57 protein-coding genes (2 of these 57 only partly in view) are annotated in these 55,872 nt (G+C 73.9%); 27 read left to right on the top strand and 30 right to left on the bottom strand.

Annotation, left to right across the window (positions count from 1 at the left end):
- Positions 1–261, bottom strand: the start of a protein-coding gene (locus O2W16_RS06350) for an MFS transporter (RefSeq protein ID WP_269157964.1). The gene continues 954 nt to the left of window position 1, outside the view; the window shows 261 of its 1,215 coding nt (coding positions 1–261); the start codon lies at positions 259–261; the stop codon falls past the left edge of the window.
- A gap of 200 nt (positions 262–461) precedes the next feature.
- A complete protein-coding gene (locus tag O2W16_RS06345; RefSeq protein WP_269157963.1) occupies positions 462–2,276 on the bottom strand; it encodes a phosphoenolpyruvate carboxykinase (GTP) in 1,815 nt (604 codons plus the stop codon).
- Positions 2,277–2,468: 192 nt separating this feature from the next.
- On the opposite strand from O2W16_RS06345, the gene O2W16_RS06340 reads away from it, so the two are divergent.
- A complete protein-coding gene (locus tag O2W16_RS06340; RefSeq protein WP_269157962.1) occupies positions 2,469–3,641 on the top strand; it encodes an NADH:flavin oxidoreductase/NADH oxidase in 1,173 nt (390 codons plus the stop codon).
- Positions 3,642–3,714: 73 nt separating this feature from the next.
- Here O2W16_RS06340 and O2W16_RS06335 read toward each other — a convergent pair whose 3' ends face one another.
- Both O2W16_RS06335 and O2W16_RS06330 read right to left on the bottom strand, forming a co-directional pair.
- Complete coding sequence (locus O2W16_RS06335; protein WP_269157961.1) at positions 3,715–4,218, bottom strand: SRPBCC family protein; 504 nt, start codon at positions 4,216–4,218, stop codon at positions 3,715–3,717.
- Entirely contained in the window at positions 4,215–4,544 is a 330-nt protein-coding gene (locus O2W16_RS06330; RefSeq protein ID WP_269157960.1) for an ArsR/SmtB family transcription factor, read from the bottom strand. Before O2W16_RS06330 ends, O2W16_RS06335 begins: the two co-directional genes overlap by 4 nt.
- 80 nt (positions 4,545–4,624) lie before the next feature.
- On the opposite strand from O2W16_RS06330, the gene O2W16_RS06325 reads away from it, so the two are divergent.
- The 4 genes from O2W16_RS06325 to O2W16_RS06310 all read left to right on the top strand — a co-directional run bounded on the left by O2W16_RS06325 (position 4,625) and on the right by O2W16_RS06310 (position 6,838).
- Positions 4,625–4,861 (top strand): hypothetical protein, encoded by a 237-nt coding sequence (locus O2W16_RS06325; RefSeq protein WP_269157959.1) that lies wholly within the window; start codon positions 4,625–4,627, stop codon positions 4,859–4,861.
- A gap of 107 nt (positions 4,862–4,968) precedes the next feature.
- Positions 4,969–5,211: an acyl carrier protein gene (locus O2W16_RS06320; RefSeq protein ID WP_269157958.1), complete on the top strand. Its 243-nt coding sequence runs from the start codon at positions 4,969–4,971 to the stop codon at positions 5,209–5,211.
- A 122-nt stretch (positions 5,212–5,333) separates the two neighbouring features.
- Complete coding sequence (locus tag O2W16_RS06315) at positions 5,334–5,834, top strand: FBP domain-containing protein (RefSeq protein ID WP_269157957.1); 501 nt, start codon at positions 5,334–5,336, stop codon at positions 5,832–5,834.
- Between the two features lie 41 nt (positions 5,835–5,875).
- Positions 5,876–6,838 (top strand): NAD(P)H-dependent flavin oxidoreductase, encoded by a 963-nt coding sequence (locus O2W16_RS06310; RefSeq protein ID WP_269157956.1) that lies wholly within the window; start codon positions 5,876–5,878, stop codon positions 6,836–6,838.
- A gap of 136 nt (positions 6,839–6,974) precedes the next feature.
- On the opposite strand, the gene O2W16_RS06305 is transcribed toward O2W16_RS06310, so the two are convergent.
- Positions 6,975–7,667 carry a DsbA family oxidoreductase gene (locus tag O2W16_RS06305; RefSeq protein ID WP_269157955.1) on the bottom strand — a complete coding sequence of 231 codons (693 nt, stop codon included), beginning with the start codon at positions 7,665–7,667 and terminating at the stop codon, positions 6,975–6,977.
- A 59-nt stretch (positions 7,668–7,726) separates the two neighbouring features.
- Positions 7,727–8,089, bottom strand: a complete 363-nt coding sequence (locus tag O2W16_RS06300; protein WP_269157954.1) for a MerR family transcriptional regulator — start codon at positions 8,087–8,089, stop codon at positions 7,727–7,729.
- Between the two features lie 94 nt (positions 8,090–8,183).
- Between O2W16_RS06300 and O2W16_RS06295 the strand changes: the two genes are divergently transcribed.
- Positions 8,184–8,888 carry an SDR family oxidoreductase gene (locus O2W16_RS06295; protein ID WP_269157953.1) on the top strand — a complete coding sequence of 235 codons (705 nt, stop codon included), beginning with the start codon at positions 8,184–8,186 and terminating at the stop codon, positions 8,886–8,888.
- Positions 8,889–8,957: 69 nt separating this feature from the next.
- Here O2W16_RS06295 and O2W16_RS06290 read toward each other — a convergent pair whose 3' ends face one another.
- Entirely contained in the window at positions 8,958–9,335 is a 378-nt protein-coding gene (locus O2W16_RS06290; RefSeq protein WP_269157952.1) for an FKBP-type peptidyl-prolyl cis-trans isomerase, read from the bottom strand.
- Between the two features lie 187 nt (positions 9,336–9,522).
- Here O2W16_RS06290 and O2W16_RS06285 point away from each other — a divergent pair, with 187 nt between their 5' ends.
- Positions 9,523–12,240 (top strand): ATP-binding protein, encoded by a 2,718-nt coding sequence (locus O2W16_RS06285; RefSeq protein ID WP_269157951.1) that lies wholly within the window; start codon positions 9,523–9,525, stop codon positions 12,238–12,240.
- Here O2W16_RS06285 and O2W16_RS06280 read toward each other — a convergent pair.
- Both O2W16_RS06280 and O2W16_RS06275 read right to left on the bottom strand, forming a co-directional pair.
- Positions 12,197–13,462 (bottom strand): AI-2E family transporter, encoded by a 1,266-nt coding sequence (locus O2W16_RS06280; RefSeq protein ID WP_269157950.1) that lies wholly within the window; start codon positions 13,460–13,462, stop codon positions 12,197–12,199. The genes O2W16_RS06285 and O2W16_RS06280 overlap by 44 nt on opposite strands.
- A 173-nt stretch (positions 13,463–13,635) precedes the next feature.
- Positions 13,636–14,904 (bottom strand): acyl-CoA dehydrogenase family protein, encoded by a 1,269-nt coding sequence (locus tag O2W16_RS06275; protein WP_269157949.1) that lies wholly within the window; start codon positions 14,902–14,904, stop codon positions 13,636–13,638.
- 417 nt (positions 14,905–15,321) lie between these two features.
- Here O2W16_RS06275 and O2W16_RS06270 point away from each other — a divergent pair, with 417 nt between their 5' ends.
- The 3 genes from O2W16_RS06270 (at position 15,322) to O2W16_RS06260 (ending at position 17,929) form a co-directional block, all read left to right on the top strand.
- Positions 15,322–15,498, top strand: a complete 177-nt coding sequence (locus O2W16_RS06270; RefSeq protein ID WP_269157948.1) for a hypothetical protein — start codon at positions 15,322–15,324, stop codon at positions 15,496–15,498.
- A gap of 113 nt (positions 15,499–15,611) precedes the next feature.
- Positions 15,612–16,865 carry a formamidase gene (fmdA, locus tag O2W16_RS06265; protein WP_269157947.1) on the top strand — a complete coding sequence of 418 codons (1,254 nt, stop codon included), beginning with the start codon at positions 15,612–15,614 and terminating at the stop codon, positions 16,863–16,865.
- A gap of 29 nt (positions 16,866–16,894) precedes the next feature.
- A complete protein-coding gene (locus tag O2W16_RS06260; protein ID WP_269157946.1) occupies positions 16,895–17,929 on the top strand; it encodes an alpha/beta fold hydrolase in 1,035 nt (344 codons plus the stop codon).
- Between the two features lie 6 nt (positions 17,930–17,935).
- On the opposite strand, the gene O2W16_RS06255 is transcribed toward O2W16_RS06260, so the two are convergent.
- The gene (locus O2W16_RS06255; protein WP_269157945.1) at positions 17,936–18,730 is read right to left on the bottom strand and encodes a CPBP family intramembrane glutamic endopeptidase; all 795 of its coding nucleotides are present in this window, start codon (positions 18,728–18,730) and stop codon (positions 17,936–17,938) included.
- Positions 18,727–19,653, bottom strand: a complete 927-nt coding sequence (locus tag O2W16_RS06250) for an NAD(P)H-binding protein (protein ID WP_269157944.1) — start codon at positions 19,651–19,653, stop codon at positions 18,727–18,729. Before O2W16_RS06250 ends, O2W16_RS06255 begins: the two co-directional genes overlap by 4 nt.
- Positions 19,654–19,744: 91 nt before the next feature.
- Here O2W16_RS06250 and O2W16_RS06245 point away from each other — a divergent pair, with 91 nt between their 5' ends.
- Together O2W16_RS06245 and O2W16_RS06240 are read left to right on the top strand one after the other, a co-directional pair.
- Positions 19,745–20,143, top strand: a complete 399-nt coding sequence (locus O2W16_RS06245; protein ID WP_269157943.1) for a DUF2237 family protein — start codon at positions 19,745–19,747, stop codon at positions 20,141–20,143.
- 19 nt (positions 20,144–20,162) lie between these two features.
- Positions 20,163–20,615 (top strand): nuclear transport factor 2 family protein, encoded by a 453-nt coding sequence (locus tag O2W16_RS06240; protein ID WP_269157942.1) that lies wholly within the window; start codon positions 20,163–20,165, stop codon positions 20,613–20,615.
- Positions 20,616–20,688: 73 nt separating this feature from the next.
- On the opposite strand, the gene O2W16_RS06235 is transcribed toward O2W16_RS06240, so the two are convergent.
- Both O2W16_RS06235 and O2W16_RS06230 read right to left on the bottom strand, forming a co-directional pair.
- Positions 20,689–21,084 (bottom strand): VOC family protein, encoded by a 396-nt coding sequence (locus O2W16_RS06235; RefSeq protein ID WP_269158120.1) that lies wholly within the window; start codon positions 21,082–21,084, stop codon positions 20,689–20,691.
- 78 nt (positions 21,085–21,162) lie between these two features.
- Entirely contained in the window at positions 21,163–21,951 is a 789-nt protein-coding gene (locus O2W16_RS06230) for an alpha/beta fold hydrolase (RefSeq protein ID WP_269157941.1), read from the bottom strand.
- A gap of 165 nt (positions 21,952–22,116) precedes the next feature.
- Between O2W16_RS06230 and O2W16_RS06225 the strand changes: the two genes are divergently transcribed.
- Positions 22,117–22,542: a hypothetical protein gene (locus tag O2W16_RS06225; protein ID WP_269157940.1), complete on the top strand. Its 426-nt coding sequence runs from the start codon at positions 22,117–22,119 to the stop codon at positions 22,540–22,542.
- On the top strand, positions 22,539–23,801 hold the full coding sequence (locus tag O2W16_RS06220) for a glutathionylspermidine synthase family protein (RefSeq protein ID WP_269157939.1): 1,263 nt from the start codon (positions 22,539–22,541) through the stop codon (positions 23,799–23,801). Before O2W16_RS06225 ends, O2W16_RS06220 begins: the two co-directional genes overlap by 4 nt.
- 63 nt (positions 23,802–23,864) lie before the next feature.
- On the opposite strand, the gene O2W16_RS06215 is transcribed toward O2W16_RS06220, so the two are convergent.
- On the bottom strand, positions 23,865–24,863 hold the full coding sequence (locus tag O2W16_RS06215) for a DUF2332 domain-containing protein (RefSeq protein WP_269157938.1): 999 nt from the start codon (positions 24,861–24,863) through the stop codon (positions 23,865–23,867).
- The gene (gene nhaA, locus O2W16_RS06210) at positions 24,860–27,436 is read right to left on the bottom strand and encodes a Na+/H+ antiporter NhaA (protein ID WP_269157937.1); all 2,577 of its coding nucleotides are present in this window, start codon (positions 27,434–27,436) and stop codon (positions 24,860–24,862) included. Before nhaA ends, O2W16_RS06215 begins: the two co-directional genes overlap by 4 nt.
- Positions 27,437–27,630: 194 nt before the next feature.
- Here nhaA and O2W16_RS06205 point away from each other — a divergent pair, with 194 nt between their 5' ends.
- Positions 27,631–28,395, top strand: coding sequence for an SDR family NAD(P)-dependent oxidoreductase (locus tag O2W16_RS06205; protein WP_269157936.1), 765 nt, complete (start codon positions 27,631–27,633; stop codon positions 28,393–28,395).
- On the opposite strand, the gene O2W16_RS06200 is transcribed toward O2W16_RS06205, so the two are convergent.
- Positions 28,392–31,769, bottom strand: a complete 3,378-nt coding sequence (locus O2W16_RS06200; RefSeq protein WP_269157935.1) for a pyruvate carboxylase — start codon at positions 31,767–31,769, stop codon at positions 28,392–28,394. The genes O2W16_RS06205 and O2W16_RS06200 overlap by 4 nt on opposite strands.
- Positions 31,770–31,901: 132 nt before the next feature.
- On the opposite strand from O2W16_RS06200, the gene O2W16_RS06195 reads away from it, so the two are divergent.
- On the top strand, positions 31,902–32,822 hold the full coding sequence (locus O2W16_RS06195) for an SDR family NAD(P)-dependent oxidoreductase (protein ID WP_269157934.1): 921 nt from the start codon (positions 31,902–31,904) through the stop codon (positions 32,820–32,822).
- 11 nt (positions 32,823–32,833) lie between these two features.
- Here O2W16_RS06195 and O2W16_RS06190 read toward each other — a convergent pair whose 3' ends face one another.
- Together O2W16_RS06190 and O2W16_RS06185 are read right to left on the bottom strand one after the other, a co-directional pair.
- Positions 32,834–33,505, bottom strand: coding sequence for a response regulator (locus O2W16_RS06190; RefSeq protein WP_269157933.1), 672 nt, complete (start codon positions 33,503–33,505; stop codon positions 32,834–32,836).
- Complete coding sequence (locus tag O2W16_RS06185) at positions 33,502–34,731, bottom strand: sensor histidine kinase (protein WP_269157932.1); 1,230 nt, start codon at positions 34,729–34,731, stop codon at positions 33,502–33,504. Before O2W16_RS06185 ends, O2W16_RS06190 begins: the two co-directional genes overlap by 4 nt.
- 142 nt (positions 34,732–34,873) lie before the next feature.
- On the opposite strand from O2W16_RS06185, the gene O2W16_RS06180 reads away from it, so the two are divergent.
- Positions 34,874–35,146 carry a DUF4190 domain-containing protein gene (locus tag O2W16_RS06180; protein WP_269157931.1) on the top strand — a complete coding sequence of 91 codons (273 nt, stop codon included), beginning with the start codon at positions 34,874–34,876 and terminating at the stop codon, positions 35,144–35,146.
- Positions 35,147–35,375: 229 nt separating this feature from the next.
- A complete protein-coding gene (gene ilvA / locus O2W16_RS06175) occupies positions 35,376–36,635 on the top strand; it encodes a threonine ammonia-lyase IlvA (protein ID WP_269157930.1) in 1,260 nt (419 codons plus the stop codon).
- Positions 36,636–36,720: 85 nt separating this feature from the next.
- Here ilvA and O2W16_RS06170 read toward each other — a convergent pair whose 3' ends face one another.
- Positions 36,721–37,779, bottom strand: a complete 1,059-nt coding sequence (locus O2W16_RS06170) for a zinc-dependent dehydrogenase (protein ID WP_269157929.1) — start codon at positions 37,777–37,779, stop codon at positions 36,721–36,723.
- A 275-nt stretch (positions 37,780–38,054) separates the two neighbouring features.
- On the opposite strand from O2W16_RS06170, the gene O2W16_RS06165 reads away from it, so the two are divergent.
- Positions 38,055–40,127 carry a PTS mannitol transporter subunit IICBA gene (locus O2W16_RS06165; protein WP_269157928.1) on the top strand — a complete coding sequence of 691 codons (2,073 nt, stop codon included), beginning with the start codon at positions 38,055–38,057 and terminating at the stop codon, positions 40,125–40,127.
- An 82-nt stretch (positions 40,128–40,209) separates the two neighbouring features.
- Here O2W16_RS06165 and O2W16_RS06160 read toward each other — a convergent pair whose 3' ends face one another.
- Positions 40,210–40,479, bottom strand: a complete 270-nt coding sequence (locus tag O2W16_RS06160) for a DUF2277 domain-containing protein (protein WP_269157927.1) — start codon at positions 40,477–40,479, stop codon at positions 40,210–40,212.
- 139 nt (positions 40,480–40,618) lie between these two features.
- Entirely contained in the window at positions 40,619–41,788 is a 1,170-nt protein-coding gene (locus O2W16_RS06155; RefSeq protein WP_269157926.1) for an acyl-CoA dehydrogenase family protein, read from the bottom strand.
- A 129-nt stretch (positions 41,789–41,917) separates the two neighbouring features.
- On the opposite strand from O2W16_RS06155, the gene O2W16_RS06150 reads away from it, so the two are divergent.
- The 4 genes from O2W16_RS06150 to O2W16_RS06135 all read left to right on the top strand — a co-directional run bounded on the left by O2W16_RS06150 (position 41,918) and on the right by O2W16_RS06135 (position 45,656).
- Positions 41,918–42,508, top strand: a complete 591-nt coding sequence (locus O2W16_RS06150) for a TetR/AcrR family transcriptional regulator (protein WP_269157925.1) — start codon at positions 41,918–41,920, stop codon at positions 42,506–42,508.
- 171 nt (positions 42,509–42,679) lie between these two features.
- On the top strand, positions 42,680–43,714 hold the full coding sequence (locus O2W16_RS06145; RefSeq protein WP_269157924.1) for a FecCD family ABC transporter permease: 1,035 nt from the start codon (positions 42,680–42,682) through the stop codon (positions 43,712–43,714).
- Positions 43,711–44,817 (top strand): FecCD family ABC transporter permease, encoded by a 1,107-nt coding sequence (locus tag O2W16_RS06140; protein WP_269157923.1) that lies wholly within the window; start codon positions 43,711–43,713, stop codon positions 44,815–44,817. Before O2W16_RS06145 ends, O2W16_RS06140 begins: the two co-directional genes overlap by 4 nt.
- Positions 44,818–44,819: 2 nt before the next feature.
- Positions 44,820–45,656: an ABC transporter ATP-binding protein gene (locus tag O2W16_RS06135; protein ID WP_269157922.1), complete on the top strand. Its 837-nt coding sequence runs from the start codon at positions 44,820–44,822 to the stop codon at positions 45,654–45,656.
- 49 nt (positions 45,657–45,705) lie between these two features.
- Here O2W16_RS06135 and O2W16_RS06130 read toward each other — a convergent pair whose 3' ends face one another.
- Positions 45,706–47,493 (bottom strand): BCCT family transporter, encoded by a 1,788-nt coding sequence (locus tag O2W16_RS06130; protein WP_269157921.1) that lies wholly within the window; start codon positions 47,491–47,493, stop codon positions 45,706–45,708.
- 273 nt (positions 47,494–47,766) lie between these two features.
- Here O2W16_RS06130 and O2W16_RS06125 point away from each other — a divergent pair, with 273 nt between their 5' ends.
- Positions 47,767–48,696, top strand: a complete 930-nt coding sequence (locus tag O2W16_RS06125) for a mechanosensitive ion channel family protein (protein WP_269157920.1) — start codon at positions 47,767–47,769, stop codon at positions 48,694–48,696.
- Entirely contained in the window at positions 48,693–49,238 is a 546-nt protein-coding gene (locus O2W16_RS06120) for a hypothetical protein (protein ID WP_269157919.1), read from the top strand. The genes O2W16_RS06125 and O2W16_RS06120 overlap by 4 nt, the downstream gene beginning before the upstream one ends.
- A 4-nt stretch (positions 49,239–49,242) precedes the next feature.
- Here the strand turns inward: O2W16_RS06120 and O2W16_RS06115 are convergent, their stop codons facing one another.
- Positions 49,243–50,271 (bottom strand): zinc-dependent alcohol dehydrogenase family protein, encoded by a 1,029-nt coding sequence (locus tag O2W16_RS06115; RefSeq protein ID WP_269157918.1) that lies wholly within the window; start codon positions 50,269–50,271, stop codon positions 49,243–49,245.
- 67 nt (positions 50,272–50,338) lie between these two features.
- On the bottom strand, positions 50,339–50,596 hold the full coding sequence (locus O2W16_RS06110; protein ID WP_269157917.1) for a DUF167 domain-containing protein: 258 nt from the start codon (positions 50,594–50,596) through the stop codon (positions 50,339–50,341).
- A 198-nt stretch (positions 50,597–50,794) separates the two neighbouring features.
- Here O2W16_RS06110 and O2W16_RS06105 point away from each other — a divergent pair, with 198 nt between their 5' ends.
- Entirely contained in the window at positions 50,795–51,901 is a 1,107-nt protein-coding gene (locus tag O2W16_RS06105) for a fatty acid desaturase family protein (protein ID WP_269157916.1), read from the top strand.
- 21 nt (positions 51,902–51,922) lie between these two features.
- Here O2W16_RS06105 and O2W16_RS06100 read toward each other — a convergent pair whose 3' ends face one another.
- Genes O2W16_RS06100 through O2W16_RS06075 form a run of 6 tightly spaced genes read right to left on the bottom strand, consistent with a single transcriptional unit; the run spans position 51,923 to position 55,657 of the window.
- Positions 51,923–52,597: a sigma factor-like helix-turn-helix DNA-binding protein gene (locus O2W16_RS06100; protein ID WP_269157915.1), complete on the bottom strand. Its 675-nt coding sequence runs from the start codon at positions 52,595–52,597 to the stop codon at positions 51,923–51,925.
- A complete protein-coding gene (locus O2W16_RS06095; protein ID WP_269157914.1) occupies positions 52,594–53,091 on the bottom strand; it encodes a hypothetical protein in 498 nt (165 codons plus the stop codon). Before O2W16_RS06095 ends, O2W16_RS06100 begins: the two co-directional genes overlap by 4 nt.
- 4 nt (positions 53,092–53,095) lie before the next feature.
- The gene (locus O2W16_RS06090; RefSeq protein WP_269157913.1) at positions 53,096–53,635 is read right to left on the bottom strand and encodes a gamma carbonic anhydrase family protein; all 540 of its coding nucleotides are present in this window, start codon (positions 53,633–53,635) and stop codon (positions 53,096–53,098) included.
- A 55-nt stretch (positions 53,636–53,690) separates the two neighbouring features.
- Positions 53,691–54,005, bottom strand: coding sequence for a hypothetical protein (locus O2W16_RS06085; protein ID WP_269157912.1), 315 nt, complete (start codon positions 54,003–54,005; stop codon positions 53,691–53,693).
- A 25-nt stretch (positions 54,006–54,030) separates the two neighbouring features.
- The gene (locus tag O2W16_RS06080) at positions 54,031–54,921 is read right to left on the bottom strand and encodes an NAD(P)H-hydrate dehydratase (RefSeq protein WP_269157911.1); all 891 of its coding nucleotides are present in this window, start codon (positions 54,919–54,921) and stop codon (positions 54,031–54,033) included.
- A complete protein-coding gene (locus tag O2W16_RS06075) occupies positions 54,902–55,657 on the bottom strand; it encodes a histidine phosphatase family protein (protein ID WP_269157910.1) in 756 nt (251 codons plus the stop codon). The genes O2W16_RS06080 and O2W16_RS06075 overlap by 20 nt, the downstream gene beginning before the upstream one ends.
- A gap of 130 nt (positions 55,658–55,787) precedes the next feature.
- Here O2W16_RS06075 and O2W16_RS06070 point away from each other — a divergent pair, with 130 nt between their 5' ends.
- Positions 55,788–55,872 carry the start of a YdeI/OmpD-associated family protein gene (locus O2W16_RS06070; protein ID WP_269157909.1) on the top strand. The gene runs 497 nt beyond the window's last position, so 85 of the gene's 582 nt are visible here — the first part of the coding sequence; it begins with the start codon at positions 55,788–55,790; the stop codon falls past the right edge of the window.

Genomic DNA, 55,872 nt, shown 5'->3' with positions numbered 1-55,872 from the left:
GAAGATCGCCAGCACGGAGAGCAGCACCCGGCGCTGGGCATGGGTGTCCGCCAGCCGGCCGATCACCGGCCCGGCGATCGCGGTGGCGACCGCACCCACGGCGGCGACCGCACCACCCAGTCCGTAGGAACCCGTCTCGGACTGGACGAGCAGCACGCTGCCCAGGCCGATCATCGACAGCGGCAGCCGGCCGATGAACGCGGCCAGCACCATCGGCAGGGCATGCGGGGTCCGCAGCACGTGCAGGTACGGGTTGGGCACGAGCGGACTGGCCTCCGTCACGGGGGATGGGCACGCCCCCGCCACGCTAACCCGACCGCGCCACCACCGGCGGAACGGGAGCGGAGCGTCGCCGGACGCGACGAGGTCCCGCCCCCCGACGACGCTGTCGGGGAGCGGGACCTCGTCCCGGGGGTCGGCCTCCGCGGCGGCCGACCCGGTCTGTGGCCGGTGCTACCGGCTCAGGCGAGACGGCTCTTGAGGATCTCCAGCTCGTCCCACATGGTGCTGGGCAGCTTCTCGCCGAACTTCTCGAACCACTCGGTGATCTGCGGGACCTCGGCCTGCCACTCGTCCTTGTCCACGCGCAGGGCCTGCTCGACCTGGTCACGGGTCATGCCCAGCCCCGAGACGTCGAGCGAGTCCGGCGTCGGCACGTGCCCGACCGGGGTCTCCTCGGCGGCCGCGGTGCCCTCCAGGCGCTCGACGACCCACTTGAGCACGCGGCTGTTCTCCCCGAAGCCCGGCCACAGGAAGCCGCCCTCGTCGTCCCGGCGGAACCAGTTCACGTAGAAGATCCGCGGGAGCTTGCTGGCGTCGTGCTGCTTGCCGGTGTCGACCCAGTGCTGGAAGTAGTCACCGGCGTTGTAGCCGATGAACGGCAGCATGGCGAAGGGGTCGCGGCGGACGACGCCGACGGCGCCGGTGGCTGCGGCGGTCGTCTCCGAGGAGAGCGTCGCGCCCATGAACACACCGTGGTTCCAGTCCCGCGCCTCGCTGACCAGCGGGATCGTGGTCTTGCGGCGTCCGCCGAAGAGGATGGCCGAGATCGGCACGCCCTTCGGGTCCTCGTACTCCGGCGCCAGGATCGGGCACTGGGTGATCGGCGTGCAGAAGCGGCTGTTCGGGTGGCTGGAGGGCTCCTCGGACTCCGGCGTCCAGTCCCGGCCCTTCCAGTCGGTCAGGTGGGCGGGGGCGTCGTCGGTCATCCCCTCCCACCAGATGTCGCCGTCGTCGGTGAGCGCGACGTTGGTGAACACCGAGTTGCCCTGGTCGATGGTGCGCATCGCGTTGGGGTTGGTGTCCCAGCCGGTGCCCGGGGCGACGCCGAACAGCCCGAACTCGGGGTTGAGGGCGTAGAGCCGACCGTCCTCGCCGAAGCGCATCCAGGCGATGTCGTCGCCGAGCGTCTCGACCTTCCAGCCCGGGATGGTCGGCTCGAGCATCGCCAGGTTCGTCTTGCCACAGGCCGAGGGGAAGGCCGCGGCGACGTAGTACGTCTTCTGCTGCGGGCTGGTGAGCTTGAGGATCAGCATGTGCTCGGCGAGCCAGCCCTCGTCCCGCGCCATGACCGAGGCGATGCGCAGCGAGTAGCACTTCTTGCCCAGCAGGGCGTTGCCGCCGTAGCCGGAGCCGTAGGACCAGATGGTCCGCTCCTCCGGGAAGTGCACGATGTACTTGGTGTCGCTGCACGGCCACGGGACGTCGGCCTGCCCGGCCTCCAGTGGGGCGCCGAGGGAGTGCATCGCCGGCACGAACGGCCGGTCTTCACCCATCGCCTGGAGCACGCGGCTGCCGATCCGGGCCATGACCCGCATCGAGACGACGACGTACTCGGAGTCCGTGAGCTCGACGCCGAACATGGGGTTCTCGGCCTCGACCGGGCCCATGCAGAACGGGATGACGTACATCGTCCGGCCGCGCATGCACCCCCGGTACAGCTCGGTCATGACGGCCTTCATCTCGGCCGGTTCCATCCAGTTGTTGGTCGGACCGGCGTCGGCCTCGTCGACCGAGCAGATGAAGGTGCGGTCCTCGACCCGGGCGACGTCACTGGGGTCGGAGGCGCAGTGGAAGGAGTTGGGCTTCTTCGCCAGCCGGGTGAAGGTGCCGGCGTCCACGAGTCGGGTGGTCAGCCGCTCCCACTCCTCGTCGGAGCCATCGACCCACACCACCTGGTCGGGCTGGGCCAGCTCGGCCATCTCCTGCACCCAGGCAAGGAGTCGGGCATGCGTGGTGGGGGCGTTCTCGAGACCTGGGGTGGCCACGGAAGTCACGGCGTCTCCTCCTTCGGGTGCCGCCGGCGGGGTTGTCGCACCGGCGCTGTGTCGACCCCCCGGCCGCGACGCTGGGGCCGGGGGGATCGGGCCAGGCTACCGGTCGAAAGGCGTACGTCTAGAACGTCTACCAAGAGTGTGACGCACGTCCCCCTGGAATGCCTCCCGACCACCGCGCGGTTGACCGCGGTCGTGAGCACACCTCAGCTCCTGCAGCCCCTGACCCTGCGCGGGGTCACCCTCCCCAACCGCCTCGCGGTCGCGCCGATGTGCCAGTACTGCGTCTCCGACGGGGTGGTCGGCGACTACCACCTGGCCCACCTGGGCCGGTTCGCCCTCGGCGGCTTCGGCCTGGTGATGGTCGAGGCCACCGGCGTGACCGCCGAGGGCCGGATCAGCCCCGGCGACGTCGGCCTGTGGAACGACGAGCAGGTGCCCGGCCTGGCGCGCGTCGCCGCCTTCCTGCGCGAGCACGGCAGCGTGGCGGCGATCCAGCTGGCGCACGCCGGCGGCAAGGGCAGCACGCTCCGCCCCTGGGACGGCGACGGCCCGGTCACCGCGGAGAACGCCCGGCCCGGCGACGTCCCGTGGACGCCGGTCTCCCCCAGCGGCGTGCCGATGGGCGAGGGCTGGCCGGCCCCCCGCGCGCTCGCGCTCGAGGAGCTCCCCGCCGTGCGCGACGCGTTCGTCGCCGCCGCCCGCCGGGCGCTGACCGCCGGGTTCCAGCTCGCCGAGGTGCACACCGCGCACGGCTACCTGCTCAACGAGTTCCTGTCGCCGCTGACCAACACCCGCACCGACGCCTACGGCGGGTCGCTGGAGAACCGGATGCGGTTCCCGCTCGAGGTGGTCGAGGCCGTCCGCGCCGTCTGGCCGGCCGACCTGCCGCTGATGGTGCGGGTCTCCGCCGTCGACGCGACCCGCGACGGGACGACGCTGGCCGACACCATCGCCTTCTGCCGGGAGCTGAAGGCCCTCGGGGTGGACGCGATCGACGTCTCCGGTGGGGGCATCGGCAGCGGCTGGGAGCACCCGATCGGCTACGGGTACCAGGTGCCCTTCGCCGCCGCGATCAAGGAGCAGGTCGGCATCCCGACCATGGCCGTGGGCCTGCTCGTCGACCCGCAGCAGGCCGACGCCGTCGTCGCCACCGGGCAGGCCGACCTGGTCGCCGTCGCCCGGGAGGCCCAGGACGACCCGAACTTCGCCCTGCACGCCGCCCGTGCCCTGACCAGCTCCTACGACGCGTACCCGGTCCAGGCCGGCCCGCGGCTGGCCTCCCGCGACCGGCTGCTGCACCGGCTGGGCCGGTGGACCGGACCGGACCCGGTCCGGGTGGAGCCCGCCCGGGCCGCCCAGGCCTGAACCGCCCAGGCCTCAGCCACCCACCCGACCGTGGAGCCGCCGCGTGACCCGGCTCCACGGTCGGCCAACCGGCTCAGGCCTGGGGGAGACGCCCGTAGGCGGGCCCGGTGGCGGCGAGGAAGCCGTCCCAGTCACCCGGCGCCGGGCGGTCGCCCACCTCGGCGTCGAACTTGTCCAGGTACCAGTGCCAGCCCAGCACGTAGTCGGTGATCTCGGTGCCCGGGGCGAAGAGCTGGGTGAAGAGCAGGACCGTCCGGCCGCCGTCCGTGCTGAGGTCGAGCTCGACCCGCCAGCCCTCCTCGGTGTCCCAGTCGACCACCAGCCGGCGCGGCTCCTCGCACTCGACGATCCGCATCGGCTCACCGATGGGCGTCTCCTCGTGGGTCATGGTGAAGGTGCCCGCCCCGCCGGGCCGCCGCTCCCCCTCGTAGGTGCCGATCCAGCGCACCATCCGGTCGGGCTGGGTGAGCGCCGCCCAGACGTCGTCGATCGGGTCCGGCCAGCTGCGGCGGAACTGCAGCCGCACCCCCTCGGGCAGCTCGGTGACCTGCCCCAGCCGTTCGTCCGGTGTCGTCATCGACCGTCCTCCTGCGTTCGGGCCCGCCGTCCGCGGGCGATCTCGGTGTCCAGCGCGTCCAGCCGCTGCGCCCACAGCCGCCGGTAGGGGGCCAGCCAGGCGTCCAGCTCCGACAGTGGCGCCGGGTCCAGCGCGTACACCCGGCGCTGCCCCTCCACCCGGACCTGCACCAGCCCGGCCTCGCGGAGCACCCGCAGGTGCCGGCTGATCGCCGGACGGCTGACCGGGAACTGTCCGGCCAGCTCCCCTGCACCCCGCTCACCGGCGGCGAGCAGGGCGACGATCTGCCGCCGGGTCGGGTCGGCCAGGGCCGCGAGAGCCTCCATGCGGGATGTGTAACAGGAGCCTTAATTAACTGTCCAGTTACGCACGTTCGGACGGCGCACCACCGGGGCACGGTCGGGGCATGACCGTCACCGATCCCGACGTCCCCGACCCCCTCAACGACCCGCGCACCCTGCAGGCTGACCCCGGCGCCCTCGGCGAGGGCGAGGACCTCGCCTCCACCGAGGACGACCAGGTCGCGAGCGGCGAGGACGAGCTCGCCACCTCCCGCATCGAGGCCGACGAGGCCGGCGGCGGCGACGTCACCGGCGGGTTCGCCGGCGCGGTGGGCGAGGCCCCGACCAACGACCAGACCTGAGACGGAACGGTCCGACCCGCGTGTCACCCGCCCGAGGACGGGGTAGCGCGACGACGTCAGATCCCGAGGCCCAGCAACGGCCCCATGCGCACTCCTGAGGAGGACCCATGGCCACCGGTGAGACCGGCTTCGCCGACGTCACGTTCGACCTGATCTCCGTCCAGTACCACTCCCTGAAGGCCGGGCACGACTACGGCCAGTACGTCCGGGATGCCGAGAACGCCAACCTGGACGACGTCGCCTCGTTCTTCCGCGAGGTGATGGAGCAGGACTCGCAGCGCGCCGAGCGCGCCCACGACCTGCTCCGCAAGCTCTCCGGCACCGAGCACGGCGGCCCCGCCACCAGCTGATCCCCGGCTCCACCAGGATGGCCATCTTGGTGGACCGGGCCTGCGGGAAATCCGGGTGCGTCGGGACGGGCGCGGTACGTAGCCTCTGCGGCCGTCCCGTCCCGACGTCTCTGGAGGTCCCCGTGCACGCCCTGACCGAGGCGGCGATCCGCCGCTCGATGGTCAACTGCTCCCGCAGCGAGGCCGCGTCCCTCACGCCGCCCCGCGACCTGGACGAGCTGGACTGGGCGTCGCTCGACGTGCTCGGCTGGCGGGACGCCAAGGCCGAGCTGCGCGGCTACCTCGTGCACGAGCAGGACGGCGACCCCGTCGGCATCGCGCTGCGGGCCGCCGACACGAAGATGTCCAGCCGCCGCTCGGCGATGTGCCTGCTGTGCCACTCGGTGCAGTCGGCCGCCGACGTCTCGTTGTTCACCGCACGGCGGGTCGGCGAGGCCGGCCGCAACGGCAACACCGTGGGCACCTACATCTGCGCCGACCTGGACTGCGCGAGCCGGGTGACCGCCCTCCCCCCGTCGGCGCAGCACCTCGACGAGGAGCTACAGGCCCTCGCGATCGAGGAGCAGGTCATCGGTCTGCGCACGCGGCTGCAGGCGTTCACCGCCGACGTCACCCGCCGCTGACCGCCGCTGCGCCCCACAGGGCGAGGGACGACGATGGGCCGGTGATCAAGACCCCGCTGACCCGCTGGTTCGACCTCGACGTGCCGGTGTTCGGTGCCCCGATGGCCGGGGTGGCCGGCGGCGAGCTCGCCCGCGCCGTCTCCCTCGGCGGCGGGCTGGGCATGATCGGCGTCGGGTCCGACACCCCGGTGGAGTGGCTGGCCGAGCAGGCCCGGCTGCCCACGGAGGCAGACGTCTCCTTCGGGGTCGGCCTGATGGCCTGGGCCCTGGAGCGGCGCCCGGAGCTGCTGGCCGCGGCGATCGCCACCGAGCCGGCCCTGGTGTCGGTCTCCTTCGGCGACCCGGAGCCGTTCGTGGGGCCGCTGCACGACGCCGGGATCGCGGTCGCCACCGCGGTGAACTCGCTGGCCGACCTGGACCGCGCCCTGGCGGCCGGGGCCGACGTCATCGTGGCGCAGGGCACCGAGGCCGGCGGGCACACCGGGCAGCGGGCCACCCTGCCGCTGCTGCAGGAGGTGCTGGCCGCGACCGACCGGCCGGTGCTCGCCGCGGGCGGGGTGGCCACCGGTGCGGGGCTGGCCGCCGTCCTGGTGGCCGGCGCCGCAGGGGCCTGGATCGGCACCCCGTTCCTGTCCTGCACGGAGGCGGCCAACTCCCCGGCCGCCCGCGAGCGGATCCGGGCCGCCGCCGGCGACGACACGGTGCTGACCAGCGCCTTCGACATCGCCCAGGGACTGCCCTGGCCAGCGCGCTGGCCCGGGCGGGCACTGGCCAACGAGTTCACCCAGCTCTGGCACGGCCGGGAGACGGAGCTGCGCGGCGACACCGCCGCAGCGGACCTGGTCCGCCGCGCCCGGGCCGAGGGCGACCTCGACCACGCGCCGGTCTACGCCGGGGAGTCGGTCGGGCTGGTCACCCGTGAGGAGTCGGCGAGCGACGTCGTCCGCCGGCTGGCCGCCGACGCCCGCAAGGCCCTGGAGAAGGCCCCCCGCCTCCTCGGCTGACCCGGGGCGCGAAGCCCCGACCCCGGCCCCGCCCCCGGATCCGGAGGCGGCATTGCACGCGTTCCGTACGCATCGCACGTGGTGCAGCGCGTGCAGTGCGTCCGGAACGCGTGCAGAGCGGCCGCGCGGGCGCGGCTCAGACGGCGCAGCTGCCGTCCGCGCAGCCCTCGGCGGCGGGGACGGTGGTGAGCGGGTGGGCGTCGGCCCAGGCGCGCTCGAGCAGCTGCAGCAACTGCTCGGCCGGCTGCGCCCCGGCGGCGCCGTAGGTGCGGTCGACGACGAAGAACGGGACGCCGGTCGCGCCGAGCGCCCGTGCGGTCTCGATGTCGGCGTGGACGGCGGGCAGGTACCGGTGGTCGGCCAGCGCGGCGCGGACCTCGTCCTCGGCCAGGCCGACCTCGACGGCGAGCGGCACGAGCCCGTCGACGTCGAACACCGAGCGGTGCTCGGTGAAGTGCGCGTGCAGCAGGCGCTCCTTCATCGCGTCGCCCAGGCCCCGCTCGGCGGCGAGGTGGAGGAGCTGGTGGGCGAGGAGGGTGTTGCCGCTGACGCCCTGGACGAGGTCGTACTGCAGCCCCTCGGCGGCGGCCACCTCCTCGACCCGGCGCATCTGGCCGGCCATCTCCTCGACGCTGCGCCCGTACTTGGCGGCCAGCGCCGGCAGGGTGGGCTCGGTGTGGCCCTCGGGGACGCTCGGGTCGAGCTGGAAGGAACGCCACACCACCTCGACCTGGTCGGCGTGCGCGAAGCGGGAGAGCGCCGTCTCCAGCTTGCGCTTGCCGATGTAGCACCACGGACACACGACGTCGGACCACACCTCGACCTGCATGCCCCGCCCAACCCGCGGCGCGCCCTGGCCATTCCACCAGCGGAGACCCGTCGCGAGGGTCAGGAGGCGGCGGCGACCGAGGCGTGCTCCTGGCCGATGCGGATTATCTCGTCCAACCGCTCGCGGGCCTGCGCGAGCTCGGCGAGCTGCCGGTCGATGCCGTCCCGCTGCTCGACCAGCCGGGCCAGCATCGCGGGCGTGGCGACCCCGGTGTGCACGCACGGGAGCAGCTCGAGGACGTCCTTGCTGGTCAGCCCGGCGGCGTAGAGCTGCTGGACGAAGTGCACCCGGCCCACGGCGTCCTCGGCGTACCGGCGCTGCCCACTCGGGGTGCGCTCGGCCTCCAGGAGCCCCTGCTCCTCGTAGTAGCGCAGCGCCCGCACGCTCACGCCGGCCGCTGCAGCGACCTCACCGATCCGCACAGGTCCTCCCGGTGGCCCAGATCACCCTTGCCTCTGACGTCAACGTCAGGTCCTAGCGTGCTCGGCAGCCCACCCGAACGCAAGGAGAACCACCATGGACATCACCGGATCCGTCGCCCTGGTCACCGGCGCGAACCGCGGCCTCGGCCGCCACTTCGCCCAGCAGCTGCTCGAGCGCGGCGCCGCCAAGGTCTACGCCACCTCTCGCCGCCCCGAGCTCGTCGACGTCCCGGGCGTGCAGGTGCTGCCGCTGGACGTCACCGACCCGGGATCGGTCGCCGCCGCCGCCACAGCCGCCGGCGACGTCACGCTGCTGGTCAACAACGCCGGCCTCACGACCCGGGCCGACCTCGTCACCGGCGACCTGGCCGACGTCCGGCTGGAGATGGAGACGCACTTCTTCGGCACGCTGGGCGTCATCCGGGCGTTCGCCCCGGTGCTCGCCCGCAACGGCGGGGGCGCGATCGCCAACGTGCTCTCGGCGCTCTCCTGGTTCTCCACCTCCGGCGCCAACGCCTACAGCGCCGCCAAGGCCGCGGAGTGGAGCCTCACCAACGGCGTCCGGATCGAGCTCACCGAGCAGGGCACGTCGGTCACCGGCGTCGTGCTGGGAGCCGCCGACACCGACATGATGGCCGGCTACACCGGCCCGATGAGCGACCCGGCCGACGTCGTCCGGGCCGCCCTCGACGGTGTCCAGGCCGGCGCGTGGGAGGTGCTGGTCGACGACTGGAGCCGAGGCGTCAAGGCCGCCCTGTCCGCCGACCCCCGCGACTTCTACGGCCAGCTCGCGATCTGACGCGAACGGTGTGCGCTGAGTGCCAGGTCCGGCCCGCGGACCTGGCACTCAGCGCACTCGGTCGAAGACCTAGCGGACGCCGACGAGGTCGACGACGAAGACGAGGGTGGCGCCGGGCTTGATGACGCCGCCGGCGCCGCGCTCGCCGTAGGCCTTGTGCGGCGGGATGGTCAGCCGGCGGCGGCCGCCGACCTTCATGCCGACGATGCCCTCGTCCCAGCCCTGGATGACCATGCCGACGCCGATCCGGAACTCCAGCGGGTCGCCACGGTCCCAGGAGGCGTCGAACTGCTCGCCACCGTCGTGGGTGACGCCCACGTAGTGCGCGCTCACCAGGCTGCCGGCGGTGGCCTCGGCGCCCTCGCCGACCACCAGGTCCTCGATCACCAGGTCGGACGGGGCAGGCCCGGTGGGGGGCTCGACGTCGGGACGGGTCAGCTCTGCCACGGGGGTCTCCTCGGGGTCGGCGCCAGGGCTCTCCCGGCGGTTCTGCCCCCATCCAACCCGCCCCGCCGTCCGGGGGCACAGCTGGCCTCAGGGCAGGGCACCGCCCCCGGAGGTAAGTTGCACGCAGCGGGTGGGTCGCTGGTGACCGCCCCCGGGTACAGCGCTGCCCGGGCTCGCAGGTGTGCTGGTGTCCCGGCTGGAGGTGTGCGTGCCCCCCGATCCCACCTCTGCTGCGCCGGGGGCGCCCACCCCCGCCGACCTCTTCGCCGGTGACGGGGAGGCCGGCCGGCTGATGGCCGGGCTCGACTGGTCCGCGACGCCGGTGGGCCCGGTCGCGCAGTGGCCGGCGAGCCTGCAGTACGCCGTCCGCACCGTGCTGGCCTCCCGCTTCCCGATGGTGCTGACCTGGGGCCCCGGGTACGTGCAGTTCTACAACGACGCCTACACGCCGTTCATCGGCGCCAAGCACCCGGCGATCGGCGAGGACATCCGGGTCACCCTGGCCGAGGGCTGGGCCGTCCTGTCCGGGCCGGTCGAGCACGCGATGACCACCCGCGAGGCGTCCTGGCTGCCCCGGCTCCCGCTGCTGCTGGAACGCGCCGGCTACCGCGAGGAGACCTACTTCACCGTCTCCCACGCGCCGGCCTTCGGCGACGACGGGCTCGTCGCCGGGATGCACGCCGTCTGCACCGAGGTGACCAGCGAGGTCCTCGCCGAACGGCGCCAGCAGCTGCTGCACCAGCTCTCCTGCACCGAGGCGGAACGGGGCGACGAGCAGGCCGTGCTCGCCGACCTGTGCCGCACCCTGGGCAGCGATCCCTTCGACGTGCCGTTCGCCGCCGTCTACCTCGACGAGGGCGACGGCCTCCGGCGGGCCGGCACGGTCGGCTGCCCGGCCGACCTGCTGCCCGCGTCCGTCCCTGACACCGCCGCGCTGCCCGGACCGGTCGGCGGGATGGGGCTGGTCGGCGGGCTCTGGCAGGACCCGGTGCGCGATGCCGTCGTGCTGCCGCTGGGCGGCGCCGCGGGTGAGGAGCGGATCGGCGTCCTGGTCGCCGGGGTCAGCCCGAACCGCGCACTGGACCCCGAGTACCGCACCTTCCTGGGCCTGGTCGCCGGGCAGTTCACCAGCGCCCTGGGCACCGCCCGGGCGTTCGAGACCGAACGGCGGCGGGCCGCGTCGCTGGCCGAGCTCGACCGGGCGAAGACGGAGTTCTTCTCCGACGTGAGCCACGAGCTGCGCACCCCGCTCACCCTGCTGCTCGGGCCGATCAGCGACGTCCTGGCCGACACCCCCGACCAGCTGCCCCCCGCAGCCCGCGACCAGCTGGAGCTGGCGTTGCGGAACGGGCAGCGCCTGCAGCGCCTGGTCAACGACCTGATGGACGTCGCCAGCATCGAGGCCGGCCGGGCCGAGGCCGTCCGGGTGGAGACCGACGTCGCCGCCTTCACCGCCGAGCTGGCCGGGGTGCTGCGGGCCGCCGCCGAGCGGGCCGGCCTCCAGCTGTCGGTCGACTGCCCCCCGCTGGACCGGCCGGTGCACGTCGACCCGCGGATGTGGGAGAAGGTCGTCCTCAACCTGCTCACCAACGCCGTGAAGTACACCTTCGTCGGCGGCATCGAGCTGACCCTGCGGGGTGAGGCCGACCAGGTGCTGCTCACCGTCGCCGACACCGGGATCGGCATCCCGGCCGCCGAGCTGCCGCTGGTGTTCGACCGCTTCCACCGGGTGCGCGACTCCTTGGCACGCACCCGGGAGGGCACCGGCATCGGGCTGGCCCTGGTCCGCGAGCTGGTCGGCCTGCACGGCGGCACCGTGACGGTGGAGAGCGAACCGGGCGCCGGGAGCACCTTCACCGTCGCTGTCCCCTACGGCAGCCCCGACGCGCCTGCCGACGCGGGCCCGTCGGCCACCCCCTCGGCGGTCGCGCACGGCACCGCCGCCTCCTGGGTCGCCGACGTGACCCCCGACGAGCTGCCGGAGGCCCCTGCCGGCGCGACGGCCACGGTCCTGGTCGTCGACGACAACGCCGACATGCGCAGCTACCTGACGAGGGTGCTGGCGCCGATCTGGCGGGTGCGCACCTGCAGCGACGGCGAGGAGGCGCTGGCGGCCGTGGCCGCGCACCGGCCCGACGTCGTCCTGACCGACGTGATGATGCCGCGGGTGGACGGCTTCGAGCTGCTGCGCCGGTTGCGCGCCGACCCCGCCACCCGTTCCATCCCGGTGATCATGCTGACCGCCCGGGCCGGCCAGGAGGCCGCGGTCGAGGGGTTCGCGGCCGGGGTCGACGACCACCTCGCCAAGCCGTTCCAGGCCGCCGAGCTGATCGCCCGGGTGCGCGTCGCGGTGGAGCGCGGTTCGGGTGCCCGCGACGGAGCTCCCGTCGGCCCGACCCCCGCCCTGCCGGTGCCGAAGCCGCCCGCCCCGGCCGGACCGGCCGAGGTACGTGCGCTGGTGCCGGTCTGCCGGCCACCGGCCACGCCCCGGCCCCCGACGACCGCGCCGGTGCTCCGGGAGCAGTGGCGCTTCCCCGCCACCCCCCGGGCGATCCCCGGGCTGCGCCGGACCCTCCGCCGGGTCCTGACCGCCGCCGGGCTGGACGAGGACCAGGTCTACGACCTGCTGCTGGCCGCCTGCGAGGCCGCCACCAACGCGGTCGAGCACGCCCAGAACCCGACCCGACCGGTCGTCGAGGTGTCCATCGAGGCCTCCGTGGACGGCGTGGAGATCACCGTGCGCGACCACGGGCAGTGGCGGGAACGGGTGCCGAGCATGGACCGCGGGCGGGGGGCGACGCTGATGAGCGCGTTCGCCGACGTCACCGTCGTCCCCAGCCCGGAGGGCACCACCGTGACGATCAGGAGCCCTCGGACGCCTCCGCCGCCTGGTCCCGGCGGCTAGGTCCTCCGCCGGCTCCGGCCGGCCGGCCGTCGTTGGACGGCACGTCGGCCCGGGAGGCACCGCCAGTCCGGAGGCGGAGGCCCCGCGGTCGCGGTTCTGCCTCCTCGCCGCCCTTGCGGTCGGCCAGGGCGACGGCGATCGCGTAGACCACGGCGGTCAGCGGCACGGCGATGACCGCCCCGCCGATGCCCCACAGCAGGCCGCCGACGGTGAGGGCGTAGACGATCCCCAGGGGGTGCAGGAAGACGGTCCGCCGCATGATCAACGGCTGCAGGAGGTTGCCCTCGATCTGCTGTACGACGACCACCGCACCGAGCACGAGCAGGGCGTCGGTCAGCCCGCCCGCGGCGAAGGCCACCACCACGGCGGCCAGCCCCGCCACGAAGGCGCCGACGACCGGGATGTAGGCACCCAGGAAGGTGAGCACCGCCAGGGCGAAGGCCAACGGCACGCCGATGAGCAGCAGCGCCAGGCCGATGCCGAGGGCGTCGATGAGCGCGACGGCCGTCGTGCCCCGCAGGTAGCCACCCAGGGTGCGCCAGGCGCCGTTCCCCGCGTCGTCGGCGGCCGCCCGGCGGTCGGCCGGCACGATCCGGAGGCACAGCCGCCAGATCCGGGCACCGTCGTAGATGAGCCAGAACGCGGTGAACAGGGCGAGGACCAGCGCCGCCGCGACGGTGACCGCGGTCGTGGCACCGGTCACCACCATCCCCGGCCCGGCTGCGCCACCCCCGAACCCGCCGGTCAGCTGGCCGATCAGCCCGTCGATGATCGAGTTGACCCGCTCCCGGGGCAGACCGAGCGTCTCGACCAGGCTGGTGCGCACCCGGTCCAGCCCGCTGACCAGGGTGGGGCGCAGGCTGGTCCACTCGCGGGTGACCCGTTGCTGCAGGAAGTAGACGACCCCGCCCAGCAGGACGAGGAAGAGCAGCATCACCAGCCACGTCGCCGCGAGGCGGGGCACCCCGGTGCGGTCCAGCCAGGAGGCGACCGGCCGCAGGAGCGCGGTCAGCAGCAGACCGCCCAGGAAGGTGAGCACCACGGTGCCCAGGACGACGGCCAACTGCACCGCGAGGTAGACGACGGCGCCGATCGCCAGCGTCCAGAGGCACCACATCCCGGCGGTCCGGACCCCGGCGGGCACACCGGCGTCGGTGGCCGTCCCGGGCTTCCCACCGGTGACCGCATCGGTCGGCGGGGGCTGGTCGTGCTGCGATGACACGTGCATCTCCTTCACCGGGGCGGCCCCGGGTCGGTGGTGGCTCTCCCGATGCTGAGGAGATCGGCGCACCGGACGAGTGCCGGTGGCGGCGCGGCCCTCTCCTGCCCAGCCGATCTCCCGCCGACACCGAACCTGGCCGGACTCACAGGAAGCCCAGCGGGCTGCTCCCGCAGTCAGCCCAGCGGGCTGCGGGGGAGCATCGTGTTGCTGATGATCCGCTTCTGGATCTCGCTGGTGCCCTCGAAGATCGTGGTCAGCCGGGCGTCCCGCCAGTGCCGCTCCACCTGCCGCTCGGTGGTGTAGCCGTTGCCGCCGTGCAGCTGCATGGCCTGGTTGGTGACCCGCACCGCCATCTCGGTGGCCTGCAGCTTCACCATCGCCGCCTCCCGCTCGCACGGCACGCCCTCGTCGAGCAGGTGGGCCACCTGGCGGTAGAACGCCCGCGCCTGTTCCACCTGGGCGGCCATGTCGGCCAGCGTGAACCGCAGCGCCTGGAAGTCGCCGATCGGGTGGCCGAACTGGGCGCGCTCCTGCAGGTAGAGCACACAGTCCTCGACCGCGGCCCGGGCCAGGCCGACGGCGCGGGCCGCGGTGTGCACCCGGGCGGTGTTCAGGAAGGCCTGTGCTTCGCGGAACCCGGCGCCGGAGTCACCGCTGCTGTCGGACCCGCCGCCCTCACCCGGGCCGACGATGAGGTCCGCGGCCGGGATGCGGACCCCGTCGAAGGTGAGGTCCCAGGTCAGGAAGCCGTGGTAGCCGACCTTGTCGATGGCGTAGCCGGACAGCCCCGGCGGGAACGAGCCGCGCTCCTTGACCAGCAGCAGGTTCCGCAGCCCCCGGGACCGGGACTCCCCGGGCTTCGGGTCGGCCACCCGGACCAGCACCTGGATGAAGTCGGCGGCCTTGGCGTTGCCGCACCAGCGCTTGTGCCCGGTGACCACCCACTCGTCGCCGTCGCGCACCGCGCGGGTCTGCACGTTCGCCAGGTCCGAGCCGGCCTCGGGCTCCGACAGCGCCACCGCGCCGATCCAGGAGCCCCCGGCGCTGCGCCGCAGCAGCTCGCGGCGGCGGTCGGGGTCGGCGACCGCCGTCCCCATGCCCTGCGACCGGGCCAGGATGCTGGCCACGCTCATCCACGCCCGGGCCAGCTCCTCGCTGACCATGCAGTACTCGAAGACGCCGAGCCCCAGCCCGCCGTCGGCCGCGGGGACGGTGATGCCGAACCACCCCAGCTCACCGAGCCGCTCGAGGAGGTGCTGCGGGATCTCGCCCTTCTGCGGGTCGAGCTCGTTCGCGACCGGCAGCACCTCGTCCATGGCGAACCGACGGGCCTGCTCCATCAGCGCGGCCCGCTCGGGCGTGTGCCACGGGGAGTGCAGGACGGGTGGCTGGGGCAGCCAGGTGTCGTCGATCTCGGCGGGGCGGTTGGCGGTCGACGTCATCGTCGGTGCCTCCTGGTTCGGGAGAGTCCGGATCGACCTACTGTCGGGTAACCAGAGCGCCGATGCACGCCTACGTGACCGAGGCAACACCGGGACTCAGCGTGACGGACCGGTTCGACCCCACGGTCGGCCGACCGCGACATGCCGGGACACACCACCCACTCCGTCACGACGCGCCGCACGATGACGGGAACGGGCCCGATCCGAGCTCCTGCGCGCCTTGACCGCCTCCTCACGGCGGGACGAGCGTGCGCCTGGTCCGGAGGGCCGAGTGACCCTCCGCCGGTCGCCCGGAGGTCCGACATCGCCGTCTACCTGTACCGCTGCACCCACCACGGCACGACCGAGTCCCGCTGCGCGATGGGCGCCGCTCCACCCACGGTCCCGTGCCCGGCCTGCGGCTCGACCGCCGCACGGGTGTTCACCGCACCCCGCCTCTCGTTCGGGTCCCCGGTGCGCCGCGCCCTGGTCGAGCGCACGGAGCGCACCAGTGACCAGCCCGACGTCGTCTCCGCCCCGCCGCCCGGTCCGCGGGCCGGCCGCCGGGCCGACGTGCTGCGCAACCCGGCCCTGAGTCGGCTGCCGCGGCCCTGAGGTCGCCCCTCCCCAGGTCCGACGGCGGACCCCGACCCACCCGGCGGCGTGCGACCCCGCACCGAACCGTCGGCCAGACGCCCCGCAGCCCGACCCGAGCCCAGGAGCCAGCCATGCCCGAGCGCCTGTTCCCCCTCGACTCCAGCAAGCCGTTCACCGAGCAGCAGCACATCGGCCACAACCGCTGGCACCCCGACATCCCGGCCCAGGTGACCGTCCGCCCCGGGGACACCTTCCGGGTCGACTGCCGCGAGTGGTTCGACGGGGCGATCCACAACGACGACTCCGCCGACGACATCCGGGACGCACCGCTGTCCACGGTGCACGTGCTGAGCGGCCCCTTCGCCGTGGAGGGTGCCGAGCCCGGTGACCTGCTGATCGTCGACATCCTCGACGTCGGGCCGATCCCGCAGGAGGACTCCGGCCCGCTGGCCGGGCAGGGCTGGGGGTACACGGGCATCTTCGCCAAGCAGAACGGTGGCGGGTTCCTGACCGACCAGTTCCCGGACGCCTACAAGGTGATCTGGGACTTCGCCGGGCAGACGGCGACCTCCCGGCACGTCCCGCACGTGTCGTTCACCGGCATCGTGCACCCGGGTCTGATGGGCACCGCGCCGTCGGCGGAGTTGCTGGCCCGCTGGAACCGGCGCGAGGGTGCGCTGATCGCCACCGACCCCGACCGGGTCCCACCGCTGGCCCTGCCCCCGCTGCCGCAGGACGCCATCCTCTCCGGCCTGACCGGCGCGGAGTACGACCGCGTCGCCGGCGAGGCCGCGCGCACCGCACCGCCCCGGGAGAACGGTGGCAACCAGGACATCAAGAACCTGACCAAGGGCAGCCGGGTCTTCTACCCCGTCTACGTGCCCGGGGCGAAGCTGTCGCTGGGCGACCTGCACTTCTCCCAGGGCGACGGCGAGATCACCTTCTGCGGGGCCATCGAGATGGGCGGCTTCATCGACCTGCACGTCGACCTGATCAAGGGCGGCATGGAGACCTACGGGGTCGGTGAGAACGCCATCTTCATGCCGGGCAACGTCGACCCTCGGTACGAGAAGTGGCTGGCCTTCTCCGGGACGTCGGTGACGCTGGACGACGAGCAGCGCTACCTGGACTCGCACCTGTCCTACCAGCGGGCCTGCCTGCACGCGATCGACTACCTGACGAAGTTCGGCTGGTCGCCCGAGCAGGCGTACATGATCCTCGGCGCCGCGCCGATCGAGGGCCGGCTGTCCGGGGTCGTCGACATCCCCAACTCCTGCGCCACCGTCTACCTCCCCACCGGGATCTTCGACGTCGACGTCACCCCCTCGGCGTCCGGCCCGACGCGGATCGACCCGGGCATGGGCGTCCCCCGATCGAGCTTCTGACCGCCCGGCCCGAGCCCTGAGGAGCAGCGATGCCGCGGCCCACCGACCACGAGCTCTTCGACCTGGGGGACGTCGTCCTGCAGGGCGGCGCGACCCTGCGCGGAGCCCAGCTCGCCTACAAGACGTACGGCACGCTGAACGCCGAGAAGTCGAACGTGATCGTCCACCCCACCTGGTACAGCGCCTGGCACGACGCCAACGAGTGGACGACGGGGCCGGGTCTGGCGCTGGACCCGGAGAAGTACTTCATCGTCGTCCCCAACCAGCTGAACAACGGCCTGTCGACGTCGCCGAGCAACACCCCGCCGCCCTACGACGGGCCGAGCTTCCCCAACGTGACCTTCCACGATCAGGTCGAGGTGCAGCACCGGCTGCTCACGCAGAAGTGGGGCATCGAGTCCGTCGAGCTGGTCCTCGGCTCCTCCATGGGCGCCGGCCAGACCTACCAGTGGGCGGTCAGCCACCCCGAGATGGTGAAGCGGGCGGCGCCGATCGTCGGTTCGGCGGTCACCAGCGAGCACAACCAGGTCTTCCTGAAGAGCCTGCGCGCCGCACTCACCCTCGACCCGGCGTTCGCGGGCGGCCGCTACCGGCGGGATGCGCTGCCCACCGCCGGGCTGCGGGCCTTCGCCCGGATCTACGCCGGCTGGGGCCTGTCGCAGGCCTTCTACTGGCAGCGGGAGTACCGCAACCTCGGCTTCTCCTCACTGGAGGACTTCCTCGTCGGGTTCTGGGAGGGCTTCTGGCTCGACGACCGCGACCCCAACGACCTGCTGGGGATGCTGTGGACCTGGGAGCACGGCGACGTCGGGAGGACCCCGGGCTTCGACGGTGACACCGAGGCGGCGCTGCGCTCCATCCGCTGCCCGCTGCTGGCCATGCCGGCGGAGACCGACCTGTACTTCCCGCCGGAGGACGAGGAGTGGGCGTCGCAGTTCATCCCGAACGGTGAGGTCCGGGTCATCCCGACCGTCTACGGGCACTTCGCCGGCCTGGGTCAGAACCCGGCGGACAACGCGTTCATCGACCAGGCGCTGACGGAGCTGCTGGCCCGCCCGGCCTGACCGGGATCAGAGTCCTTCGGCGGGGTGCGGGTCGTTCACCGAGGACTCGTCGGCGAACAGCGGCGGCAGGTACCGCAGCATCAGCACCGACCAGGTGGCGTGGGTGAGCACCGGCGCCTGGATGCCGCCGGTGACCCGCCGCTGCAGCGCGAACAGCAGGCCCATCGGCACCGAGGCGAGCACCAGCGCCGGGTTGCGGGTCGCGACGGTGGCCAGCGTGTAGACGGCGGAGGACTTGAGCACCGGGTGGTGGACGCCGGCCGCCGCGTAGAGCGCGCCGCGGAAGAAGACCTCCTCGGCGATGCCGTTGGCCAGCGTCGTGGTGAGCACCAGCGGTGCAGAGCCCTGCTGGGCGTAGCGCAGCACCCGGGAGATCGCCGCGTCCAGCGGCGGGATGCGCTTGGCCACCAGCGCCGCGGCGTAGAACGACGCGAACGCCCCCGTCCCGGCCACGACCGGGGTGAGCAGCGGGCGGCGCAGCGTGGCCTTGGGGGTCTGCACCCAGCCCAGGTGCAGCGGCCCGGAGGCGAGGCCGCCGGCCACCCAGGTGCCGGCCACGCCCAAGGTCAGGGCGTAGAACGCCGTCGAGCCGGGCTTCGTCGACAGCGAGACGCCGAGCAGCCCGGCCCCGGCCAGGGAGACGCCGGCGGTCACCCGCCGACGGCGCCGGAAGGCCTCGTCGGTCTCCCGGTGGTCCCGCGGCACCTTGTCCACCAGCCAGGACGGCGCCCGGGCCAGCAGCCGCCTCAGCCGGGCGTCGGACAGCACGGCCTGCCCGGGCCGGCGCTCGGTACGCGTCATCCGGCCAGCCCCGCCGTCTTCGACCCCCGGGCGTCCCGGCGGGCCCGGGCGCGTTCGCCCAGCGCGGTCAGCACCGCGTCGTCGTAGGGCATCGGCTCGAACGGGACGACCCGGCGGATCGAGTCGTCCTTCACCACCACCTCGTTGGTCATCGAGTCGATCAGCGACCGGCCGGTCTGCACGTCGACGTCGGTGACCAGGGACAGCCAGTAGGAGGAGAGCTTCGGGCTCAGCAGCGGCACCGGGACGATCAGCAGCCGGCGTCCCTGGATCTCCGCGACCCGGGTGAGCATCTCCAGGTACTCCAGCACCTCGGGGCCGCCCACGTCGAACGCCCGGCCCTCGGCCTCCGGGGCCTCCAGCACCCCGACCAGGTACCGGACGACGTCGGCGATCGCGATCGGCTGGGTCCGGGTGTGCACCCAGCGCGGGGTGACCATCGCCGGCAGGTGCGCGACGAGCTGGCGGGTCATCTCCCAGGAGACCCCGCCGTGGCCGACCACGATCCCGGCCCGCAGCGCGGTGACCGGCACACCCGTCTCCCCCAGCAGCTCCTCGACCTGGCGGCGGCTGCGCAGGTGCGCGGAGAGGTCGTCGGAGTCGTTGCCGAGCCCGCCCAGGTAGACGATCCGGCCGATCCCGGCATCGGCTGCGGCCCGGGCGAAGGAACGGGCGGCCGCGGCGTCCTTCTCCTGGAAGTCCGCCGAGTCCAGCGAGTGGACCAGGTAGTAGGCGGCCTCGCAGTCGGCGAGCGCGTCGCGCAACGACGCCTCGTCACCGACGTCCCCCCGCACCGCCGTGCCGGCCCCGGAGTAGGTGTCCGGGTGCCGGGTCATCGCCCGGACCTCGTGCCCGGCCTCCTCCAGGGCAGGCGCCAGCCTGCTGCCGACGAACCCCGACGCCCCAGTGACCAGTACTCGCACGACCCCAGCCTCCCGGTCGGGCCGGTCGGGCGCGACTCAGGGGCACACCATCCACCCAGCAGGCGGGCTCCGGCGGCGCGATGATCACCCCATGACCGACCCCGGCGAGGACCGCAACGTGCTCGGTGGCCCGCTGGAGCCGTGCGGCACCGACCCGATGACCGGCTTCACCCGGGACGGGTCGTGCCGCACCGGGCCGGCCGACCTGGGCAGCCACACGGTCTGTGCGGTGGTCTCCGCGGAGTTCCTGCAGATGCAGCGCGAGCTGGGCAACGACCTGGCCACCCCGCGCCCGGAGTACTCCTTCCCCGGGTTGCGCCCGGGCGACCGCTGGTGCGTGGTCGCCGTCCGCTGGCTGCAGGCCCTCGAGGCGGGTGCGCCGGCCGGGGTGGTGCTGGCCGCGACCAACGCCCGCGCCCTGGAGGTCGTGCCGCTGGACGTGCTGCGGTCCCAGGCCGTCGACGTCCCGGACGACCTCTCCTCGCTCTGACGTGGGCCAGGATGGGCGGGTGACCGATCGCCCGCCGCTGCCCCCGTTCACCGCCGAGACCGCCGCCGCGAAGGTGCAGGCGGCCGAGGACGCCTGGAACAGCCGGGACCCCGAGCGGGTCTCGCTGGCCTACACCGAGGACTCGGTGTGGCGGAACCGGGACACCTTCGTCACCGGGCGCGCCGAGATCGTCGCCTTCCTCACCGCGAAGTGGGCACGCGAGCTGGACTACGTGCTGCGCAAGTCGCTGTGGGCCTTCACCGACGACCGGATCGCCGTCCGGTTCCAGTACGAGTGGCACGACGCCGCCGGGCAGTGGTGGCGCAGCTACGGCAACGAGAACTGGGAGTTCGACGCGCACGGGCTGATGCGGCGGCGGGAGGCCAGCATCAACGACGTCCCGATCACCGAGGCCGAGCGGCGGCTGACCGGCCCGCGCACCCCCGGCGAGCCGGAGATCCCGCTGCACTGAGCCACCGACTCTCGACCTGCGCACGCCTCGCCCGACGGGGAGGCGTGCACAGGTCGCCACTCGACGGGGCCGGTCAGCCCTGGATGACGGCGGGGTCCATCCAGGTCACCTCCCAGGCGTTGCCGTCGGGATCCGCGAAGCTGGTGCCGTACATGAACCCGTGGTCCTGGGCCGGCTGCCAGGGCTTGCCGCCCGCTTCCAGGGCCTTGCCCAGCGTGTCGTCGCACTCCTCGCGGCCACCTGCCGACAGGGCGAGCAGGACCGAGGTCGCCTGCGCCGGGTCGCCGACCTGGCCGGGCACGAAGCCGGCGAACTTCTCCCGGGTCATCAGCATCACCACGATGTTCTCCTCGACGACCATCGCGGCCGCGGTCTCATCGGTGAACTGGGCGTTGTTGACGAAGCCCAGCGCCGCGTAGAAGGCCACGGCCCGGTCCAGGTCGGCGACCGGCAGGTTGACGAAGATCATGCGCACGGTGGAGCTCCTCGGTTCCTGGGACCGCCACCCGGTCCCGTCACCAGGTCAGACGGCCATGCCCCCGGGAACTCATCGGCGGGCCGTGGCGGCGAGCACCAGGTCGACGGTCTCCGCAGGCACGTCCCACATCGGGAAGTGGCCGGAGCCGTCGAACCAGTGCAGCTCGGCGTCCGGGAAGGCCTCGACCGCCCGCGCCGCCTGGCGGGCCAGGGTCACCCGGTCCCGCCGTCCCCAGCCGATGGTCAGCCGGCCGGGCAGCGACCCGGCCGGGGCGCCCTGCTGGCGTGGCCCGCGGGCGAGGTCGGTGAGGACGGCGTCGAAGGACGGCGACTGCGCGTACCCGGTGAGCTCACGGGTGGCCACCTCGCCGTCCAGTGCCCACGGGCGGGCGGAGAACTGGGCCAGCAGCGCCGTCCGCCCGGCCGGGTTGCCCAGCAGCGCGGGGAGCGCCGGCCGGACCCGGCGGACCAGCGCGATCGAGGCGCGCAGGCTGGCGAGGAAGACCGCGGCCTCCCGGTCGGTCCAGAACCCGCCCGGGTCGAGCGCCACGGCGTCCCCACCCAGCCCCCGCCGGGCCAGCTCCAGGACCATCCGGGCCCCCAGCGAGCTGCCGACCAGCGGGGCGTCGGCCAGCCCCTCGGCCCGCAGCCAGCCCGCCACGGCGTCGGTCATCGACCCGAACGTGGGGTCCGCCAGCGGCGGGGTGTCACCGGCGAAGCCGGGCAGGTCCACGGCGACCACCTCCCGGGCCGCCGCCAGGCCCGGGAGCACCGGGTCCCAGGAGCGCCAGGAGCCACCCAGGCCGTGCACGAGGACGAGGGGGTCGCCGGAGCCGGTCCGGTGCGCTGCGAGGTGCATCCCCGGCCCCTACCCCGATCGCGATCCGGCACCCGCGTGCGGCGGACACCGCCTGCGGTGCGGATCCGGGGATGATGCGAGGGGTCGGGTGCACCGCGGGACCCCGGGTCCGACAGCATGTGCGGTCCGGGGACACGGTGGACGCCCAGGTGAGGAGCGCGGACGGTGAGCACGTCGAGGAGCAACCGGGTGCGGGCGGCGATCGGCACGGTCAGCCTGACCGGTGCGGCGATGGGCTTCCTGTCCGCCTGCGGCACCGGGGCCGAGGAGCAGGAGGCCGAACGGGTCTACTGCGTCGACGACCAGGACCAGGTGGTCGACGAGGAGCTGTGCGAGGAGGCCGAGCGCAGCGGCGGCTTCATCGGCGGGGTGCCCTACTTCTTCCTGCTGGGTGGCTTCGGCGGCAACCGGTACGCGGTCGGGCAGACCATCCCGCAGCAGTACACCGGCGCCGCGACCCGGGTGAACCCCGCCGACACCACGGCGCGGTCCCGGGCCGGGCTGCCCGGCAGCGGCCGGGTCACCTCCGGCACCCGGATCTCCGGCGGCATCGGCTCGGGCCGGGTCGGGAGCGGGAGCGTCGGCTCATGAGGCGTCTCTACGGCACGGCCCGGCGCGGCTGGGAGGCCGAGATCGAGAGCCAGGGGCTGGTCTACAACAAGACGACCGTCCCGGGCGGCGAGACCCGGTCGTACTGGCGCGAGGACGTCTTCTACGACTTCACCTCCGCCGAGATCGACCACCTGGCCCACGTGACCGACCAGCTCTTCGCCGCCTGCGTGGAGGCCGGTGACGTGGCGCTGGCCGACGAGCGGCTGCTGGACCGGATGCGGATCCCGCGCGACGCCCGCGAGGTCATCAAGGCCACCTGGGAGTCCGAGCCGCCCAGCGTCTACGGCCGCTTCGACCTGTGGTGGGACGGCGAGGGCGCGCCCCGGCTGCTGGAGTTCAACGCCGACACCCCGACCTCGCTGGTCGAGGCCGCGGTCGTGCAGTGGGCCTGGCACCTGGAGACCGGCCAGGGCCGCGACCAGTGGAACCAGCTCGACGACCGGCTGGTCGAGGCCTGGCGGCGCAACCTGTCACGCTGGGAGGCCGAGCACGGCCGCCGTCCCCGGGTGCACCTCGCCTGGACCAACGGCGACCGCAGCGGTGAGGACTGGATGACGGTGGCCTACCTGGCGGACACCGTCCAGCGGGCCGGCTACGAGACGGTGGTGATGACCACCGAGGAGCTGGCCCTGGACACCGGCGACGCCCGGTTCTACGACCCCAAGGGCAACCGGATCGACGTCGTCTTCAAGCTCTACCCCTGGGAGTGGCTGCTCGAGGACGCGTACGGCCCCTCGGTGATCGCCGACCTGTGGACCCCCGACGGCACGACCTGGATCGAGCCGATCTGGAAGATGCTGTGGTCGAACAAGGGGCTGCTGCCGGTGCTGTGGCAGCGCTACGCCGACGACCCGGTGATCGGCAAGCACCTGCTCCGCGCCTACTTCGCCGACGACCCGCGGGCGGCCGAGTTGGAGCAGACCGGCTACGCCCGCAAGCCGCTGTTCGGCCGGGAGGGCAACAACGTCGAGCTGTTCGCCCCCGGCGGCGAGCCGCTGGCCTCGCTCGGCGGGAAGTACGGCGCGGAGGGCTGGGTCGTGCAGCAGCTGTGCGCGCTGCCCGACTTCGCCGGCCCTGACGGCCCGCACCACCCGGTGCTCGGCACCTGGGTGGTCGACGGCGAGGCCGCGGGCCTGGGCATCCGGGAGTCCGACGGGCTGATCACCGACGACCTGTCCTTCTTCGTGCCGCACACCATCGACCACCGCCGCCCGCCGAACACCACCTGGTCGGCCTGATCACCGTTGATCATCGGCGATCGGTGGGCCCGCCCGGCGTGTCGGGCGTCCAGATGCCGATGATCAACGCCTGAGGGCGGCGGCGGGGAGCCAGTCGATCCGGCCGCCGTGGGCGGCGGTGTACGCCAGCGGCTCGCCGTCCAGGGCCAGCAGGAACCGGACCTCGTCGGGCGCCGGTGGCTCGGGCAGCCGATCGCGGACGGCGGGCAGCACGCCCACCCCCTCCTGGGAGACCCAGCGCACCGGCAGCCCGGTGACCAGCTCGGCGAACGCCTCCTTCGCCGGCGCCGGCAGGTAGGCCAGCACCGCGGTGTGGAAGACGACGACGGTGGCCTCGACCGGCATCGCGGCGACCAGCCCGGGCAGCTCCTCGACCAGGTCGCCCCGCCGGATCTCGGCCGGCTCCCGGGCGGCGATCGCGGCCGCGGCGGTGAGCCGGTCGCGTCGCTCCTCCATGCCCGGCCAGATCAGCGCCTGCAGCCAGGCGACGTCGTCGGGGTCGGCGGGGTCGAGCGGATTCAGGTCGATCCCGGCCCGCCGCACCACCTCCGGCATCCCGCCCGGGACCAGCCCGGTTCCGGTGACCTCGCAGCTCAGCTGCACCGGGCTGGGGAGTCCGACCCGGACGCCGTCGGAGTACTCGTAGCCGTACCGGTCTAGGTAGAGGCACAGCCCCGCCGACGCGCCGACCTCGATCAGCGCCAGCGGCCCCGGCAGGCCGGCCAGCACCGGCAGCAGGGCCGCGCAGCGGGCGGCCTCGTTGGTCTGGGTGGCCCGGGCGAGCATCGTCTCCCGCAGCCGGTCTGCGTCGCCGGTGACCCACCGGTGCAGCTCGACGCCGTCGGCCGGCGGGCCGACGTGCAGGTACTGCAGGGCCCCGAGCAGCAGGTTCGCCTGTCGCTTGGGTCGCGGCAGGGTGCCGAGGAAGGCCAGGACGTCGGCGTCCTCGGCGACCGCGGCGGCGAGCTCGGCGTAGCGAGGGGAGAGCGGGGCGGCCTCCACCTGCGCGAACCACCGATAGTGGTCGGCCAGGTCGGTGAGCTCCTCGTCGAGCGACCTCATGTCGTCGTCAGGTCGCGCGAGGCGCCGGCGAAGCGGGCCAGCTCCTCGCGGGTCGGCTCGACCAGCACCCGGCCGTCGGGGGTGAGCACGACCGGCGAGGTCGCCTCCTCGCCGCCGATCTCGGCGAGCAGCCGGGCGGCTGCGGCGTCCTCGGCCGGGTCCAACCAGGTGTGCGGCACGCCGTCCTCGGCCAGCTGGGCCCGCAGCTCGGTGCTGGCCGGCCAGCGCCGGTCGCCGACCACCCGCAGCCCGCTCGCCTGCCCGATGAGCATCGCCCGGCGCAGCAGGAACGACCGGGTGATGACGTCGGCCAGGCCGCGGTCCCGGGTGAAGACGGCGCGCAGCTGCTCCAGGCTGAGCACCAGCACCTCGCCGTCCTCGGCGGCCACCAGCGATCGCACCGGCCGCTGCCCGGCCAGCATGTTCAGCCCACCCAGGAACCGGCCCGGCCCGTGGACGGCCACGACCCGCTTGCCGCCGTCCGGCCCGCCGTCCAGCGGCCCCTCGACCACCGCCACGGTGCCGGCGAGGACGGCGAAGAAGTCGAACTCCGCCTGCCCCGAGCGCAGCAGCACCTGCCCGCGGACGGTGCGCTGGCGGCGCCCCACCCGCCGCAGCACGGCGATGTGCGCCTCGGACAGTCGCGGGGAGGCCCCGTCGTCCGGCGTCTCGGCCAGGCGCTCGCCGGGCAGCGCGCTGATCGCCGGCAGCTCGGCGGCCGGGGAGAGGGCGACCGAGGACCGAGCCGGGGCGACCGGCTCGGTCACCGGCAGCAGGCTGCCGTGGCCGGGACCGCGCGGGTCGGAGGCGACCAGCGCGGCGGCGAGCGCCTCGGTGGTGGTCGGGCCGTCGTGCCCGACGCCGTTGACGAAGAACGTCGGGGTGCCCCGCACGCCGCTGGCCTCGGCGCCGACCACGTCGGCGCGCACCCGGGCCGCGTGGGCACCGCTGCCCAGCTCCGCGGCGAACCGGCCGAGGTCCAGCCCGAGCGCGGCGGCGTGGTCGAGCAGTTGGTCGGCCTCCAGTTGGTCCTGGTGGGCGAACAGTCGGTCGTGCATCGTCCAGAAGGCGCCCTGCGCGCCGGCGGCCTCGGTCGCCTCGGCGGCGAGCTCGGCGTGCGGGTGGACGTCGGGCAGCGGCAGGTGCCGGAAGACGTACCGCAGGTCGTCGCCGAACCGGTGCCGCAGCTCCTCGACCACCCCGGTCGCGCGGCCACAGAACGGGCACTCGACGTCGCCGTACTCGACCAGGGTCAGCGGCGCGTCGGCCCGGCCGCGGAGGTGGTCGACCGCCGGGTCGACCGGTGGGTCCAGCTGCCGGGGCCCGGTGCGGGCCACCTGGGGCGAGCGCCGTCCCAGCGCCCAGAACCAGACCGCGCCCAGCGCGGCGGCGACGACGCCGGCGGCGAGGACGCCGACCATCGCCTCCTCGCGCAGCGCCGCGTCGTCGAAGGCCAGGTCGGCGACGAACAGCGAGACGGTGAAGCCCAGGCCGGACAGCGCCGCCCCGCCCCAGACAGCGGCCAGCGTCACCCCGGGCGGCAGCGAGCCCATGCCGAAGCGGACGGCGAGGGTCGAGGCCAGCCCGATGCCGACGAACTTGCCGACGACCAGGCCCACGAAGACGCCCACGGTGATCGGGGAGGTGAGCGCCCGGTCCAGCAGCTCGGTGTCGAACTGCACGCCCGCGTTGGCCAGCGCGAACACCGGGACGACGACGTACCCGCTCCACGGCACCAGCAGCGCGCCGATCCGCTCGTTCGGCGAGATGGCCCGCTCCACCGACAGCTTCGCCCGCCGGGCCAGCGCGACGTCGGGGGCCTGCCGGAAGGCGCGGGCCAGCGTGCCCGCGGACTCCACCTCCTGCCGGCGCGGCGTGTAGGCGCTGACCAGCAGGCCCAGCACGACCCCGCCGATGGTGGCGTGCACCCCGGAGGCGTGCATCGCCAGCCACATGACCACGCCGACGGCGAAGTACGCCGGCCCGCGCCACACCTGCAACCGGGTGAGCAGCGCGAAGGCGACCACGCACAGCCCCGCGACGCCGAGGGCGAGGAGGTCGATGTCGTCGGAGTAGAAGACCGCGATGACGGTGAGCGCGCCGATGTCGTCGACGACGGAGAGCGACAGCAGGAAGACCCGCAGCTGGGTGGGGCAGCGGGAGCCGACCAGCGCCAGCGCGCCGAGGACGAAGGCGGTGTCGGTGGCCATCGGGATGCCCCAGCCCTGCGCACCGGGCCCACCGGCGTTGATCGCGAGGTAGAGGCCCGCCGGCACCGCCAACCCGGCGATCGCGCCGAGGGCCGGGACGGAGAGCCGGCTGCGCTCGGTCAGCTCCCCCATCGACAGCTCGCGGCGCACCTCCATGCCGATGAGGAAGAAGAAGAACACCATCAGGCCGTCGTTGACCCAGTGCCGCAGGTCCATCGCGACGCCGGTCGAGCCGACCTCGAAGGAGAGCTCGGTGTGCCAGAAGGCCTCGTAGCTGTCGCCCCACGGCGAGTTCGCCCAGATCAGCGCCAGCGCGGTGGCCACGACGAGCAGCCCGGCGCTGGCCGCCTCGGTCTGCAGCATGCGCCGGGCCTGCGCCGACAGCTGGGCGAGGAGGTGACCGGACCCCGACCGTGCAGTGGTCCGTACCGGTGCGCTCACCCGGTCTTCCTACCCTGCGGATGTGACGGGGCGGGATCCGTCGGACGTCGCGTCCGTCGCCCCGGCGCTGCCCACCGGACGACCGTCCGGCGGGACGAGGGACGGGGAGGACGACGATGACGGACAGCAGCGCGCTCGCAGGCCAGGTCGCGGTGGTCACGGGGGCGGCGCGTGGCCTCGGCCGGGCGATCGCCCTGGAGCTGGCGGCCGCCGGCGCCGACGTCGGCCTGGGCCTCCGGGACGTCACCTCCGACGGCGGGCTCACCGGGGAGATCACCGCGCTCGGACGCCGGGTGGTCGCCGTCCCGATGGACGTCACCGACCTGGCCCAGAGCCGGGCGGCGATCGACCGGGTGGTCGACGAGCTCGGGTCGGTCGACGTGCTGGTCAACAACGCCGGCGGCGGGGTGATGGCATCGGCGCTGGAGCTGACCGAGGCGGACTTCGACGACGTGTGGTCGCGCAACACCCGCTCGACGTTCTTCCTCGCCCAGCACGCCGCCCGGCACATGGCCCGGGCCGGTGGTGGGGCGATCGTCAACGTCGCCTCGCAGGCCGGGTTGGTCGCGCTGCCCGGGGAGTCCGCCTACTGCACCGCGAAGGCCGCGGTCATCCACCTGACCCGCTGCCTGGCCGTCGAGTGGGGGGAGCTGGGCATCCGGGTCAACGCGGTGGCCCCCACCTTCATCGAGACGCCGGGCACCGAGCCGGCGCTGTCGGACCCGGCGTTCCGCGCCGACGTCGTCGACCGGATCGCCGCGCTGCACCGGATCGGCCGGCCGGGGGAGGTCGCCACCGCCGTGGCCTTCCTGGCCTCCCCGGCGGCCTCGCTGGTCACCGGGCACACCCTGACCGTGGACGGCGGCTGGACCGCCCGCTAGCCACCCAGGACGACGAGCAGGTCACCGCCCTCGACCTGCTGGACGGCGCTGATCGCCACCCGGGAGACCGTGCCGGCCCGCGGCGCGGTGATCGCGGCCTCCATCTTCATCGCCTCGATGGTGGCCAGCTGGGCCCCGGCCTCGACCGTGTCGCCCTCGCTGACCGACAGGCTGACCACCCCGGCGAACGGTGCGGCCACCTGACCCGGGTCGCTGCGGTCGGCCTTCTCGGTGGGCTGGACGTCGGAGGTGACGGACCGGTCCCGCACCGACACCGGCCGCAGCTGGCCGTTGAGCGTGCACATCACGGTGCGCATCCCCCGCTCGTCGGCGTCCGAGATCGCCTCGATCGCGATGAGCAGCCGCACCCCGGGCTCGAGGTCGACCGAGTGCTCCACGCCCTGCCGCAGCCCGTAGAGGAACTCCTTGCTGGGCAGCACCGAGGTGTCCCCGTAGGCCTCCCGGTGGGCCTGGAACTCCTTGGTGGGGCCGGGGAACAGCAGCCGGTTCAGCGTCGACCGCGGATCCTCCGCCAGGCCGGCCAGGTCCTCCTGCGCCAGCTCCGCCGGCGGCTCGGCCGGGCGCCGTCCCTCCAGGGCGCGGGAGCGGAACGGCTCCGGCCAGCCGCCGGGCGGGTCGCCCAGCTCGCCGCGGAGGAACCCGACCACCGAGTCGGGCAGGTCGTGCGTGCCGGGGTCGGCGGCGAAGTCCTCGACGTCCACCCCCGCGCCCACCAGCTGCAGCGCCAGGTCGCCGACCACCTTCGACGACGGCGTGACCTTGACCAGCCGCCCGAGCAGCCGGTCGGCCGCGGCGTACATCGCCTCGACCTCCTCGAACCGCTGCCCCAGCCCGAGGGCGATCGCCTGCTGGCGCAGGTTGGACAACTGCCCGCCGGGGATCTCGTGGGTGTAGACCCGCCCGGTCGGCGCCGGCAGCCCGGACTCGAAGGGCGCGTAGACCCGGCGGACCGACTCCCAGTAGGGCTCCAGGTCGTTGACGCGCGCCAGGTCCAGGCCGGTGGCCCGCTCGGTGTGGTCGGTGGCGGCGACGATGCTGCTCAGCGCCGGCTGCGACGTCGTCCCGGCCAGCGCCGCGCTGGCGCCGTCCACGGCGTCGACCCCGGCCTGCCAGGCCGCCATCAGGGTGGCCAGCTGCCCACCGGGGGTGTCGTGGGTGTGCAGGTGCACCGGCAGGTCGAACCGCTCGCGCAGCGCGGTGACCAGGGTGGCCGCCGCCGGCGGGCGGAGCAGCCCGGCCATGTCCTTGATCGCCAGCACGTGCGCCCCGGCCTCGACGATCTGCTCGGCCAGGCGCAGGTAGTAGTCCAGGTCGTAGAGCCGCTCGGCCGGGTCGGAGAGGTCGGCGGTGTAGCAGAGCGCGACCTCGGCGACCGCCGTCCCGGTCTCCCGGACGGCGTCGATCGCCGGGCGCATCTGGCCGACGTCGTTGAGCGCGTCGAACACCCGGAAGACGTCGATCCCGGTGCGCGCCGCCTCGGCGACGAACGTCGTCGTCACCTGCTCCGGGTAGGGGGTGTAGCCGACGGTGTTGCGCCCGCGCAGCAGCATCTGCAGGCAGATGTTCGGCACCGCCTCGCGCAGTGCGGCCAGCCGCTCCCACGGGTCCTCGTGCAGGAACCGCAGCGCGACGTCGTAGGTCGCCCCGCCCCAGGCCTCGATCGACAGCAGCTGCGGGGTCGCCCGCGCCACGTGCCCGGCCACGGCCAGCAGGTCCTTGGTGCGCACCCGGGTGGCCAGCAGCGACTGGTGCGCGTCCCGGAAGGTGGTGTCGGTGACCGCAAGGGCCTTCTGCGCACGCAGGTCGGCGGCGAACCGCTCCGGCCCCAGCTCGCGCAGCCGGTCCCGCGAGCCGTCCTGCGGCGCCAGGTTCATGTCCAGCCGGGGCAGCTTCTCGACCGGGTCGACCAGGTGCGGGCGCTCGCCGTGCGGGGCGTTGACCGTGACGTCGGCCAGGTAGGTGAGCATCTTGGTGCCGCGGTCGGCCGAGGAGCGGGCGGTGAGCAGCTCGGGGCGCTCCTCGATGAACGACGTCGTCACCCGGCCGGCCCGGAAGTCCGGGTCGTCCAGCACCGCCTGCAGGAACGGGATGTTCGTCGAGACCCCGCGGATCCGGAACTCCGCCACCGCGCGGCGGGCCCGGGCCACCGCGATGTCCCAGGTGCGGCCGCGGCAGGTGAGCTTGACCAGCATCGAGTCGAAGTGCGCGCCCACCTCGGCCCCCAGGGTGGCGGCACCGTCCAGCCGCACCCCGGCGCCACCGGGTGAGCGGTAGGCGGTGATCCGGCCGGTGTCCGGGCGGAAGCCGTTGGCCGGGTCCTCGGTGGTGATCCGGGTCTGCAGCGCCGCCCCGCGGAGCACGATCGACTCCTGGGTCAGCCCCAGGTCCGCGAGCGTCTCCCCCGCCGCGATCCGCAGCTGGCTGCCCACCAGGTCGACGTCGGTGACCTCCTCGGTCACCGTGTGCTCCACCTGGATCCGCGGGTTCATCTCGATGAAGACGTGCCGGCCCTCGCGGTCGACCAGGAACTCCACGGTGCCCGCGCAGCTGTAGCCGATCTGCCGGGCGAAGGCGACGGCGTCGGCGCAGATCCGCTCGCGCAGGGCCGGGTCCAGGTTCGGCGCCGGGGCGATCTCGATGACCTTCTGGTGCCGGCGCTGCACCGAGCAGTCGCGCTCGTACAGGTGGATGACGTCGCCGGTGCTGTCGGCCAGGATCTGCACCTCGATGTGCCGGGGGTCGATCACCGCCTGCTCCAGGAAGACCGTCGCGTCCCCGAACGCCGACTCCGCCTCCCGCATCGCCGCCTCGATCGCGCTGCGCAGCTGGTCGCGCTGTTCGACCCGGCGCATGCCGCGCCCGCCGCCCCCGGCGACCGCCTTGACGAACACCGGGCCCTCGATCGCGTCCGCCGCGGCCAGCAGGGTGTCGACGTCGTCGCTGGGGTCGGTGCCCTGCAGCACCGGCAGCCCGGCCTCGCGGGCCGCGGCGATCGCCCGGGACTTGTCCCCGGTGAGCTCGAGCACCGCCGCCGAGGGGCCGACGAAGGTGATCCCGGCCCGGGCGCAGGCCTCGGCCAGGTCGGGGTTCTCCGACAGGAAGCCGTAGCCGGGGTAGACGGCGTCGGCGCCGGCGCGCTGGGCGGCCCGGACGATCTCGGCGACGTCCAGGTAGGCCCGCACCGGGTGGCCCGGCTCGCCGATCTCGTAGCTCTCGTCGGCCTTCAGGCGGTGGACGGAGTTGCGGTCCTCGTGCGGGAAGACGGCGACCGTCCCGGCACCCAGCTCGTAGGCGGCGCGGAAGGCGCGGACGGCGATCTCACCGCGGTTGGCGACCAGGACCTTGTCGAACACGGGTGCCCCTCTCGTGTCGGGGAGCGCCGGCACGCACGCCCTCGGGGCCGACGCTAGCGGCGCACCCGGCTGCCCGGTGGCCCCGTTGCGCACAACGTGCGTGCCGGGCGCTGCACCGGGTACGTCCCGCACGTGACCGCCCAGACCACGGCTGACGACGTCTCCTCCGCCCGCGCGCTGAAGGAGGTCGTGCTCGTCACCGGCGCCTCCAGCGGCATCGGCCGGGCCAGCGCGATCGAGTTCGCCCGGCGCGGCGCCGCCCTCGTGCTGGTGTCCCGCAGCTCCACCACGCTCGCCGACGCCGCCGCCGACTGCCGGGCCGCCGGCGCCACGGCCGTCGAGTGCGTGCCGGCCGACGTCCTGGACGCCGCGGCCGTGCAGTCCGCCGTCGACCGCGCGACCGGCACCTTCGGCCGGCTGGACGTCGTCGTCCACTCCGCCACCGTGATGGCCTACGGCCGGGTCGAGGACCTGGACCCCGCCGTCTTCCAGCGCGTCGTGGACACCGCCGTCCAGGGCACGTTCCACGTCTTCCAGGCCGCGCTGCCGGTGCTGCGGGCCCAGCGGCGCGGGCACGTCGTCGTCGTCAGCTCGCTGCTGGCCTCGATCACCGCGCCCACGATGGGCGCCTACGTGGCCGCCAAGTGGGGCCAGCTCGGGCTGATCCGCACCCTGCAGCAGGAGCTGCGCGAGCTGCCCGACGTGCACGTCTCCGCCGTCGCCCCGGGCGGGACGACGACGCCGATCTACGGCCAGGCCGCCACTGTGCTGGGCAACACCGGGCACCCGCCGCCCCCGGTCTACACCCCCGAGCGGGTCGCCCGGGCGGTGCTGGCACAGGTGTCGAAGCCGCGCCGGCTCCAGCAGTCCGGGATCGCCAACCCGGTGATCATCGCCGGGTTCCGGCTCTTCCCGCCGGTGTTCGACGCGCTGGTCGGCCCGCTGCTCAAGGTGTTCGGCATGGCCCGCGACTCGGTGGGGCCGACCACCGGCAACGTGTTCGCGCCGGTGCCGGAGAAGGAGGCCGTGCGGGGCAGGTTCCGGGGCATCTGACCGACCGTCGGTCAGAGCAGCCCGGCGACGTGGGCGAGGATGGCCACCTGGACCCGGTTGGCCGTCCCCAGCTTGGTGAAGACCCGCGAGACGTGCGACTTCACCGTGGCCTCGCTGAGGAACAACTCCCGGCCGATCTCCGCGTTGGACAGGCCGCGCCCCACGGCCAGCAGCACCTCGCGCTCCCGCTCGGTGAGGGCCTCGATCCGCCCCCGCGCCTCCTGCCGGCGGGCGTCGGCGCCCGTGGCGGTGTAGCGGGTGATCAGCCGCCGCGTAGCGGTCGGGGAGAGCATGGCCTCCCCGGCGGCGACCACCCGGACCGCCTGCACCAGCTCCCGCGGCGGGGTGTCCTTCAGCAGGAAGCCGCTGGCGCCGGCCTGCAGCGCACCGAAGACGTGCTCGTCCAGGTCGAAGGTGGTCAGCACCAGCACCCGGGGGGCATCGGGGCGTGCGGTGAGCGCGGCCGTGGCGGCCAGCCCGTCCATCCGCGGCATCCGCACGTCCATCAGGACGACGTCCGGCCGGAACCGGAGCGCGGCGTCGAGCGCCTCCGCGCCGTCCCCGGCCTCACCGACCACGCGCAGGTCCGGGGCGCTGGCGAGCACGGCGCGCAGGCCCGCCCGCACCAGCGCGTCGTCGTCGACCAGCAACAGGCGCACGGAGTCGGCTCCCGATCCGCTCACGCGAGCTCCCCGTCCCCGCCGTCGGGCCAGGGCAGGTCGGCGTGCACCAGGAAGCCGTCGGGCTGCGCCCCCGTGCTGAGCCGGCCACCCACCAGCTCCACCCGTTCCCGCAGGCCCAGGAGCCCGAGGCCGGCCCCGGGCACCAACGGTGCCGCCGCCGTGGCCGGGGCGCTGTTGTGCACCCGGACCTGCAGGCCGCTGCCGGGCTCCCCGGTCAGGAGCACGGTGGCCGTGCCGCCGGCGGCGTGCTTGTGCACGTTCGTGAGGGCCTCCCGCACGACCCGGTGCGCGGTGCGGCCCACGATCGGGGGCGGGGTCTGCCCCTCGGGCAGGTCGAGGTGCAGGTGCACGGCGACGCCCGCCGCCGAACTCGCCCGGACCAGTCGGTCGACGTCGGCGAGGGTGGGCTGCGGCAGCAGCTCGGCGTCGGCCTGGGGTGCGGAGCCGGTGTCGGCCCGCAGCACACCCAGGACGGTGCGGAGCTCCTCCAGCGCCTGCCGGGCGGTGGTGCGGATCAGGGCGGCGGACTGCTCGACCTCTGCCGGACCGGCCGTCGGGTTGACCTCCAGGCCGCCGGCGTGCAGCGCCACCAGGGACATCCGGTGCGCCAGCACGTCGTGCATCTCCCGGGCGATGCGGGTGCGTTCAGCCTGCCGGGTCTGCTCAACCCGCAGCCGCTGCTCGGCCTGGGTCTGGACGACCCGCTCCTGCAGCGACTGCACCAGGTCGCGGCGGGCACCGAGGTAGGCGCCCAGCAGCACCGGGAAGACGACCGCGGCCAGCCCGTAGGCCGCCAGGATCGCGGCCGAGAAGGGGTCCAGCAGGACGGCCGGCTCGAGCCCCGCCTCGGTCGCCGCGCTCACCACCAGCGCAACTGCGGCCGCGCACAGCACCAGCACCAGCCACCGGTCGCGGTGCCGGATGGCCACGGTCAGCAGGGCCAGCCACACCGGCAGCCACGAGCCCCCCGCAGCTCCGACGACGCAGCCCAGCAGCGCCACGTGCACCGGGTACCGCCGGCGCCACCACAGGGCGACGGCCAGCACCAGCGTCCCCAGGGCCTGGAGCCACGTCCGGGCGGCGAAGTCGGCCACGGGGCCCTCACCGACGACCAGGGAGGCCGCCCCCAGCACGCCGAGCGACACGAAGGCCAGGTCGCGCAACCGCGCCCAGGGCCACCGCCGGGCACCGGACCCGTCGACCGCCGTCCCGCCACCCGTCTCCACGGGGGTGAGCGTAGAGATCATCCGTCCTCGCGCCGTCCCCCGACGGGCTGACGACCGGGTCGATGACCTGCGACTTTCGTAGCAGAGGGCCGACCACCTCCGGCCGATGTCCGCACCCCCCGGCGCCGGACAGGCTCGTGCCATGAACGACACGGAGACGTCCACCGTCCACCTCGACCCGCAGAACTGGCCCGTCCGGGCCGTGGGCACCGATGCCATGGCCGTCCTCGGCCTGGTCTTCGCGTTCGTCCTCTTCCCGCTGGGCATCGCCTTCAGCGCCCTGGGCCTGCGCAACACCCGCCGGGACGGCACCCGCGGCCGCGGGCTCGCCCTCGCCGGGATGACCGTGTCGCTGCTGCAGGTGGCCGCGATCGCCGCGCTGATCCTGTGGGCCGCCTTCGGCGCCGACTCCTGATGGGCTGGGACGACGCGGAGACGGCCAGCGTCCTGGCCGCCCGTCAGCTCGCCGAGGAGGCGCGGCAGCGGCGGCACCAGCCCCGCCGCCGGACACCCCACCGTCGCCCGTCCGGCCGGCGGACTCCCGGCGAGTGCGCAGTTGCGGTCGTCGACACGCGCCGACACGCGGAGACGGGCGACCAGTACTGACCACTCGGCGCCCGCGGGGCGTCGGGGAGGATGGGCCGGTGACCGACCTCCGCACCTCCTTCTCCACCGAGGTCACCGCCGCCGCCGCCCGGCTGGCCGGCGTCGCCGAACGGACGCCGCTGCAGCGCAACGCCCGGCTGTCGGAGCTGACCGGCGCCGCCGTGTGGGTCAAGCGCGAGGACCTGCAGGTGGGCCGGTCGTACAAGGTGCGCGGCGCCTACAACACGATCAGCCAGCTGGACGCCGCCGGGCGGGCCGCCGGCGCGGTGACCGCCAGCGCCGGCAACCACGGCCAGGGCGTCGCCTACGCCTGCCGGGTGCTCGGCGTCCGGGGCCGGGTGTTCGTGCCCGGGACGACGCCGCGGCAGAAGCGGCAGCGGATCGCCGCGCTCGGCGGGGACATGGTCGAGCTCGTCGTCCACGGCGACACCTACGACGACGCGGCCGCCGCAGCCGCCGAGCACGCCACGATGACCGGGGCCACGCTGGTGCCCGCCTTCGACGCGCTGTCCACGGTCGCCGGTCAGGCCACCGTGGCGATGGAGCTGCTCAGCCAGCTGGACACCCCGCCGGACGTCGTCGTCCTGCCGGTCGGCGGGGGCGGGCTGCTGGCCGGCTGCGGCACCTGGCTGCGCGAGCACGTCCCCGGCGTCCGGCTGGTGGGGGTGGAGCCGGCCGGGGCCGCGAACATGGCGGCGGCGCTGGCCGCGGGCCGGCCGGTGGAGCTGGCCGAGATCGACACCTTCGTCGACGGCGCCTCGGTGCGCCGGGCCGGCGACGTGACCTTCCCACTGGTCCGCGACTCGGGTGCCGAGCTGGTGACCGTGCCCGAGGGGCAGGTCTGCACCGAGATGCTCGACCTCTACCAGGTCGACGGGGTGATCGCCGAGCCCGCCGGCGCCCTGGCCAGCGCCGCGCTCACGGGCGGCTCGGTCCGCGTCGAGCCCGGCCAGACCGTCGTCGCCCTGCTGTCGGGCGGCAACAACGACGTCAGCCGGTACGCCGAGGTGGTCGAGCGCTCCCTGGTGCACCAGGGCCTCAAGCACTACTTCCTGGTCGAGTTCCCCCAGGAGCCCGGGGCGCTGCGCCGGTTCCTCGACGAGGTGCTCGGCCCGGACGACGACATCGTGCTGTTCGAGTACGTCAAGCGGGACAACCGGGAGACCGGGGCGGCGCTGACCGGCATCGAGCTGGGCAGCGTCGACGGCCTGGCGCCGCTGCTGGCCCGGATCGAGGCGGGCCCGCTGAAGATCCAGCTGCTGGCGCCGGGCACGACCGCCTACCGCTTCCTCGTGTAGCCCCCACGTCCCGCTCACGCCCGCAGCACTGTGCGCCAGGCGACCGTTCCGGCCAGGAAGCGGGCACGCAGCGCACAGTGCTCACTCAGGGCTCGACGGTGACCTTGATCGCCTCGCCCTTCTGCACGATGGAGAAGGCGTCGAGGACGCGGTCGAGCGGCAGGTGCTCGGTGATCAGGTCCTTGACCGGCACCTGACCGGTGGAGATGTACTCCAGTGCCCGCTTGTTGTGCTCCGGCGCGGACCCGTTGGCGCCGTGGATGTGCAGCTGCCGGTAGTGCACGACGTTGGAGTCGCAGGTGATCGTCGGGTTCGTCTTGGGCAGGCCGCCGAAGAAGGAGATCCGGCCGTTGCGGGCGGCCATCGCGATGGCCTGCTCCTGGGTGACGTTCGCCGCCGTCGCGGTGATGATGACGTCGGCGCCCCGGCCCTCGGTGAGCTCCAGGACCCGGGCGACCACGTCGGTCTCGGTGCCGTTGATGACCTCGTCGGGCTGGACGGCGTTGGCCGACATCTCCAGCCGCTCGGCGTTGACGTCGACCAGGATGACCTTCCCGACCTTGTGCACGCCGCGGGCGATCCGGATGTGCATGCAGCCGATCGGCCCGGCGCCGAAGACGACGAGGGTGTCGCCCTCCTCGATGCCGAGCAGCTCCTGGGCGTTGATGGCGCAGGCGAACGGCTCGGCGGCCGAGGCCTCGTCGTAGCCGACGTTGTCCGGGATCCGGTTGAGGCCGTCGACCTTGAGCACCTGCTGCGGGACGATCATGTACTCGGCGAAGCCGCCGTCGTACTGGTAGCCCACCGAGGTCTGGTTCTGGCAGACCGCCATCCAGCCCTTGCGGCACTCGTGGCACTCCCCGCACGGCACCGCGGCGATGACCTGCGCCCGGTCGCCCGGCGCCCAGGAGCTGCCGTAGGTGGTGTTGACGTTCGCGCCGACCTCGACCACCTCGCCGGCGATCTCGTGCCCGATCGTGCGCGGCGGGGAGAGGTTCTGGTGACCGTTGTGGAAGATCTTGACGTCGGTGCCGCAGGTCGAGCAGTTCTTGACCTTGAGCTTGATCTCGTCCGGGCCGCACTCGGACTCGGGGACGTCCTCGAGCCGCACGTCCTCAGGGGCGTAGAACCGCAGGGCCTTCATGTCGTCCTCCGAGTGCTGTGTCGACGGTGACGCCGTCCGGCGCCGCGGGCCACTGACTGGGTGTCGCCGATCACTGTAGGACGGGAGCCGTACACCCGGTTGGGTGGGTCTCTCTGTGATCGTGTGGGTTTCTCCGCTCTTGACCCGCGCTTGAACGCTTGATACACAGACATACACAGATCCGGGTGATCGCCGTCACACGATCGATCGTTCAGTCAGACGCCCGAACGACCCCTGTCGATCGCGGTTGCCGATCCAGCTCAGGAGGGCCCCTCATGGCCACGACCACCCATCCCGCCGCGCGCTCAGGAGGGATGCGGCTGCACGTGCAGCGGTTCGGCACCTTCCTGTCGAACATGGTGCTGCCGAACATCGGCGCGTTCATCGCCTGGGGCCTGATCACCGCCCTGTTCATCGAGACCGGCTGGATCACCCTGATCGGCGACGCGCTGGGCTACGAGGGCGGCTACGGCTTCGTCGAGGAGCTTGGCGCCTGGGGCTCCGGCGCCGAGGGCACCGGGATCGTCGGCCCGATGATCACGTACCTCCTGCCGCTGCTCATCGGCTACACCGGCGGCCGGATGATGTACGACGACAACCTCCGCGGCGGCGTCGTCGGCGCGATCGCCACCATCGGCGCCATCACCGGCGCCGACGTGCCGATGTTCCTGGGCGCCATGGTGATGGGCCCGCTCGCCGGCTGGTCGATGAAGAAGCTCGACGCGCTGTGGGCGCACAAGATCCGGCCCGGCTTCGAGATGCTGGTCAACAACTTCTCCGCCGGCATCTGGGGCGGGTTCCTGGCTGTCGTCGGCTTCGTGATCGCCGGGCCGTTCGTGCAGGCCTTCAGCGACCTGGCCTCCAACGTGGTCGACGTCCTGGTCGACAACGGCCTGCTGCCGCTGACCTCGATCTTCATCGAGCCGGCCAAGGTCCTGTTCCTGAACAACGCCATCAACCAGGGCATCCTCACCCCGCTGGGCACCACCGAGGCGGCCGAGGTCGGCCAGTCCATCCTGTTCCTGCTCGAGGCCAACCCCGGGCCGGGCCTGGGCCTGCTGCTCGCCTTCGCCCTGTTCGGCCGCGGCGTGGCCAAGGCCTCGGCCCCGGGCGCGATCCTCATCCAGTTCGTCGGCGGCATCCACGAGATCTACTTCCCCTACGTGCTGGCCAAGCCGAAGCTGATCGTCGCGGTGATCCTCGGCGGCATGGCCGGCATCGCCACGAACCTGGTCTTCGGCTCGGGCCTGCGTTCGCCGGCGTCCCCCGGATCGATCATCGCCGTCTGGGCGGCCTCCCCACCGAGCAGCCTGCTCGGCGTCACCGCCTCGGTGCTGATCGCCGCCGGTGTCACGTTCGTCGTCGCCGCGTTCCTGCTGAAGCTGGACAAGGACGACGACGGCGACCTGACCGCGGCGACCGCGGCGATGGAGGCGAACAAGGGCAAGAAGTCGTCGGTCTCCTCGGCGCTGACCGGTGCCGGCACCGGCCGCAGCGAGGGCCCGATCCGCTCCATCGTGTTCGCCTGCGACGCGGGCATGGGCTCCTCCGCCATGGGCGCCTCGGTGCTCCGCAAGAAGGTGCACGGCGCCGGCTTCGACGACGTGACCGTGGTCAACAAGGCCATCTCCAACCTGACCGACGACTACGACCTCGTCGTCACCCACGAGGACCTGACAGACCGGGCCGAGAAGAAGACCGGGTCGGCGGTGCACGTGTCGGTGTCGGACTTCATGTCCAGCCCGCGCTACGACGAGATCGTCGAGATGCTGAAGCGGACCAACGCCGCACCCACGGCCGAGGAGGCCACCGCGGCCGCCGCACCCGACGGCGCTGCCGTCCCCGGGCGGGAGGCCACCGCCCCCGCCGCGGCCGGGGGGCTCTCCCGGCTGGCCGACGACGGCGACGACGGCACCGACGTGCTGGCCGTGGAGAGCATCGTCCTGGGCGGCTCGGCCACCACCCGCGACGAGGCGATCACCGAGGCGGGGGAGCTGCTGGTCGCTGCCGACGCCGTCGACGCCTCCTACGTGCGGGCCATGCACGAGCGGGAGACGTCGGTGTCGACCTACATGGGCAACCGGCTGGCGCTGCCGCACGGCACGAACGAGGCCAAGCCCGCCATCCGGCGGACCGCGATCTCCTTCGTCCGCTACGCCGACGGCATCGACTGGAACGGCAAGGAGGTCTTCTTCGTCATCGGCATCGCCGGCGCGGGCGACGACCACCTGAAGCTGCTCGGCCGGATCGCGGAGGTCTTCGTCGACCCCGAGCAGGTCGCTCGCCTCGAGGCGGCGCAGAGCCCGGCCGACGTCCTGGCCGTGCTCGGTTCGCTGCAGCCCGCGTAGGCCGCACGTCCACGACGGCCCCGGCCGACCCACCCGGGTCGGCCGGGGCCGTCGTGCGTCTCAGCCAGGGCCGTCGTGCGTCTCAGCCGGGGTAGCGGGCGGCGGCGCGGGCGCGAGCCTGGGCGGCGAGCACCTCGCGGTCCTTGGGCGGTGCGGTGGTGACCAGGTCGGCGAGCAGGTGCTCGGTGGCGTGCGCGATCTCCTCGACCGCCCGGTCGAACGCCGCCTGGTTGGCCTGCGACGGCTTGGTCGACCCGCTCACCTTGCGCACGTACTGCAGCGCCGCCGCCCGCACCTCGTCGGAGGTGGTGGCGGGCTCCAGGTTGTGCAAGACGTGGATGTTCCGGCACATGCCCGGCAGCGTAGGCCGGCGACCCCACCACCAAAATGGCCATTTTGGTGGTCGGGGGCCCGCTCGACGGCGAGTGACAGCTGAGCGGGCTTCCCGGCGGGCGGATGCCCGCTCAGCTGTCACTCGACGAAACGGGCCCTCAGGGGACGACGGTGGTGGTGGGGGTGCCGCCGCGGGCCAGGGCGCGGCTGATCACCAGGCGCTGGATCTGGTTGGTGCCCTCGAAGATCTGCATGACCTTGGCCTCGCGCATGTACCGCTCGACCGGGAAGTCGCCCGTGTAGCCGTACCCGCCCAGCACCTGGACGGCGTCGGTGGTCACCTTCATCGCGTTGTCGGTGGCCACCAGCTTGGCGATCGAGGCCTGCTGGCCGTAGGGCTGACCGGCGTCGCGCAGCCGGGCCGCGAACAGGTAGGTCGCCCGGGCGGTCTCGACGGCGGCGGCCATGTCGGCGAGCAGGAAGCCCAGGCCCTGGTGCTCGATGATCGGCTTGCCGAAGGTCTCCCGTTCCTGGGCATAGGCGACCGCGTCGTCCAGGGCGCCCTGCGCCAGACCGGTGGCGACGGCGGCGATCCCGAGCCGGCCGGCGTCCAGCCCGGCGAGGGCGATCGACAGCCCCTCGCCCTCCTCGCCCAGCCGGCGGTCGGCGTCGATCCGCACGCCCTCGAACCGCATGGTCGCCGTGGTGGAGCCGGTCAGCCCCATCTTGCGCTCGGCGGTGTCGGCGGACAGCCCCTCGCTGTCGGCGGGCACGAGGAAGCAGGAGATGCCGCGCGCGCCGTCGTCGGAGGTGCGGGCCATGACCTTGTAGAAGTCCGCGTGCCCGCCGTGGGTGGTCCAGGCCTTCTCCCCGGTGAGGACGTACGAGTCGCCGTCCCGCACGGCCCGGGTGCGCATCGCCGCCGGGTCGGAGCCTGCGTGCGGCTCGGAGAGGCAGTAGGCGCCGAGCAGCTCGCCGCCGAGCATCTCCGGCAACCACTCCTGCTGCGCTTGCGTGCCCCGGGTGGCCAGCCCGAAGCAGGACAGCCCGTGCACGCTCACCCCGACACCCACGCTGGCCCAGGCGGCCGCGATCTCCTCGAGCACCTGCAGGTACACCTCGTAGGGCTGCCCGCCGCCGCCCAGCTCCTCGGCGTAGGGGAGCCCCAGCAGCCCGGCCCGGCCCAACGTGCGGAAGACGTCGCGGGGGAACTCCTCTGCCGCCTCCGCCGCGGCGGCCCGGGGGGCGAGCTCGTCCCGGGCCAGCTGCCGGGTGAGCTCGAGCAGGTCGGCGGCCTCCTGCGTGGGGACCAGGCGACGGACGGGCACGGTGACCTCCAGGGAGGTCGGGACGGCGCCGTCCCGACCGGGTTGCGGTACTCCCGGACGTTACGCAGTACTCCCGCCCGTACTCAACCGCTGCCCGTTGTTACGGTCCGGTGCTGCCGAGGAGGGTCGATGACGTCACTGGAGAGCCGCGGCGCCCGCACCCAGGGGCGTCGCGAGGAGCTGCTGGACGAGCTGGTCGCGGTCTTCCTGGCCGAGGGGTTCGCCACCTTCACCCTCGACGAGCTGGCCCGCCGGCTGCGCTGCTCCAAGAGCACCCTCTACGGGCTGGCCGCGAGCAAGGAACAGCTGGTCGTCGCCGTGGTGAAGCGCTTCTTCCAGCGCGCGACGACAGCGGTGGAGCAGCGGGCCGCCGAGCCGCACGACCACCGCGAACGGATCACCGCCTACCTGCTCGCGGTCGCCGAGCAGCTGCAGCCGGCCTCTCCCGCGTTCTTCGCCGACCTGGCCGCCTTCTCCCCGGCCCGGGAGATCTACCAGCGCAACACCCACTCCGCCGCGGCCCGCGTCCAGCAGCTGGTGAGCGAGGGCGTCGCCGCCGGCACCGTCCGCCCGGTGCACGCCTCCTTCGTGGGCGTCGCGGTGGCCTCGGTGATGAGCGCCATCCACCGCGGCGAGGTCACGGCCACCACCGGGCTGGACGACGCCGCCGCCTACCGGGAGCTCGCCGACCTCGTCGTCACCGGCATCGCCCCCCGCTGAGGGAGGACCCCCGTCCCCCACGCCGGCTCGGGGCGAGCCTGGGCACGGGGCCGTGGCGGGATCCTGGGAGCTGAGTAAGGTGAGCCTCACCTGCCGGCCGGGGACCCGGCCCACCGCCGTCCCCAGGAGCCGCTCGTGGTGCACCGCACGGCCACCCGGCCGACTCCGGAGGTGAGCCCGCAGCCTCCGCGCCGAGGACTGCTGCAGGGCATGGCCCCGCGGGTGCTGGGGCTGTGGCTGCTGCTGGCCGTCGTCGTGGCGGTCTGCGTGCTCAGCATCACCGTCGGGACGAGGCCGATCGGCCTCGGCACCGTGTGGCAGGCCCTGCTGGACCCGAGCACCCCCGGCGACGAGACGGTCATCATCCGCGAGCTGCGGGTGCCCCGGACCCTGCTGGGCGTCCTGGCCGGCTCCGCGCTGGCCGTCTCCGGTGCGCTGATGCAGGGCCACACCCGCAACCCGCTGGGCGATCCCGGCCTCCTCGGCGTCACCGCGGGCGCGTCGTTCGCCGTCGTCCTCTCGATCTGGCTGCTCGGCATCACCACGGCCGGCGGATACGTCTGGTTCGCCTTCGCCGGCGCGATGCTGGGCAGCGTGGCGGTCTTCATGATCGCCTCCGCGGGCCGGGGGGCGCCCAGCCCGGTGAGCCTGGCGCTCGCGGGGGCGGCCATCAGCTACCTGCTCTACGCCCTGGTACAGGCCGTCACGATCCGCGAGACCACCGCGCTGGACGCCTACCGGTTCTGGGTGGTGGGTGCGCTGGCCGGGCGGGACGCCGAGGTCCTCGTCCAGGTCGCCCCGTTCATCGTGCTCGGCCTGGTGCTCGCCATGGTCAACGCCCCGGCGCTGAACCTGCTGGGCCTCGGGGAGGACGTCGCCCGGGGCCTGGGCCAGCGGATCTGGCTGGCCCGGGTGGTCGGGCTGGGTGCGATCACCCTGCTCACCGGGGCCGCCACCGCCGCCTGCGGCCCGATCGCCTTCGTCGGGCTGGTGGTGCCGCACGTCGCCCGGGCGATCACCGGACCCGACCACCGCTGGCTCGTCCCGTACTCCGCGCTGCTCGGCGTGGTGTTCCTGCTGCTGGCCGACGTGCTGGGCCGGGTCCTGGCCCGGCCGGGTGAGCTGCAGGTCGGCATCGTGCTGGCCGTCGTCGGCGCGCCGTTCTTCATCGCACTGATCCGCCGCCGACGGCTGGTGCAGCTGTGAGCACCACAGCGCCCACCACGGCGCCCACCCGGGCCAGCGCCCCCCGCTCCCGGAACCGCCGGCTGCTGCGGGTCGGCCGCGTCTCCGCCACCTACCGGGTGCGCGACGTGCTGGTGCCGATCGCGGTCTTCCTGGTCCTGGTGCTGGCCGCCGCGGTCAGTCTCGGGCGCGGCGACTACCCGATCGGCGTGGTCGACGTGCTCGGCACCCTGGTCGGGCTGGGCGACGAGACCCAGCGGCTGGTCGTGCTGGAGCTGCGCGCGCCCCGGATCGCGGTGGCCGTGCTCGTCGGGGTGGCCCTCGGCCTGTCCGGCGCGCTCATCCAGACCTTCGCCCGCAACCCGCTCGCCAGCCCCGACATCCTGGGCGTCACCGGCGGGGCCTCGATCGGCGCGGTGAGCGTGATCGTGCTGGGCGGCGCCGGCACCACCGCCACCGGGGTGCTCGGCGGGGTCGGCGTCCCCGCCGCGGCCCTGCTCGGCGGCATGGTGGTGGCCTTCCTCGTCTTCGGGCTCGCCTGGCGGCAGGGGGTCGACGGCTACCGGCTGGTCCTCATCGGCATCGCGCTGTCCGCGATGGCCCACGCGATCGTCAACTACCTGCTCACCCGCAGCGCCATCTGGGACGCCGCCGCCGCCAACGTGTGGATCACCGGGTCCCTGAACGGGCGCGGCTGGGAGCAGGCGCTGCCCCTCGCCCTGTCGCTCCTGGTGCTGATCCCAGCGGCCCTCGCGCTCAGCCGGGTGCTCGGCGTCCTCCAGTACGGGGACGAGACGGCGCGGGCGCTCGGCGTGCGCGTCCCGCTCGCCCAGGGCGTCGTCGTGGTGGTCGCGGTCTGCCTGGCCGCGTTCGCCGTCGCGGCGGCCGGGCCGATCCAGTTCGTCGCCCTCGTCGTCCCGCAGATCGCCGTCCGGCTGACCGCCGGCTCCCGCCCGCCGCTGGTCACCTCCGCCCTGCTGGGCGCACTGTTGCTGGTCAGCAGCGACCTGGTGGCCCGCACCGTGCTGCCCGAGTCCTTCCCCGTCGGCGTGATCACCGCGATCGTCGGCGCCCCGTACCTGCTCTGGCTCCTCGTCCGCGGAAGGCGGCGATCGACCCTGTGACCGTGACCGACTCCCGCACCCACTCCCCCACCGGCCTCGGGCAGCCCCCGGCGGTCCGGCTGGCCGCCGAGGGCGTCCGGCTGGCCTACGGCGACAAGGTGGTCGTCGACGACCTGGACCTCCAGCTCCTCGACGGGTCGTTCACCGCGATCGTCGGCCCCAACGGCTGCGGCAAGTCCACCGTGCTGAAGGCGCTGGGGAGGCTGCTGCGCCCCACCTCGGGCACCGTGCTGCTCGACGGCCGGGCGATCACCGACACCCCGACCCGTGAGGTCGCCAAGGTGCTGGGCCTGCTGCCGCAGACGCCGCTGGCGCCGGAGGGGCTCACCGTCGCCGACCTGGTCGCCCGGGGGCGGCACCCGCACCAGAGCTGGCTGCGGCAGTGGTCCTCCGACGACGAGGCCGTGGTCACCGAGGCGTTGAGCTGGACCGACATGGCCGAGCACGCCGACTCCCCGGTCGACGCACTGTCCGGGGGGCAGCGGCAGCGGGCCTGGATCTCCATGGCGTTGGCCCAGGGCACCGACCTGCTGCTGCTCGACGAGCCGACGACCTACCTCGACCTCGCCCACCAGGTCGACGTGCTGGAGCTGGTGAGCCGGCTGCACGCGGAGAAGGGGCGCACGGTGGTGGTGGTGCTGCACGACCTGAACCTGGCCGCCCGGTACGCCAAGCGACTGGTGGCGATGAAGGACGGCGTCCTGGTCGCCTCGGGCACCCCGCAGGAGGTGCTCACCGAGCAGCTGCTGGCCGACGTCTTCGAGCTCGAGGCCCGGGTGCTCCCCGACCCGGTGACCGGCACCCCGATGGTGATCCCGATCCGCCGCCTCCGCAGCTGAAGGGCCCGGTGGCGACCCGCCGGCGTGCGCCGGCGGGTCGCCACCGTGATCAGCGCGGCTTGGGCTGGGTGGGCTCGGGGTGCGCCTCGGTGGTGCCGTCGGGGCTCTGGCGCACGACCAGCTCGAAGTCGTCGCCGTGCCGGGTGATCCCGTCGACGACCGCGGCCTCGACCGCCTCGCTGGCGTAGGCCCGGCGCAGCACCATCGGATCCGAGCGCAGGTCCTTGGTCAGCGCGACCGCCAGCCCGATCATCACGACCGCGAACGGCAGCGCGCCGATGATCGTCAGGTTCCGCAGCCCCTGCAGCGCCTCGTCACCACCGACGAGCAGCATCACGGCGGCGACACCACCGGTCAGCAGCCCCCAGAAGACGACCATCTTCGAGGTCGGCTCACGGGTGCCGCGCTCGGACAGCGAGGCCATCACGATCGAGGCGGAGTCCGCACCGGTGACGAAGAAGATCCCGACCAGCAGCATCACGATGACGCTGGTGATCGTGGGGATCGGCAGTTCCTGGAGCAGGCTGAACAACTGCCCCTCGGGCGTCGCCTGGCCGGCCAGGTCCTGACCCTCCCGCTGGGCGTCGATCCCGGCACCACCGAAGACGGCGAACCAGAACAGCGTCACGACGCTGGGCACCAGGAGCACGCCGGTGATGAACTCCCGGATCGTCCGGCCCCGGCTGATCCGGGCGAGGAAGACGCCGACGAACGGCGTCCAGGAGATCCACCAGGCCCAGTAGAAGACCGTCCAGCCCGACAGCCACTCGGCCACGGCATCGCCGCCGGAGGCGTTCGTGCGGGCGGCCAGCTCGGGGAGGTCGGCCAGGTAGGAGCCCAGCGCGGTCGGCACCAGGTTGAGGATGAAGACCGTGGGGCCCACCACGAACACGAAGATCGCGAGCACGAACGCCAGGACGACGTTGATGTTGGACAGCCACTGGATGCCGCGGGCGATGCCGGAGAAGGCGGAGGCCACGAACGCCGCGGTCAGCACCGCGATGATGCCGACGGTGGCCGCGTTGCCGACCGGGCCGAGCCAGCCGAGGATCTCCAGCCCGCTGCCGATCTGCAGGGCGCCGAGCCCGAGGGAGGCGGCCGTGCCGAAGAGCGTGGCGAAGATGGCCAGGACGTCGATCACCTTGCCGGCCGGGCCCTCCGCCACGCCACGACCGAACAGCGAGGTGAACACGGAGGACAGCAGCTGGCCGCGGCCGCGACGGTAGGTGCCGTACGCGACCGCCAGCCCGACCAGCGCGTACAGCGCCCACGGGTGCAGCGTCCAGTGGAACAGCGTGGTGGCCAAGGCCGTGGTGACGGCCTCGTTGGTCCCGGCGTCGACGGTGCCCGGCGGCGGGGACACGTAGTGCGACAGCGGCTCGGCGACGCCGAAGAACATCAAGCCGATGCCCATGCCGGCGCTGAACATCATCGCGATCCAGCTGATCGTCCGGAACTCCGGCCGTTCGCCGTCCGCACCGAGCGGGATGCGGCCGTAGGCGCTGGCCGCGATCCAGAGCACGAAGATCACCACGGCGGAGGCGAGCAGCACGAAGAACCAGCCGAGGTTGCCCTCGATCCAGCCGAGGGCGCTGCCGCTGGCCGAGCCCAGCCCGGTGGGGCTCAGGAAGCCCCAGGCCAGGAAGGCCAAGGAGACGACGGCGGCGACGCCGAAGACCGTCCGGTCCAGCTGCGGGCGCCGGTCGTGCTCCTGGGACGGCGGCTGGGCGATCGCCGGGTGGGTCTCGCTGGGGACGTCGGGGTCGAGCACCTCGTCGATCGTCTGGCCGGACGGCGTGGCGTCGGGGGCCGCGGTCTCGTCGTGACCGTGGGTCACGGCGGCGCTGGTCGAGCCGGGCAAAGGCTGACCGGGTGGGTCGTTCGATGGCTTCGTCACGTGGTGCGGCGCCTGCTCGGCGCCCCTCCCCTCCAGGTCGGTGCGCAGGTCCAGCGCGGTTCTCGCTGCGTGGACAGCTGGTTGCAGAGATCCACGGTCGGTGCAGTCGGGGCAGGATGCAAATCCTGCACCCTCGTGCTCTGCAGTCCCACTCGACACCCGCACACCACCCAGGCGGCCGACACACAGCTCGACCGGCCACACTGGGCGTCGATGAACGTGCTCGCCGCCGGACCGGTCACCGACTTCCTCTACTGGCTGCGCGGGCCCGCCCTCGACGCGCTCCTGATCGTGCTGGGCGCCCTGCTGCTGGCCCGGCTGATCAGCTGGGCCGGCAACACGATCACCGACCGGATCGACGCTGCCGCGACCGACTCCGACGCCCTCGTGCGCTCCGAGGCGGCCAAGCACCGGCACTCGCTGACCCAGGTGCTGACCTGGGCGGCGATCGTGCTGATCTGGTCGATCGCGGTCATCTTCGCGCTCGACCGGCTCGGACTGCCGGTCACCGGCCTGGTCGCCCCGGCCACCGTGCTCGGCGTCGGGCTGGGCTTCGGCGCCCAGCGGGTCGTCGGCGACGTGCTGGCCGGCTTCTTCCTGATCACCGAGCGGCAGTACGGCTTCGGCGACGTCGTCTCCATCCAGGTGGTCGGCGGCATGGAACCCGCCTCCGGGACGGTCGAGGACGTCACGCTTCGGATCACCCGGGTGCGCTCGGTCGACGGGGAGGTGGTGATCGTGCCCAACGGGCAGATCGTCAAGGTGACCAACCTCTCGCGCGACTGGGCCCGGGCCGTCGTCGACGTGCCGGTGCCGGCGAGCGCGGACGTGACGCGGGTGCAGGAGGTGCTGCGGGAGGTCGGGCAACGCGCCTTCGCCGACCCGCGGCTGCACAAGCTGCTGCTCGACGAGCCCAGCGTGATGGGTGTGGAGAGCCTCTCCCTGGACGAGGTCAACCTGCGGGTCGTCGCCCGTACGCTGCCCGGCAAGCAGTTCGACGTGGGCCGCGACCTCCGGGCCCGGGTGGCGCTGGCACTGTCCCGCGAGGGGGTGTCGGTGCGGGCCACCACCGTCCAGGACGGCGTGAGCATCCAGGACGAGGCACTGGCCGAGGACCGGGCACGGAGCGGAGGCGCCGCATGAGCACGTCATCGGACGACCAGCCCACCAAGGTGCTGCCACAGACCACCGCCGAGCCACCGGCGCACGCCGCCCCGGCCACCCGGCGCTCACCGGGCTGGCCGAGTTCGGTGCCCGCGCACATCGGGCGGTTCCGCACCTCGAGCCTCGTGCTCGGGGGCCTGTTCGTGGTGCTGTTCGTGCTGAACCTCGTCCTGCCCCGACCGGACAGCGGGACGAGGACCATCACCACCTCCGACGGCGAGATACTCGAGGTGCCCTGCACCGTCGTGGAGTGCGACGAGCCGACGACGCCCCCGACGCCGGAGACGCCCGTCCCAGTTGTGCCGACCAGCCCGGTGCCGCCGGACGACGAGGAGGACGAGGAGCCCGTGAGCACGCCGTCCCGCACGACGACTCCCCGCACCCCGACCCCCACCCCGACGCCGACCCGGACCCCGTCGCCCACCAGCGAGACGACGGAGCAGGAGACGGAGCAGGAGACGACGGACTCCGAGCCGACCGGCACCACGGAGGTCGAGACGACGGCGGACCCGACCGATTGATCCCTCAGAACGAGGTGACCACGGCGATCCCCGGGTCCCGGCCCACGGCGACCAGCGCCGCACCGGCGTCGTCCAGGCCGAGCTCGCGGGTGACCAGCAGGTCCGGGCGCAGCCGGCCGGCCGTGATCAGCGAGAGCATGGCCGGGTAGTCGGCCGCGGCCATGCCGTGGCTGCCCAGCAGGGCGAGCTCACCGGCGATCACCCGGTCCATCGGGATCTCCGGGCGGCCGAGCGCGGGTGGCAGCAGCCCGACCTGGACGTGCCGCCCCCGCGGCCGGAGGCTGCGGATCGAGTTCAGGCAGGTCACCGCCGCGCCGAGGGCGTCCAGCGAGACGTGTGCACCGCCACCGGTCAGCTCGGCGACCGCGGCCGGCACGTCCCCGGCGCCGTCCACCGTGTGCTCGGCCCCGCAGGCCCGGGCCAGCTCCAGCGCCCCGGGTGCCACGTCGACGGCCACCACCCGGGCGCCGGCGGCCACCGCCACCTGGACCGCGGACAGCCCCACACCGCCGCAGCCGTGCACCGCCACCCACTCCCCGGGCCGCACCCGCCCCACCCCGGTGACGGCCCGGAAGGCGGTGGCGAACCGGCAGCCCAGCCCGGCCGCGGTGGCGAACGGCATGTCGTCGGGCAGCGCGACCAGGTTGACGTCGGCGGCGTCCAGGGCGACGAACTCGGCCAGCGAGCCCCAGTGCGTGAACCCGGGCTGGGTCTGGTTCACGCAGACCTGCCCGGCGCCGTCCCGGCACGGCCCGCAGTGCCCGCACGCGCAGACGAACGGCACGGTGACCCGGTCGCCCACCGACCAGTTCCGCACCCGGTCGCCGACCGCGGCCACGATGCCGGCCAGCTCGTGGCCGGGCACGTGCGGCAGGACGACGTCGGGGTCGTGGCCGGACCAGCCGTGCCAGTCGCTGCGGCAGATCCCGCTGGCGCCCACCCGGACGACGACGCCGTCCCGGCCGGGCGCGGGGTCGGGCACCGCCCGGACCGTCAGCGGACCACCGAACTCCTCGAACACCAGCGCGCGCACCCCGACAGCCTCCTCCGAGGGGCCAAAGTCGCGATTTTGGCCCCCGGCGTGATGGCCGGCGTGGGCCTCAGCGGGCCAGCAGCTCCCGGAGTGCGTCGTCCGTGCCGCCGTCCACGTCGACCACCTTCGAGCGGGCCGTGGCACCGGAGACCAACGTGACCGCGGACCTGCGGACGCCGAACGCGGCGGCGACCGCAGCCAGCGCCGCCGCGGTGGCCTTGCCATCGACGGCCCGCGCCGACACCCGGACGACGAGGGCGCCGTCGTGCTCGCCCCCGACCCCGGTGCGCGATGCCCCCGGCCGCACCCTGATCGCCACCCGCACGCCGGCGAGTCTGCCCGTGGGGCGGCGTGTCCGGCAGCCCCGCACGTAGCACCTCGCCGGACCGGCATGGCACAGGAGGGCTCCGTCGCCTACCGTCGGCGGCACGCGGTGCTCCAGCCAGACGTAGCGCGGTCCCCCGTCGTCGCCGGTCGCCCGGCACCACCCGGAGCAGCCCGGGACCCCACTCTGAGAGAGCAGATGACCGCAACCACCCTGGAGGGCTCCACGCCTCCCCCCGCTCGGCAGCCCCGCTCCGAGCGCCCCCGCGACCGCCAGGTCAGCGTCTACGCCGCGCTCTCCCAGCAGGTGAAGGACGCCGGGCTGCTGAACCGCCGCCGCCCGTACTACGTGGTCGCCATCGCGCTGACCGTGGCCGCCTTCGCCGGGGTCTGGGTCGCGATCGTGGCGCTGGGCGACTCCTGGTGGCAGCTGGGCCTGGCCGTCGTCCTCTCGCTGGTGTGCACCCAGTTCGGCTTCCTGGGCCACGACACGGCGCACCGGCAGGCCTTCGGCTCGCACCGGGCCAACGAGTGGAGCTCCCGGGTGCTCTCCTGCGGCTTCGCCGGCATCGGCTACGGCTGGTGGATGCAGAAGCACAACAAGCACCACAACGCCCCGAACCAGATGGGCAAGGACCCCGACATCGAGTCCGCGGTCCTGGCCTTCACCCCGGACGACGCCGAGGACCGGATGACCGGCCTGCGCGGCTGGTGGACCCGGCACCAGGGCTGGGCGTTCTTCCCGCTGCTGTGCTTCGAGGGCGCGGCCCTGCACGCCAACAGCGTCGCGACGCTGGCCCGGGAGAAGACGATGCCGCACCGCCGGCTGGAGATCGCGATCATCGCGGTCCGGCTCGGGCTCTTCGTCGCCGCGGTCTTCCTGATCATGTCGCCGCTGCTGGCCGTGGCCTTCATCCTGGTCCAGCAGGCCGTGTTCGGCCTGCTGCTGGGTGGTTCGTTCGCGCCCAACCACAAGGGCATGCCGATCGTCCCGAAGAACGCCAAGGTCGACTTCCTGCGCCGCCAGGTGCTCATGTCGCGCAACATCAAGGGCGGCCGCGTCACCGACTTCATGATGGGCGGCCTGAACTACCAGATCGAGCACCACCTGTTCCCGAGCATGCCGCGGCCGAACCTGAAGAAGGTCCAGCCGATGGTCCGCGCGCACTGCGCCGAGCACGGGATCAGCTACACCGAGACGTCGCTGGTGGGCTCCTACCGGATCGTCGTCCAGTACCTCAACCGCGTCGGGCTCGGCGAGCGCGACCCGTTCGTCTGCCCGCTGACGGCGTCGATCCGCAACTGACGCCCGCGCGGGGTTCCTCCGTCACCCGGTGACCAGCACCAGCACCAGCAGGACGACGAGGACGAGGAACCCCGCCAGGGCGATCAGCCCGGCCCGGTGACGCTGCTGCGCCCGCTCGCCGTCCAGCACCCGGGCGTGGACGCCGTCGGGGGCGGCGGGGGGGCGCGCGGCCAGCTCGCGCACCCGCGCCGCGGCCTGCGTGCCGTCCACCCCGAGGACCTCGCCGAGCTGGTCCAGCGCCCGTTCGACCAGCGCCCGGACGTCGTCCGCCGAGGCACCGAGCGCATCGGCGGCCTGATCTTCCGGGAGCCCCGTGCCGTGCCGGAGCACGACCGCCGCCCGCTCCACCGGGGACAGGTGCGCCAGCGCGGCGGCGGTCTCGTCCTGCGGGACAGGGTCCGGCCTCGCCGGGGCGAAGCCGGGGACACCGGCGGCGCCGACGAACAACGGGGAGTGGGCGAACGACTCGCCCACCCGGCTCCACCGCCGGCCCACGTGCGCGGCCACCAGCTCCCGCCGGACGGCGGTCAGCGCCTCCGTCCGGTCGGCGAACCGGTCCCAGCGGCGGTGGACGGCGATCAACGCCTCCTGCTGCAGGTCCTCGGCGGCCCGGCGCTCACCGGTGAGCAGGTGGGCCGTGCGGAAGGACGCCGTCGACACCGCGGCGACGAACTCCTCGAACGACCCGGCGCTCATCCGTGTCCCGGCGCCGCCACCGGCTCGGACCAGCCGGCCAGGTGCCCGATCCAGGCGAGGGCCAGCCAGGCGCCGGTCAGCGACCCCCGGGTCGAGCCGTCGCTCAGCACCAGCCGCCACTCCGCCTCCGGGTGCCGAGGCCGACCCGAGCCGGTGCCGGGCACCGCCTCGACCACCCGCCACGCCTCCACCGGCAACCGGCGCGGCGGCCTGCCCGCCGGGGTGGCCCAGACACCGGTCCGCGTGGCCTGCACCGGCTCGGCCGGGCCGGAGCCGGGCATGCGCAGGGTCAGCGACCCCAGGTCCAGGTAGTCGTCCGGGCCCCTCGGCACGGTCCAGCCCGGGCGCCGGGCCCCGATCGCGGCGTCCGCCCCGAAGGTCACCACGGTGGAGACCAGGTGGGCGACCCCGCTGAGCACCCGACCGGCCCGCCGGGCGGGCGAGGGGTCCTCCACGGTCCAGGCGACCTGCCGGCGCAGCTCCTCGGCGCTCACCGGCTCAGCCCGCCTGCTGCACCCGCCGGACGGCGCGGTGCTGGTCGAGTCGGTCGGTGTAGCTCTTCGCGTTCAGCGCGATCGCCGTCCGGTCGTCCTCGGTGGTCTCCCGGCGCACCTTGGCCGGCACCCCGGCGACCAGGGAGTTCGGCGGGATCTGCGCGCCCTGCATGACCACCGCGCCGGCGGCGACGATCGAGCCGGAGCCGATGTGCGCCCCGTTGAGCACGGTGCTGCCCATGCCCACCAGCACGTCGTCGTCGACCCGGGCGCCGTGCAGCACGACGTTGTGGCCGACGGTCACGCGACGGCCGATCACCAGCGGGTGCCCGGGGTCGCTGTGCAGGGTGGAGCCGTCCTGGACGTTGGAGTCCGCACCGATCTCGATGACCTCCGAGTCGGCCCGGGCGATGGCGCCGTACCAGATGCTGGCGCGCGGGCCCATGATCACCTTGCCGACGACGACGGCCGTGGGGGCGACAAAGGCCTGCTCGTCGATCTCCGGGGCGCCGAAGTCCAGTTCACCGATGTAGCTGTCAGCCACGTTGCTGCACTCCTCACCGAGGTCGCGGGCGGTTCCCGCTGCTGGGCGCAGCAGATCACACCGGGTCGTCGGCGCCCCACTCGGCGAGGAAGGCCGCCGGGGAGAGCTCGCCGAGCTGACGCCGGACCAGGGCGAGCATGTCGCCGGGCACGCTTGGATCACCGGCGGACACCCGGACCACCTCGTCGCCGTCGGCCCGACGGGTGACCACCACGTCGTGCAGGGACGGCCCGGGGATCAGCCCCCAGGCCAGCTCGGCCACGAACGCCGCCGCCAGCCGCGCACCGCGCAGCACCCGCCCACCGGGGCGCGGCTGCAGCGTCGCCTCGTAGACCTCTGCCGCCCGGACGCCGTCCACCGCTCCGCTCATGCGGTCAGCCTGGCCGATGCCCAGGTCAGAGGTCGACCTCGGCCATCACCCGGGGGATCTCCGGCGGCAGCTCCCGGGCCAGGAAGCCCAGCCGCCCGACCGTCGCGGCCAGCCGCTCACCGGCCCGGCCGTGCACGTGCGCCGCCCACACGGCTGCCTGGGCGGGCTCCGCACCGCGGGCCAGCAGCCCGGCGACGATCCCGGCCCGCACGTCACCGGAGCCGGAGACCCCGAGCCCGGCGCCGCCGCTCTCGTCCGCCCAGAGCCGGCCGTCGGGCGTCGCGGTCCAGTTGGTCGCCCCGCCCAGCGCGACGACGGCGTGGGCCTGCTCGGCCAGCCGCCCGGCGGCGCCCGCCAGGTCGTCGTCCAGCTCTCGTTGTCCCACGTGCAACGCGATCGCCAGCTCGGAGGGGTTCGGGGTGAGCACCACGTTCCCGCCCAGGTGGTGCAGGCAGGCCGGGTCGGCGGTGACGGCGGCCAGCCCGAGCGCGTCCAGGGCGACCGGCCCCTGCAGTTCGGGCAGCAGCTCCTCGACCAGGCGCCGGGTCTCCGGCTCGTCGGCCATGCCCGGCCCGATCAGCACCGCGGAGGCCTCTCGGGCCAGGTCCAGGAGCAGCTCGGCCGAGGAGCCCTGGATGGCGCCGGCCTCGGTCGACGGCACGCCGCGGACGAGCGCCTCGGGCAGCGAGATCGACACGTGCGGGGCGACCTTCGAGGGCACCACGACCTGGAGCTTGCCGGCGCCCGACCGCAGCGCGGCCTCGGCGGCCAGCAGCACCGCACCCACGGTCTCCGTGCTCCCGCCGACGACCAGGATCGAGCCGCGGGCCTCCTTGCCGCCGGTCGGCTCGGGCAGCCGCCAGTCGCGGAGCACCTGGGGACTGACCAGGGTGTGGTCAGGCCGGGGTCGGGACATCGGTCTCCTCGGTCACGGGCGCGCCGCCCGCCGGGTCGGCGTCGTCCAGGTGGTCGACGTCGTTGAACCCCGCCAGCCGGAACTGCCCGCCGTGGGCCGACTCGTAGCGGGTCACGGAGGTGTTGGCGACCTGTTCGGCCCGGTCGATGTCCAGCAGCTCCTGCTCGGAGAGCTCCTCCAGCACGTACCGGAACACCATGATCACGGCCTGGTGCGAGACGCAGAGCAGCCGCTCACCGTCGTGCCGCAGCGCCTCGGTGGCCAGCAGGCTGCGCACCCGCAGGGCGACGTCGGCCCAGCTCTCCCCGCCCGGGGGCCGGTAGTAGAACTTGCCGAGCAGCTCACGGCGGCTGGCCTCGTCGGGGTGCTCCTCCCGGATGCCGTGCTTGGTCATGCCGTCGAAGACGCCGAAGTCCCGTTCCCGCAGCCGCTCGTCGTGCCGGACGGTCAGGTCCAGTCCGCTGGCCGCCACCGCCCGCCGGGCCGTCTCGGCCGCCCGGGTGAACGGCGAGCTGAGCACCGTGGTCGGGCGCTCGTCCGCCGGCAGTCCCGCCAGCCACGCACCGAGGGCGTCGGCCTGGCGCTCGCCGGTGTCCGACAGCGGGACGTCGGGGTCGCGGACGTCGAGCTCCAGCCGGCCCGACCCGGTCTCGTGTGCCTGCGCGTCGGCCAGGTTGCCCACGCTCTCGCCGTGCCGCACCAGCCACAGGGCGGTGGGACCAGGTGCCCGTGCCATCGGTCGTCCCGTCGTCGTCGCGGCGCCCCTGCTGAGCGCCGTCCGCCCTGCGGTAGCCGACCGGTCGCCCGGACAAACCGCACGCCGGGCCCCCTGGACGGCGCAGGCCGGGCTGCGGACGATGACCGGCGTGGCCGACGAGAGCACGTTCGAGACCCGGGCCTTCGCCACCGCCGCCGACTTCGACGCCTGGCTGGCCGCCGAGCACGACCGGG

Source organism: Modestobacter sp. VKM Ac-2984 (assembly GCF_026967985.1).
In the GTDB taxonomy this organism is placed as follows: Bacteria; Actinomycetota; Actinomycetes; order Mycobacteriales; family Geodermatophilaceae; genus Modestobacter.
This window is presented reverse-complemented; position numbering and strand designations above follow the sequence as displayed.

Coding starts and splice junctions, on each gene's coding strand:
- O2W16_RS06150 (WP_269157925.1), top strand. CDS start 41,918: ATGACGTCACTGGAGAGCCGCGGCGCCCGCACCCAGGGGCGTCGCGAG.
- O2W16_RS06080 (WP_269157911.1), bottom strand. CDS start 54,921: ATGTCCCGACCCCGGCCTGACCACACCCTGGTCAGTCCCCAGGTGCTC.
- O2W16_RS06125 (WP_269157920.1), top strand. CDS start 47,767: ATGAACGTGCTCGCCGCCGGACCGGTCACCGACTTCCTCTACTGGCTG.
- O2W16_RS06245 (WP_269157943.1), top strand. CDS start 19,745: ATGACCGACCCCGGCGAGGACCGCAACGTGCTCGGTGGCCCGCTGGAG.
- O2W16_RS06160 (WP_269157927.1), bottom strand. CDS start 40,479: ATGTGCCGGAACATCCACGTCTTGCACAACCTGGAGCCCGCCACCACC.
- O2W16_RS06230 (WP_269157941.1), bottom strand. CDS start 21,951: ATGCACCTCGCAGCGCACCGGACCGGCTCCGGCGACCCCCTCGTCCTC.
- O2W16_RS06165 (WP_269157928.1), top strand. CDS start 38,055: ATGGCCACGACCACCCATCCCGCCGCGCGCTCAGGAGGGATGCGGCTG.
- fmdA (WP_269157947.1), top strand. CDS start 15,612: ATGCCCGAGCGCCTGTTCCCCCTCGACTCCAGCAAGCCGTTCACCGAG.
- O2W16_RS06180 (WP_269157931.1), top strand. CDS start 34,874: ATGAACGACACGGAGACGTCCACCGTCCACCTCGACCCGCAGAACTGG.
- O2W16_RS06260 (WP_269157946.1), top strand. CDS start 16,895: ATGCCGCGGCCCACCGACCACGAGCTCTTCGACCTGGGGGACGTCGTC.
- O2W16_RS06105 (WP_269157916.1), top strand. CDS start 50,795: ATGACCGCAACCACCCTGGAGGGCTCCACGCCTCCCCCCGCTCGGCAG.
- O2W16_RS06275 (WP_269157949.1), bottom strand. CDS start 14,904: ATGACGTCGACCGCCAACCGCCCCGCCGAGATCGACGACACCTGGCTG.
- O2W16_RS06075 (WP_269157910.1), bottom strand. CDS start 55,657: ATGGCACGGGCACCTGGTCCCACCGCCCTGTGGCTGGTGCGGCACGGC.
- O2W16_RS06320 (WP_269157958.1), top strand. CDS start 4,969: ATGGCCACCGGTGAGACCGGCTTCGCCGACGTCACGTTCGACCTGATC.
- O2W16_RS06205 (WP_269157936.1), top strand. CDS start 27,631: ATGACGGACAGCAGCGCGCTCGCAGGCCAGGTCGCGGTGGTCACGGGG.
- O2W16_RS06170 (WP_269157929.1), bottom strand. CDS start 37,779: ATGAAGGCCCTGCGGTTCTACGCCCCTGAGGACGTGCGGCTCGAGGAC.
- O2W16_RS06120 (WP_269157919.1), top strand. CDS start 48,693: ATGAGCACGTCATCGGACGACCAGCCCACCAAGGTGCTGCCACAGACC.
- O2W16_RS06220 (WP_269157939.1), top strand. CDS start 22,539: ATGAGGCGTCTCTACGGCACGGCCCGGCGCGGCTGGGAGGCCGAGATC.
- O2W16_RS06325 (WP_269157959.1), top strand. CDS start 4,625: ATGACCGTCACCGATCCCGACGTCCCCGACCCCCTCAACGACCCGCGC.
- O2W16_RS06305 (WP_269157955.1), bottom strand. CDS start 7,667: ATGCAGGTCGAGGTGTGGTCCGACGTCGTGTGTCCGTGGTGCTACATC.
- O2W16_RS06100 (WP_269157915.1), bottom strand. CDS start 52,597: ATGAGCGCCGGGTCGTTCGAGGAGTTCGTCGCCGCGGTGTCGACGGCG.
- O2W16_RS06215 (WP_269157938.1), bottom strand. CDS start 24,863: ATGAGGTCGCTCGACGAGGAGCTCACCGACCTGGCCGACCACTATCGG.
- nhaA (WP_269157937.1), bottom strand. CDS start 27,436: ATGCTGCAGACCGAGGCGGCCAGCGCCGGGCTGCTCGTCGTGGCCACC.
- O2W16_RS06335 (WP_269157961.1), bottom strand. CDS start 4,218: ATGACGACACCGGACGAACGGCTGGGGCAGGTCACCGAGCTGCCCGAG.
- O2W16_RS06330 (WP_269157960.1), bottom strand. CDS start 4,544: ATGGAGGCTCTCGCGGCCCTGGCCGACCCGACCCGGCGGCAGATCGTC.
- O2W16_RS06085 (WP_269157912.1), bottom strand. CDS start 54,005: ATGAGCGGAGCGGTGGACGGCGTCCGGGCGGCAGAGGTCTACGAGGCG.
- O2W16_RS06255 (WP_269157945.1), bottom strand. CDS start 18,730: ATGACGCGTACCGAGCGCCGGCCCGGGCAGGCCGTGCTGTCCGACGCC.
- O2W16_RS06295 (WP_269157953.1), top strand. CDS start 8,184: ATGGACATCACCGGATCCGTCGCCCTGGTCACCGGCGCGAACCGCGGC.
- O2W16_RS06235 (WP_269158120.1), bottom strand. CDS start 21,084: ATGATCTTCGTCAACCTGCCGGTCGCCGACCTGGACCGGGCCGTGGCC.